The 57,671-nt window shown below is 45.3% G+C and carries 47 protein-coding genes, 1 pseudogene and 2 CRISPR repeat arrays (1 of these 50 cut by a window edge); of the genes and pseudogenes, 28 read left to right on the top strand and 20 right to left on the bottom strand.

Translation table 11 applies throughout. From position 1 onward, the window contains the following. The 3 genes from LEPBO_RS0131325 to LEPBO_RS0131315 all read right to left on the bottom strand — a co-directional run. Positions 1–102, bottom strand: partial view of a hypothetical protein gene (locus LEPBO_RS0131325; protein WP_017291557.1) — the beginning only. Its footprint begins 144 nt before the window's first position; only the first 102 of its 246 coding nucleotides appear in the window; it begins with the start codon at positions 100–102; its stop codon lies beyond the left edge, outside the window. Between the two features lie 46 nt (positions 103–148). After that, positions 149–1,141 carry a PDDEXK family nuclease gene (locus LEPBO_RS38895; RefSeq protein ID WP_172410519.1) on the bottom strand — a complete coding sequence of 331 codons (993 nt, stop codon included), beginning with the start codon at positions 1,139–1,141 and terminating at the stop codon, positions 149–151. A 242-nt stretch (positions 1,142–1,383) separates the two neighbouring features. Next, positions 1,384–2,523, bottom strand: a complete 1,140-nt coding sequence (locus LEPBO_RS0131315) for a helix-turn-helix transcriptional regulator (RefSeq protein ID WP_017291555.1) — start codon at positions 2,521–2,523, stop codon at positions 1,384–1,386. A 224-nt stretch (positions 2,524–2,747) separates the two neighbouring features. On the opposite strand from LEPBO_RS0131315, the gene LEPBO_RS0131310 reads away from it, so the two are divergent. From LEPBO_RS0131310 to LEPBO_RS45490, 10 genes are all read left to right on the top strand, one after another. Further along, positions 2,748–4,376, top strand: coding sequence for a Cas10/Cmr2 second palm domain-containing protein (locus LEPBO_RS0131310; protein WP_017291554.1), 1,629 nt, complete (start codon positions 2,748–2,750; stop codon positions 4,374–4,376). Then, positions 4,361–5,374 carry a type III-B CRISPR module-associated Cmr3 family protein gene (locus tag LEPBO_RS0131305; RefSeq protein ID WP_017291553.1) on the top strand — a complete coding sequence of 338 codons (1,014 nt, stop codon included), beginning with the start codon at positions 4,361–4,363 and terminating at the stop codon, positions 5,372–5,374. Before LEPBO_RS0131310 ends, LEPBO_RS0131305 begins: the two co-directional genes overlap by 16 nt. Beyond that, the gene (cmr4, locus tag LEPBO_RS0131300; protein ID WP_017291552.1) at positions 5,374–6,240 is read left to right on the top strand and encodes a type III-B CRISPR module RAMP protein Cmr4; all 867 of its coding nucleotides are present in this window, start codon (positions 5,374–5,376) and stop codon (positions 6,238–6,240) included. Before LEPBO_RS0131305 ends, cmr4 begins: the two co-directional genes overlap by 1 nt. Beyond that, complete coding sequence (locus LEPBO_RS0131295) at positions 6,237–6,665, top strand: hypothetical protein (RefSeq protein ID WP_017291551.1); 429 nt, start codon at positions 6,237–6,239, stop codon at positions 6,663–6,665. Before cmr4 ends, LEPBO_RS0131295 begins: the two co-directional genes overlap by 4 nt. Continuing rightward, positions 6,655–8,352 (top strand): hypothetical protein, encoded by a 1,698-nt coding sequence (locus LEPBO_RS0131290; RefSeq protein WP_017291550.1) that lies wholly within the window; start codon positions 6,655–6,657, stop codon positions 8,350–8,352. Before LEPBO_RS0131295 ends, LEPBO_RS0131290 begins: the two co-directional genes overlap by 11 nt. Positions 8,353–8,364: 12 nt before the next feature. Continuing rightward, positions 8,365–9,816 carry a hypothetical protein gene (locus tag LEPBO_RS0131285; protein ID WP_017291549.1) on the top strand — a complete coding sequence of 484 codons (1,452 nt, stop codon included), beginning with the start codon at positions 8,365–8,367 and terminating at the stop codon, positions 9,814–9,816. 277 nt (positions 9,817–10,093) lie between these two features. Further along, positions 10,094–13,264: a CRISPR direct-repeat array (repeat unit 36 nt; unit sequence GTCTCTTTTAATAGAGGCAATTAATTGAATGGAAAC). Between the two features lie 384 nt (positions 13,265–13,648). Next, complete coding sequence (gene csx18, locus LEPBO_RS0131280; RefSeq protein ID WP_017291548.1) at positions 13,649–13,909, top strand: CRISPR-associated protein Csx18; 261 nt, start codon at positions 13,649–13,651, stop codon at positions 13,907–13,909. Between the two features lie 12 nt (positions 13,910–13,921). Further along, the gene (gene cas1, locus LEPBO_RS0131275; protein WP_017291547.1) at positions 13,922–14,899 is read left to right on the top strand and encodes a CRISPR-associated endonuclease Cas1; all 978 of its coding nucleotides are present in this window, start codon (positions 13,922–13,924) and stop codon (positions 14,897–14,899) included. Between the two features lie 16 nt (positions 14,900–14,915). Then, positions 14,916–15,194: a CRISPR-associated endonuclease Cas2 gene (gene cas2 / locus LEPBO_RS0131270; RefSeq protein ID WP_017291546.1), complete on the top strand. Its 279-nt coding sequence runs from the start codon at positions 14,916–14,918 to the stop codon at positions 15,192–15,194. A 191-nt stretch (positions 15,195–15,385) separates the two neighbouring features. Next, positions 15,386–16,909: direct repeats of the CRISPR family, unit length 36 nt; unit sequence GTCTCCATTGATGGGGGCAAACAATTGAATGGAAAC. Between the two features lie 645 nt (positions 16,910–17,554). Continuing rightward, positions 17,555–17,728: a hypothetical protein gene (locus tag LEPBO_RS45490; RefSeq protein ID WP_409359717.1), complete on the top strand. Its 174-nt coding sequence runs from the start codon at positions 17,555–17,557 to the stop codon at positions 17,726–17,728. Here LEPBO_RS45490 and LEPBO_RS43100 read toward each other — a convergent pair. The 5 genes from LEPBO_RS43100 to LEPBO_RS38885 form a co-directional block, all read right to left on the bottom strand. Then, positions 17,725–17,889, bottom strand: coding sequence for a hypothetical protein (locus LEPBO_RS43100; RefSeq protein ID WP_017291545.1), 165 nt, complete (start codon positions 17,887–17,889; stop codon positions 17,725–17,727). The genes LEPBO_RS45490 and LEPBO_RS43100 overlap by 4 nt on opposite strands. A 251-nt stretch (positions 17,890–18,140) precedes the next feature. After that, complete coding sequence (locus LEPBO_RS0131260; RefSeq protein ID WP_225903982.1) at positions 18,141–18,638, bottom strand: type I restriction endonuclease subunit R; 498 nt, start codon at positions 18,636–18,638, stop codon at positions 18,141–18,143. 274 nt (positions 18,639–18,912) lie between these two features. Beyond that, on the bottom strand, positions 18,913–19,218 hold the full coding sequence (locus LEPBO_RS38890) for a hypothetical protein (protein ID WP_017291543.1): 306 nt from the start codon (positions 19,216–19,218) through the stop codon (positions 18,913–18,915). A 166-nt stretch (positions 19,219–19,384) separates the two neighbouring features. After that, positions 19,385–19,903, bottom strand: coding sequence for a hypothetical protein (locus tag LEPBO_RS0131250; RefSeq protein ID WP_225903981.1), 519 nt, complete (start codon positions 19,901–19,903; stop codon positions 19,385–19,387). Between the two features lie 302 nt (positions 19,904–20,205). Further along, a complete protein-coding gene (locus tag LEPBO_RS38885; protein WP_017291541.1) occupies positions 20,206–20,589 on the bottom strand; it encodes a ribbon-helix-helix domain-containing protein in 384 nt (127 codons plus the stop codon). Between the two features lie 187 nt (positions 20,590–20,776). Here LEPBO_RS38885 and LEPBO_RS0131240 point away from each other — a divergent pair, with 187 nt between their 5' ends. The 6 genes and pseudogenes from LEPBO_RS0131240 (at position 20,777) to LEPBO_RS0131215 (ending at position 27,620) form a co-directional block, all read left to right on the top strand. Further along, positions 20,777–21,481: a lysozyme family protein gene (locus LEPBO_RS0131240; protein ID WP_148664761.1), complete on the top strand. Its 705-nt coding sequence runs from the start codon at positions 20,777–20,779 to the stop codon at positions 21,479–21,481. Between the two features lie 201 nt (positions 21,482–21,682). Continuing rightward, positions 21,683–22,468, top strand: coding sequence for a hypothetical protein (locus LEPBO_RS0131235; protein WP_144056411.1), 786 nt, complete (start codon positions 21,683–21,685; stop codon positions 22,466–22,468). A 61-nt stretch (positions 22,469–22,529) separates the two neighbouring features. Then, entirely contained in the window at positions 22,530–24,044 is a 1,515-nt protein-coding gene (locus LEPBO_RS0131230) for a coiled-coil domain-containing protein (protein WP_017291538.1), read from the top strand. 188 nt (positions 24,045–24,232) lie between these two features. After that, positions 24,233–25,906: pseudogene (gene istA / locus LEPBO_RS44955) on the top strand (IS21 family transposase); the annotation flags it as partial. Beyond that, positions 25,788–26,492 (top strand): IS21-like element helper ATPase IstB, encoded by a 705-nt coding sequence (istB, locus tag LEPBO_RS43715; protein WP_071596253.1) that lies wholly within the window; start codon positions 25,788–25,790, stop codon positions 26,490–26,492. The pseudogene istA and the gene istB, both read left to right, overlap by 119 nt. A 285-nt stretch (positions 26,493–26,777) precedes the next feature. Continuing rightward, the gene (locus tag LEPBO_RS0131215; RefSeq protein ID WP_017291535.1) at positions 26,778–27,620 is read left to right on the top strand and encodes a hypothetical protein; all 843 of its coding nucleotides are present in this window, start codon (positions 26,778–26,780) and stop codon (positions 27,618–27,620) included. 331 nt (positions 27,621–27,951) lie between these two features. Here LEPBO_RS0131215 and LEPBO_RS38880 read toward each other — a convergent pair whose 3' ends face one another. The 4 genes from LEPBO_RS38880 to LEPBO_RS43095 form a co-directional block, all read right to left on the bottom strand. Further along, positions 27,952–28,848 (bottom strand): peptidoglycan-binding protein, encoded by an 897-nt coding sequence (locus tag LEPBO_RS38880; protein WP_017291534.1) that lies wholly within the window; start codon positions 28,846–28,848, stop codon positions 27,952–27,954. Between the two features lie 39 nt (positions 28,849–28,887). Continuing rightward, complete coding sequence (locus tag LEPBO_RS0131205; RefSeq protein WP_017291533.1) at positions 28,888–29,862, bottom strand: peptidoglycan-binding domain-containing protein; 975 nt, start codon at positions 29,860–29,862, stop codon at positions 28,888–28,890. Between the two features lie 85 nt (positions 29,863–29,947). After that, the gene (locus LEPBO_RS0131200) at positions 29,948–30,286 is read right to left on the bottom strand and encodes a hypothetical protein (protein ID WP_017291532.1); all 339 of its coding nucleotides are present in this window, start codon (positions 30,284–30,286) and stop codon (positions 29,948–29,950) included. Positions 30,287–30,317: 31 nt separating this feature from the next. Beyond that, positions 30,318–30,485: a hypothetical protein gene (locus LEPBO_RS43095; protein WP_154660845.1), complete on the bottom strand. Its 168-nt coding sequence runs from the start codon at positions 30,483–30,485 to the stop codon at positions 30,318–30,320. 162 nt (positions 30,486–30,647) lie between these two features. Here LEPBO_RS43095 and LEPBO_RS0131195 point away from each other — a divergent pair, with 162 nt between their 5' ends. Both LEPBO_RS0131195 and LEPBO_RS40505 read left to right on the top strand, forming a co-directional pair. Beyond that, a complete protein-coding gene (locus LEPBO_RS0131195) occupies positions 30,648–31,937 on the top strand; it encodes an AAA-like domain-containing protein (protein ID WP_199323933.1) in 1,290 nt (429 codons plus the stop codon). Beyond that, entirely contained in the window at positions 31,934–35,449 is a 3,516-nt protein-coding gene (locus LEPBO_RS40505; protein WP_017291530.1) for a WD40 domain-containing protein, read from the top strand. The genes LEPBO_RS0131195 and LEPBO_RS40505 overlap by 4 nt, the downstream gene beginning before the upstream one ends. 681 nt (positions 35,450–36,130) lie before the next feature. Here LEPBO_RS40505 and LEPBO_RS0131180 read toward each other — a convergent pair. From LEPBO_RS0131180 to LEPBO_RS0131170, 3 genes are all read right to left on the bottom strand, one after another. Further along, positions 36,131–36,922, bottom strand: a complete 792-nt coding sequence (locus LEPBO_RS0131180; RefSeq protein WP_017291528.1) for a poly-gamma-glutamate hydrolase family protein — start codon at positions 36,920–36,922, stop codon at positions 36,131–36,133. A 5-nt stretch (positions 36,923–36,927) separates the two neighbouring features. Beyond that, positions 36,928–37,542, bottom strand: a complete 615-nt coding sequence (locus LEPBO_RS0131175; RefSeq protein WP_017291527.1) for a hypothetical protein — start codon at positions 37,540–37,542, stop codon at positions 36,928–36,930. Between the two features lie 244 nt (positions 37,543–37,786). After that, positions 37,787–38,536 (bottom strand): hypothetical protein, encoded by a 750-nt coding sequence (locus tag LEPBO_RS0131170; RefSeq protein ID WP_017291526.1) that lies wholly within the window; start codon positions 38,534–38,536, stop codon positions 37,787–37,789. 142 nt (positions 38,537–38,678) lie between these two features. On the opposite strand from LEPBO_RS0131170, the gene LEPBO_RS0131160 reads away from it, so the two are divergent. The 4 genes from LEPBO_RS0131160 to LEPBO_RS0131140 all read left to right on the top strand — a co-directional run bounded on the left by LEPBO_RS0131160 (position 38,679) and on the right by LEPBO_RS0131140 (position 45,586). Beyond that, positions 38,679–42,230, top strand: a complete 3,552-nt coding sequence (locus tag LEPBO_RS0131160; protein WP_017291524.1) for a WD40 domain-containing protein — start codon at positions 38,679–38,681, stop codon at positions 42,228–42,230. Positions 42,231–42,547: 317 nt separating this feature from the next. Beyond that, positions 42,548–43,036 carry a hypothetical protein gene (locus LEPBO_RS0131155; RefSeq protein ID WP_017291523.1) on the top strand — a complete coding sequence of 163 codons (489 nt, stop codon included), beginning with the start codon at positions 42,548–42,550 and terminating at the stop codon, positions 43,034–43,036. 282 nt (positions 43,037–43,318) lie between these two features. Next, a complete protein-coding gene (locus tag LEPBO_RS0131150; protein ID WP_017291522.1) occupies positions 43,319–45,103 on the top strand; it encodes an ATP-binding protein in 1,785 nt (594 codons plus the stop codon). A gap of 255 nt (positions 45,104–45,358) precedes the next feature. Next, on the top strand, positions 45,359–45,586 hold the full coding sequence (locus LEPBO_RS0131140) for a helix-turn-helix domain-containing protein (protein WP_017291520.1): 228 nt from the start codon (positions 45,359–45,361) through the stop codon (positions 45,584–45,586). A 302-nt stretch (positions 45,587–45,888) separates the two neighbouring features. Here the strand turns inward: LEPBO_RS0131140 and LEPBO_RS0131135 are convergent, their stop codons facing one another. Continuing rightward, complete coding sequence (locus LEPBO_RS0131135; RefSeq protein ID WP_017291519.1) at positions 45,889–46,980, bottom strand: iron-containing redox enzyme family protein; 1,092 nt, start codon at positions 46,978–46,980, stop codon at positions 45,889–45,891. A 185-nt stretch (positions 46,981–47,165) separates the two neighbouring features. After that, positions 47,166–49,616: an NACHT domain-containing protein gene (locus tag LEPBO_RS0131130; protein ID WP_017291518.1), complete on the bottom strand. Its 2,451-nt coding sequence runs from the start codon at positions 49,614–49,616 to the stop codon at positions 47,166–47,168. 252 nt (positions 49,617–49,868) lie between these two features. On the opposite strand from LEPBO_RS0131130, the gene LEPBO_RS38870 reads away from it, so the two are divergent. The 3 genes from LEPBO_RS38870 (at position 49,869) to LEPBO_RS38865 (ending at position 51,018) form a co-directional block, all read left to right on the top strand. Continuing rightward, positions 49,869–50,120, top strand: a complete 252-nt coding sequence (locus tag LEPBO_RS38870; protein ID WP_017291517.1) for a hypothetical protein — start codon at positions 49,869–49,871, stop codon at positions 50,118–50,120. A gap of 120 nt (positions 50,121–50,240) precedes the next feature. Beyond that, positions 50,241–50,432, top strand: a complete 192-nt coding sequence (locus LEPBO_RS0131120) for a hypothetical protein (protein ID WP_017291516.1) — start codon at positions 50,241–50,243, stop codon at positions 50,430–50,432. A gap of 220 nt (positions 50,433–50,652) precedes the next feature. Then, the gene (locus LEPBO_RS38865; RefSeq protein WP_017291515.1) at positions 50,653–51,018 is read left to right on the top strand and encodes a restriction endonuclease subunit S; all 366 of its coding nucleotides are present in this window, start codon (positions 50,653–50,655) and stop codon (positions 51,016–51,018) included. 6 nt (positions 51,019–51,024) lie between these two features. On the opposite strand, the gene LEPBO_RS0131110 is transcribed toward LEPBO_RS38865, so the two are convergent. From LEPBO_RS0131110 to LEPBO_RS0131100, 3 genes are read right to left on the bottom strand one after another with little or no spacing between them, the layout of a single operon-like run. Beyond that, positions 51,025–52,896 (bottom strand): SMC family protein, encoded by a 1,872-nt coding sequence (locus LEPBO_RS0131110; RefSeq protein WP_017291514.1) that lies wholly within the window; start codon positions 52,894–52,896, stop codon positions 51,025–51,027. Continuing rightward, the gene (locus LEPBO_RS0131105; protein ID WP_017291513.1) at positions 52,893–53,369 is read right to left on the bottom strand and encodes an ABC-three component system middle component 2; all 477 of its coding nucleotides are present in this window, start codon (positions 53,367–53,369) and stop codon (positions 52,893–52,895) included. The genes LEPBO_RS0131110 and LEPBO_RS0131105 overlap by 4 nt, the downstream gene beginning before the upstream one ends. 1 nt (position 53,370) lies before the next feature. Then, positions 53,371–54,396 (bottom strand): ABC-three component system protein, encoded by a 1,026-nt coding sequence (locus LEPBO_RS0131100; RefSeq protein WP_199323932.1) that lies wholly within the window; start codon positions 54,394–54,396, stop codon positions 53,371–53,373. Positions 54,397–54,857: 461 nt separating this feature from the next. Here LEPBO_RS0131100 and LEPBO_RS0131095 point away from each other — a divergent pair, with 461 nt between their 5' ends. The 3 genes from LEPBO_RS0131095 to LEPBO_RS41370 form a co-directional block, all read left to right on the top strand. Then, positions 54,858–55,640, top strand: coding sequence for a hypothetical protein (locus tag LEPBO_RS0131095; protein WP_036047036.1), 783 nt, complete (start codon positions 54,858–54,860; stop codon positions 55,638–55,640). Between the two features lie 564 nt (positions 55,641–56,204). After that, the gene (locus tag LEPBO_RS0131090) at positions 56,205–57,482 is read left to right on the top strand and encodes a hypothetical protein (RefSeq protein WP_017291510.1); all 1,278 of its coding nucleotides are present in this window, start codon (positions 56,205–56,207) and stop codon (positions 57,480–57,482) included. Positions 57,483–57,496: 14 nt separating this feature from the next. After that, the coding region (locus LEPBO_RS41370) for an IS1/IS1595 family N-terminal zinc-binding domain-containing protein (protein ID WP_315881776.1) at positions 57,497–57,671 on the top strand (175 nt) is incomplete at its 3' end.

Raw genomic sequence — 57,671 nt, 5'->3', positions numbered from 1 at the left:
CGAAAGTCTTGGTTTTTTGAAAAAGCTGGGAATTTGAAGACCTCGGCATTCATCCCAAGATTTAGCAACGCCGAAAGCTTTTACAATTTGCTCAGGTTTCATGTTCCTGCTTGTTTTCACAATTAAGCTCAAGTTTCTGTATTGAAACCTAGGCTTTCCATTCTTCTAGGGCTACAATCATCACATCCTCTAATGATTGTAAGGAGCAATATTGTCCAGCTAACTGCTGATACACCTTTGAATATTCGTCTAGACTGAGTGAGTAGCTATGATGGCTGCAACCTTTACCGAAGTAGAACAAGAGCTGAATGGCAGTTGTTTTGTCCCACTCGCGGCGATGTCTAACTTCAACCCAAGTTAATCCTTTGACGAGTTTCTGTGAATTGTCGCTGCTGACTCGACTGAGTGTGCGTTTGAGATAAGGTAATTGCAATCGCAGCCGAGGACGCATCACTCCCAAAGCAACGGGAATTATCTCAGCACAGAGCTTCGTTTGGTAAATATCCTTCTTGTTTTTGCGTAACCCATATATCGTGCGAGTTGTTTTCCCCACTTCTATCATTGCAGGATCAAATTCCAGCAATTGCTCACGAATCGACAAGACATACGCTTGTTGTTCTTGTGTCAGAGCATTGAGTAGGTTCGCCAAGGATTTGGGTGGCGCAGGTGCAATCGCCAGTTGAGCTGTGTTGTGCTGCTCAACGCGATCAATGAGAGGGTGAAACGGTTCTGGGATCTCTAATCGGATGAGCTGTTCTGCACCTGAATCTCGTAATTCAAAGTATAACTTGCCGTGATTACAGCTTGAAATGGCGAAGGTGTACAACTCAAAGGAAAGCTGATGGTAGGCTTGATCGACTAAATTGTGAGCATGAAAAGAGGGGGCGATCGCAATCAGGCGAACTGGTTGTTGGTAATCAATTTGATCGAGAAACGGTCTTTGGCTTACTACTGCATTGAAGTAGCGAGTTAACTGTTGAATGATGTACCGATCAATTGAATTTTTCAATTCAATAATCGTTATTTGACCAGATTGGTCAATCGCTAGAATGTCACAGACTTGATGATGAAGCGAGTACTGACGCGCTAAACCCTTCAAATTAAACAGCGCGCTCAAATTATTCCAAACGAAGTCTTCCAAGTGCGCCTCACTTTGAAATCTCCAATGAGGATTGAGATTGGAATTTATGCTAACCATCGAAAGTGGATCGGATGAGACTGTTGAGCCGTTCTGTCTATGCCTTTCTATGGTATCGCCAACTGAATCGAAAAGATTCAAAATCAAGCACGGTAATTCCTCAATCGTTCACTGTTCCCTCGCAAGAGATCAGCAAAGCGCTATTTTATCGAGGTTGGGTGAAGTCGAGATTGGCGAAGCATCGATCAAGTTTCATATCTTTGTACCAAAGCGATCGCGGATTGATAATGGCGCTCTTGTAAAGACGCAGGAGCTAGGATTTCTGCTGCCCCCATAAACCGATTTACCCAGTGCAGAAATTCACTCAGCGATCGCTCTGGTAATGTCACATGATAATCTACATAGCTTCCGTGTTTGCCGCGCCGCACTTTCTGAGTCGGATGTCGCCGTTCTCCTTCGAGAATGAAGTCAACGACCGGCGGAAAAAATCGCACAAGAACTGCAATGGGTTCGAGTTGTGCAAGCCGTTCTTGTTGTTGGGCTTCGACGCTTCCTAGATATAATCCCCATCCTGTAGTGAGGAGTTGATGGGCGATCTGCAAGCTTTGAAATTGTTGCTCTAGTCCTCGACCTTGGGGATTGAGAATTTGAAAATGGTCGCTGAGCCGATCCAGGCGCACGATCGAGAGATGCTCGTTGTCTAAGTGTTCGCATAGCAAGTACCAAGCAATATCTGCATACACAAGCTGTAGGCCATAGACTCGCAGGCGTTGTCCTGTTTCTTCAGGGACATAAGGGTTGCTGCGTTGACATAGCTCGATCGGGAGTCCTTGAAGAATTGCGGACTGCAATCGCTCAATATGATCAAATAAGGTCTGACGATAGTGCCCCTGCTGCATCATTTCTACGGGATCGGTATAGATAATCGATCGCTGAAGCTGAGTTCGCACGGGATAAAGCAACTGACCTTCGAGTTCGAGATTTAAGCCGCGCAGTCGGCGTTCTAACGTTTCATAGGTTTGCTTTAAGGCAGCGTCTCCTTGGGCTTGAGCGGCTAACGCCTGAAGTGCGATCGACAATTCTGATTGAGTCAAGGCTCCCGTGCCCAAGTAATAGCCCCAGCGATACATGCGCTGATCTAAAATTCCGTACTGTCGCAGTGTCTTGAGATCTTTTCGCAGGGTATGAACTGAATAGTCAGGTAGCGCAAAACCAAGCGTATGAGCAACGTGTTGCATCTGAGCCAACACAAGCTGCATGGCATCATGAGTCCCGTTTGCTCCGATTGCAGGTGTAGCGCCTACACCAGGATGGTGTACGAATGTTGCAATCAATAACATTAGCCGAATAAATGTATCACTTTCGCTGTAGGGATGTAGCTTCATGTAGCTCAATTTAACTTATCTATACGGATAGTTTTCGCTGTCAATCTAAAGAAAGTATTCTATATCAAATATATTTAGTTGTTGGATTCCTCTATTTTTCTAGGTTTCAGCCAGTTTGATGAAGTTAGTATAAATATTAGCTATTTGTGGAACGGCCTTGAGAATCTTTGTTAAAGTTACAGGACTATGTCTGTAATATCACGGAGAATTGCTTCAGCACTGTCATGCCGATTTACACTGCAATTAGCTTCGCTCCCGTTCAAGGGTTTATCGAAAAGTCCCGGAAACTGCGAGATTTGTTTGGAGCTTCGTTGATTTTGTCTTATCTCAGCCAAAGTCTGGCAAATGCGGCTGATCAAACACCAGAACTAAAAGTCATTTCACCTGCATTAATCCACGTTCAGGAAGGAATGCCGAATCGAATTTTGATTCAGGGACTGTTTCCGCGCAACGAGGTTGAAAAGGTCTTAATTCAAGCCTGGGACAAGGTATTACAGCCGTGTCGGGAATGGATCGAGACGAATGTTCCCGTGCACGATCTCTATCATTGGGACGCAGAATGGTTGCGCTGGAAACAGTACACTTGGGAGATTTTTTGGGGAAAGGGAGATGATCCCAGCGCAGCAATGAATGATTTGGAACGGCGCAAGCTCAAGCGAGATTGGGTCGGCATCAATTGGACAGGAGAAAGTTCAAGCTTGACGGGAACAGATGCGATCGCGTGGCATCGCTTAGGAGAAGTTCGTGATCCAAAGCATCTACTTAGTGAAGCCGAGAAGCGGGAACTCAAAGAATTTTATCGGCAATTAGCTTGGGTACTTGATGATCCCCATCAACGGTGTGGCAAGATTGTTGATGCAGGTGTAGAACCAGAAGGAAAATTCATTGCTGCAAACGAGAGACTAAGCCTACCTGAGTTAATCAAGCGGTTAGTAACCTTACCTAAACTTGCTAAGAAAATTGGACTCGAGGATTTAGCAGAGGGATTCAAAGACATCTACCGCGAACCAGGATATTGGACAGGCTGGTTTATGGGAGATGGCGATCAAATTGGGAACAAGCTGAAAGACATTGTTCAACGCTACGGAGATGAAAAACTTGAAGTATTTAGCCATAAGATGCGGAGTTGGGGGCAAACTTTTCAAGACGATTCAACTCAATTTCCTCAAGGCAAAGGTCGGGTAATTTATGCTGGGGGCGATGATTTTCTAGGTGTCATTTATAGCGAACAAAATCAATCGGGTGAACCAGCACCAGAACAGGTAAAGCCGATTGATGCGCTAAATTGGCTAATGCAGCTGCCAGACCAATGGCAAACTCTGAAAACTGAATTGTGGCATGACTTAGAGATTGAGCACACTTACAGTGTTGGATTCGTTTGGGCAGGACATAGTGTGCCACAGCGGGACATCTTGCAGCACTGTCGAGAAGCTGAGAAGCAAGCGAAGAGCTTAGGGCGCGATCGAGTTACGATTCGCATTGTTTTCAACAACGGTCAATTTATCCAATGGACTTGCCCCTGGAGTTACTTATCGATCTTAACGAAGTACCAAGATCGCGAAGGTCGAACTTGGGGAGATGCAAAGCTCAACTGGACGCATCTTTACAGCGACTGGGAACAGCTTAAAGCCCGTCATGCAATTCGGCTAACCGAGACAGATCAATACCATGCAGATTCTTATCTTGCGCTTCAGTTGTTTAACTTCTATTTCGACGATGCCGGAAAAGCAATTCAGAAAAACCCGCAAGACAAGCGATGGAAGTATCTAGTAGGGAGCAATTCTGAACTTGCTATCGTGCAATGGATTGATAGTTTAATTCAAATAGGATGGCAACTATGTTCCAACATCTGATTACGATTGCGCCATTAGGTTTAATGTATGGCAGCGCTGGAGCATTCCTGTCACCTGAGAATCTGGTCGGACGCTCAGGAGCAAAGTTTCCTCCTGATGCATCGACTGTAGCAGGATTATTTTTTAGCGCCAATCATTCGCTGAAAGGTGCGATCGCACCTCATGACACACTTAAGCACAATCTCCATATCGCTGGTCCCTTCTGGGCAAAGCGCGATCAACCAGAAGTTTTTTATGTTCCTGTTCCTCGACACCGCATTATTGCAGAAGAACAGGAAGATGAATGGCGGTTAGAAAAACACCGATGGCAGAGAGATTTACAAAAAGAAGATATAGAAGCCTTCTACACCTGGCAAAGCATTGATGCTTGGAATCGAGAGACGCGCCAAATTCGGACGAATCGAGAAGCAGCTCAAGCACCTTGGAAATATGTTTCGTTTTTGCATCCTCAGATGAAAGCGGAGGAGCGGCATGTGTTGGATCAAGATGGATTATTTCTAGAAAATGCAGTGCAGATGGATGAAGATTATTGCTTGGTATATCTTTCTACTCATGCTTTCCCAGAGGGCTGGTATCGCTTTGGGGGAGAGGGGCATATGGTGGAGATAAACAGCCAGTCTTTATCACCGTCTAGCATTATTCATCAATTGCTACAAACTCCAATTGATCGTGCCTGTGCACTAATTACGCCTGGGGTTTGGGGGTCTCATAATTTGTCTTACCGCTATCCTCGGCATCCTGAGTTTCCGAGAGAAGGAATGCAGATGCTAACAGATAAAGCGACCCCTTGCCGTTATCGATTAGGGAATCGCACAACAGAACGAGGACGATTGAGCCGGGGACGCTACGCAGTGCCAGTCGGAACAGTCTATGTCTTCAAGCATCCGCTCAATAGATGCTGGTGGGATTTTCCCGATGATTGGTTTCCGGACAAAGGATTGATGAAGAAGTTAGGCAGTGGATTGTGTTTACCGATTCAGATTCAAGGAGTTGCATAATGTATAAAAAGACCTACGGCATCATTGAAACATTGGCTCCGCTACATGTGGGTGCAACAGCTGGTGAAGAAAGCGGAAATTTGAACCTGATTTTTCGAGATCAGTTTACTCAGACTGGAATTCTTCCAGGCAGCTCAATTCGGGGACGATTCCGCTCTGAGATGCGACGTGATCAGTCGGGGGATGCAAACTATTGGTATGGGAGTCCAGCAGAGACCGGTGAATCAGATACAACAAGTGAATCAATCGTTAAGTTCGAGTATGCTTCCTTGTTGTGGCTGCCTGTATTTTGTCCGGGGCAACCAATTGTGTGGGTGAGCAGTCCCAAGTTATTGAAACGCTATCAACGCATTGCTGGCAATTCTGTTGATGGTCTTAAAAGCATTAAAACCTCAGCAATCGATCGCTTAAAGTATGTGGGTTCGTCAACACTAAAAACCCTGAACGTTGAAGGTAAGAAAAAGCTCTTTTTTAATTTTGGCTTTTTGACACTAGATAAAACCGAAGACCTATCAATTTGGTTCCCCAACGGCGAGCAGTTACCTGCGGTCGTGGTTGGAGATGATGAAATTGGCATGATTCACGACATGGCGCTATATCGGCAAAGTCGAGTTCGTCTGATGGACAGGGAGAAACGAGTTGATAAAGGCGGGTTCTTCAATACGGAAGCGTTACCTGAAGGAACAATTATGGTCTTTCCGATCGCGATTCGCAATACAGCTACAACACCTTGGCAGCCTTTTGGGGACGGTATTGAAACCAGTGAGATCTACCTCGGTGGTTTAGAGTCGATCGGTTTTGGTAATTGTCAAATTACGCTAAAAAATCTCAACACGGTTGCTCATTCTCAGGAGGTGGCTGCATGAGTTGGAAAATGTATGAAATTGATCGTTGCGCTCATGATCTGGTGCTGAAATTTCGAGATAAAAAGGATGTACTCAACGAAAGTCACAAGATGCGCGTTACCACAGCCTACGGACTGGAGCGGTTCTGGGGTGAACATCTGCGCCTACAGCGAGAAAATCAAGACAAAGCAGACTATTGGAAAGAAACTTGGGATGAATTGTGTCGAATCCTAAGACAAGCTGGAATTCAAATTCCTAACGATCCCGTCAGCACAGAAAATTCAGCTGCAATCAAAACAATGACGGATAAACTTTGGAACTTTGACCAAGAACAGCGCAAAATTGCATTAGCTATTCTAATCGAACTCTGCGATAGCTTAATCTGGTGGACACAGCGGTACAAGAAGCCTAAGCAAGGAGTGGGAGGCAAAACCGATGCCCGATAGCGATTATGTGCCGTTGATGTTTCAGGCTCAGGTACAAGGTCGATCTCTAATTCATCAGGTGAAAGATCTCAAGAAAGAAGCAGAGAGACTTGCAGTTAGGAAAGAGACTCTACGCCAACAAGCCTACGACTGGGCAGAACAATGGCAAGAGTCCTGCGATGTTGATACAGTCCCCAATTTTGGCAATGACGTTCGCAAGTCCAAGGAATACATCTTTACTTGGCGAATGGTGACGAATAGCGGACAGGATGAAGGAGTCATTCGCCCTGTAATTGGGGAACGTGGTTGGGCATACTTTCCAGGCTCCAGTATGAAGGGCGCATTTCTACGAGCTTGTCGCCAACTTCATCCTGATCGTGTTAACCGATATTGTGGCGGCAGCGCTCAAGAAGGCGAAGTTCATCCTGGTATTTTGAGGTTTCATGGCGGCTATCCTAAAGATGGTGCTTGGCTCAAGAATTCGATGGTAGATATCGTTCATCCTCAAGCAAATTGGCAGGTCAGTGGATCGAAGTTAAGCCATGAGACTCCCAAAGTGCTAATTTCTCTCCATCAACCAACCTTTGTGTTTGGAATTTCTAGTACAGAGCCAGTACTCGAATCAGAGTGGACAGAGATTTGGAAGATTTGGGAAAAAGCCCTAGAGCGAGGGATTGGTTCTCGCGTTAGTGCAGGGTATGGACAAGTCAAAACGCATGGAGAAAGTAAACTTATCTCTGTAGGTCTATCAGGACAGGGAATTGCTTCTCGACGGCTTGATCTCGAAGGCGAGTTTCGCCCGAACGGTTTCAAAGCTGCCCTACGCGGACACACGCATCGTCTATTTCATGGCATCACTGATCATAAAACGGTTAATCACTTGATCAAGCAGCTTTGGGGAGGAATTGGCAAAGGGGAAAGTGCAACGGTGGGGCTATTGGGAGTTGCCTTCAGTGCGCCTGAGTTGGAGCTAGATGAATGGGTAGCAGCAGGCAATCCGAACAATCATGTGCCTGTTTACGAGACTGGTGACGCAATCTTGAATGTACTCGTGATGAAAGATGGCTTACGGCAGGAGCAGCGAGATGAACTGAAGAACTTTGTGATTCGGTTAGTTAAGTTTTCGATGTTACTAGGTGGATTTGGTCGATCTTGGCGACGAAGCGATCATCGACTGTTTTTACCACGCTACAAACGGCAGATGATCGGGTGCCATTGGACATTTACGAAGCCTTCTCGAAAGCTGTATATTCCAGTTAGCGATGATAAGTTGGTAAGTATTACTCGCTTTCTAGACCTATTTTATCAAAAAGCGCAAGAGTTTTCTTGGCTAAACGAGATCGAGAATCGCAAGACTCCAGACCATTCTTGTCGAGAGGCTTGGTGTAAAGATAATGTCCAAGTCTGGGGCAGAATTGCAGATGGGGAAGAGGATAGTATAGCGATCAAGTGGCTGCATCAGGATTATAAAAGAGGGAGTTCGATTAAACAATCGGAACTCACAGGCAGCATGAAACAGATTGGGCGGCTCTGGCATCGGATGTATCCGCGCTATCTCAAGCGCGGTGAGGAATGGATTGAGACTCAAGAATATATCGAGCTGCTGACAATTTTCCCGAATCGATCAGGCGACAAAGATGAGATTCAAAAAACGGCTAATTTTCTAAAATTTCTTCAAGACTTTACAGACTTCAAGCAACTTTGGTAATCGATAGTAAACATGAAAATCTGGCTTGTCACGATTGGGAGTAGTGATGTTCAACTTAGAACGAATGATGATTGGGGCGATTGGTATCGTGTGATTAGGAAAGACTGTCATAATTTACCTTTTGAGCCTGCACAAGTTATTCGGGATTCGGCAGAGCCTTATCGGATTGCACCAAGGGTGCTAGGGATAGCTTACCAAGCATATCCTGACGAAATTTGGAATGCGCTAGAATTTCCGCTCTTAAAGGAGTTCTCGATCAAACTCAAGGATGAGGCAATCGATCAGATCATTTTACTGACAACTGATCAAAGTTATATTTTTGATGAGAACCAGCGTGATGATTATAAATGCCCTTATTGGCAAGATACAAGCGAATTACAGCCTATTCTTGAGCGTTACTTTCAGCAGCATTTTCCTGCCGTGGAGGTGGTTTTGAAAGTGCTTGCCCCACAGAAGGGTGAGTTCGGGCTAGATGACTGGAACTTTGTGTTAGATCTAGTTCGTTCTACGCTCAAAGAGCTTTCAGGTGAACCAACGGCAGTTTATATTAGTCATCAGGCAGGAACACCAGCGATCTCTTCAGCGGTTCAGTTTTGTAGCCTTGCTCGATTTAGGGCAAATGTAGAGTTTGTGGTGAGCAATGAGTACTGTCCTGAACAGACTCGTATGATTTCTCGCTCCACTTACCTGCGCGGACTTCAGACTCAGGAAGCAAAAGCTTTGCTAGAAAGGTATGACTACTCTGGAGTGAAAGCTCTACTAGCACCTTATTTACAAGCTGAAGTCGCGAATTTGTTAGAAGCTGCGATTCAATGGAACTACGCCAAGTTCGACAGGTTTGCTGAACACCTCCAGCAAGCAGCAGATATAGAGCTTGCTGAATTTGCTAAATCGCGTACAACTTTAGAAAACTGGTGGTGGACAGCTTATGAATCAGCTTACTTAGGATTTGTTCGTCTCAAGCAGGGCAATACTGTTGAGGCAATGTTTCACAGCTTTCGGTCAGTAGAAGGTCTGCTCCGGCAATGGAGTAATGTACTCTATGGTGATGAAATCAAGCAGACCAAACATCCTAGATCCGAGGAAAATCAGAGGTGGGATAGAAATCTCAATGCTTATGGAGAGGATCTCTATTGGTTTCTAACCGTGAAGAAGAGCGTGGATGTGACTAAAAACCTCAAGCAAAATACAACTCCTGACATTTTCATATTTGGAAACCTAGTCTTTAAAAAAAGAAACGACTTGTTTCATCAGTTGAAAGGTTTAGAAGGACAAGAAAAAGTATTTGAGAACTGGCAGTCACCGAATGAGCCAAAATGGAAACAAGATCCTGAAGGTCATTGGAAGCTGAGGGTGTTGAAGTGTTTAAACTTCATCTGTGGAGAAAACTTTAGCTCTCTTGAAGAAGCCAGTTTACTTGTGAAGGTGCATCAGAAAATAGAAAGGGCGATCTCTCAACTATAATGTTGTTCCGTTCTGATGAGTTCGATCGCTTAAATCGACAGATTTTTCAACTGCTCGATCGTTTAGTTTGATGGGGATAAGTTTTGAGATGGAGGGGGTGCGAGGCTGGGGCGATTTGGCTGAAAGGGTGATTGTTTCGTTGGGAGCCTCGATGCCTTATGGGATAAGGGTTTTGCCGCATTGTTTGGGGTTAAAGTTGATGAAATTATTTGTTTTTGGACTGAGCCTCGCAAACCGCTGCTGGACGTTAAGCGGGGATTGAGTTTCAATGGAAGGGGTCTCTTTTAATAGAGGCAATTAATTGAATGGAAACTCGAGAACGTAACGAGAAGCAACGGACATAGAGCCAGGTCTCTTTTAATAGAGGCAATTAATTGAATGGAAACCTACGATCCGGCTGACTACTAACCCCAACGCGCAGCAAGTCTCTTTTAATAGAGGCAATTAATTGAATGGAAACTTCTCAGTTTACGATTGTGGCGTGATTGTGGCGTGATCGGGGTCTCTTTTAATAGAGGCAATTAATTGAATGGAAACCTGAACCATTTGTAACTTACTCAGCTACTTTTTAATTCTTATTTTAAGGTCTCTTTTAATAGAGGCAATTAATTGAATGGAAACCTCTTCCCTGTCTTCCGTTCCGCTGCAACGTCTCGATGTCTCTTTTAATAGAGGCAATTAATTGAATGGAAACTCACCAGAGAATGCCATCTGCATTAGTGCACCCCCCATATTCTAGTCTCTTTTAATAGAGGCAATTAATTGAATGGAAACTGTAAAGCTCTTTCATAGCTTCAAATCCTTTACTGAAGGTCGGGTCTCTTTTAATAGAGGCAATTAATTGAATGGAAACATGAAGCGCTTAGTGCCTTTGCTTTGAAACTTCAAGAATGGTCTCTTTTAATAGAGGCAATTAATTGAATGGAAACATTTTACGCCCTTCAGAAAGAATCATTTTTGACTCAATAACTTGTCTCTTTTAATAGAGGCAATTAATTGAATGGAAACCGCGGATGTTCCCCGTCTTTGAGGGCATTCCGGTGGTCATGGAGTCTCTTTTAATAGAGGCAATTAATTGAATGGAAACGTTGGTTTGTAGCGATTTGGCAATTGATACATCGCTCTCGATGTCTCTTTTAATAGAGGCAATTAATTGAATGGAAACCTTGCCATAACTGACAGACAAGGTGTCAGGGGATTTGCGTCTCTTTTAATAGAGGCAATTAATTGAATGGAAACGCTGTTTTTCTCGACCTGGAATTAGAAGCCTAGCTGGAAAGTCTCTTTTAATAGAGGCAATTAATTGAATGGAAACCATCAACTGCGGTGTCAGATTCTAAACCATAACCATTGTTGTCTCTTTTAATAGAGGCAATTAATTGAATGGAAACAGTTCTGTCTATGTTCGTGACCGTTGTTTCTAATCCGCTAGCAAGTCTCTTTTAATAGAGGCAATTAATTGAATGGAAACTTGATGCATTCGTAGGTCGCAGTTCAGTAAGTGGTGATCACTTCGAGCGTGAGTCTCTTTTAATAGAGGCAATTAATTGAATGGAAACTTGGGTAAAGGGAGCTGATCGGGCGTTTGAATCGACTGTAGTCTCTTTTAATAGAGGCAATTAATTGAATGGAAACCCACCCACACGGGGGGACGGGCGCTCCACCTATATGTAGTCTCTTTTAATAGAGGCAATTAATTGAATGGAAACGGAATGGATCAAAGTTGCCATTTGCATCCAAATAGATAGGATCAAGTCTCTTTTAATAGAGGCAATTAATTGAATGGAAACACGGTTAGCGTTCTGCTTACCAAAGATTTTCCAAATAGGCATGTCTCTTTTAATAGAGGCAATTAATTGAATGGAAACTTCAAACTGCTCGTCAAATACCTCATCCCCTGCATGTCCCATCTCTAGGTCTCTTTTAATAGAGGCAATTAATTGAATGGAAACTCATTAATCAGCGAAAGACTTCTTACTTGCGGCGGTGTCTCTTTTAATAGAGGCAATTAATTGAATGGAAACTCACTTGCAGCCGCTTTGATTTCGGCTAATTCCTGGGTCTCTTTTAATAGAGGCAATTAATTGAATGGAAACTGAAGTTCAAAGCGAGTCCAACTTGTTCGAGTGTTTTGTCTCTTTTAATAGAGGCAATTAATTGAATGGAAACACAGTTCAGGCAACGAAGCTTGCGGCGAATTGCGACGTCTCTTTTAATAGAGGCAATTAATTGAATGGAAACATCACAAGCTTGTATCCAATAGAAGGTGTACCCGGTCTCTTTTAATAGAGGCAATTAATTGAATGGAAACTTTATGGGTTTTTATCGAATAGATTGGGTGATAAAGGCTTATCTGGTCTCTTTTAATAGAGGCAATTAATTGAATGGAAACCAAATTTGTATCAGCAGCAATACTAATTAGTCTTTCAGTCTCTTTTAATAGAGGCAATTAATTGAATGGAAACGCCAGCACAGCACACATGTCTTAGCCTCAAACGTGGGGAGGTCTCTTTTAATAGAGGCAATTAATTGAATGGAAACTCCAAGAACAGAACGCAAAATCTAATTGTTTTAGTGTCTCTTTTAATAGAGGCAATTAATTGAATGGAAACATGAAAGATGTGCAGATTATGAGTGCCAAGATTGCATCACAAGTCTCTTTTAATAGAGGCAATTAATTGAATGGAAACCCGCGCAAATTGCTCACTGGACACAAACGCAGAGCGAATGTCTCTTTTAATAGAGGCAATTAATTGAATGGAAACTACTTGTATTGCTCGAAGTTGATCTTCGGTGCCGTGAGTGTCTCTTTTAATAGAGGCAATTAATTGAATGGAAACTAGATCTGAATCTAAGATCAAGAATCTGAATTAAGATCTGAGGTCTCTTTTAATAGAGGCAATTAATTGAATGGAAACCTAAGAAGGTAGTAGTCAAACGCTCCACCATACGAGGTCTCTTTTAATAGAGGCAATTAATTGAATGGAAACTCTAGAAGTACATTATTGTTAATTACTGGCATTTAATATCTACCTCCAGTCTCTTTTAATAGAGGCAATTAATTGAATGGAAACTGAAATATTAAATAATGGATGCTCTGAAAGTAAAGCTACAGTCTCTTTTAATAGAGGCAATTAATTGAATGGAAACCACGATCATTGCTATTACCAGAGCCAATAAAATTGATGCGTCTCTTTTAATAGAGGCAATTAATTGAATGGAAACCTGTATCTTTTCTAGCTTGATCTAATTTCTTTGATGTCTCTTTTAATAGAGGCAATTAATTGAATGGAAACTAGATAAACAGGATTGTGTCTGCATCCTGTTCAATGTTGGTCTCTTTTAATAGAGGCAATTAATTGAATGGAAACGAATCGAATTGATGTAATTCTGCCTTTCGATGGTCATAAGAGTCTCTTTTAATAGAGGCAATTAATTGAATGGAAACTGAGCATTGAGAATTACTCTATAGATCAAATGAATGGTAGCGATACTGATTCTCAAAAACGTCTGAGCCAGCATTTTCATCTACCAGCCCATTCTCTAATCAAGCCCTTACAAGGCGTCCTTTCAGTCACAATCAGCCAAACCAGATCTAAGTAACATTGATGTAACAAATTTATCCAGTTTCCCGCATTGCCACTACAATACCTTTGGCGAAAGCGCAGTTAGAACGATCAGGGTCTCTCTCAATACAAACACCTCATTGACTAGAACCTGCGCCAGTTAGTTCGATCGCTGTACAACAATTTTTCCCACCCGCGATCGCATCACTCTATCTTTCGCAATTTGATCAGGGAGCACAGACAATGATCATCTACAGAAAAACCTCATGTATCTTTCAAATCGCGCCCTACAAGTTCGCAATGCCTCGATTGCCGGAATCAGCGGAGCCTTAACCTTAGTTATTCTGCTGATTGCTCCATTAGGATTAGCAGCCGTCATCATCAACACCCTGCTTGTCACGATCGCAACTTTTGCCACCGGAACTGTCGTCGATCGTGTCGTCATTTCAATGCAGCGCGATCGTAATTTACCTCCAACTGCTGACCTTCGCAGACGAGAAAGCAGCAATGTGGATCGATATCGGTAGTAGGACGCAGTCGTGAAAACGCTCTATGTTTCTCACCAGGGTTGCTATCTATCACTGCGACAAGAATCAGTCTTGATCAAACGAGGTGAAACGATTCTGGATCAAGTTCAGTTGCCACTGCTAGAGCAGATTCTAATTTTTGGTCAATCCCAAGTCACAACTCAGGTTATTCGTGCTTGCTTGCAGCGAAACATTGCGATCGCATATCTGTCTCGCATGGGAAAGTGCTATGGACGAGTCCTATCAATTACTCAAGGCTATCGGCAATTATCACGATATCAGCAATTACTATCACCAGAGCTTCAGCTGCAAACAGCCCGAATTATTGTGCAAGCAAAGTTGAAAAATAGCCGAGTAATTTTGATGCGGCAGCAACGGCGACGAGCTTCTGAACAAACAGCTTTGGCGATCGAAAGCTTGGCATATTTAGTACAGCAAGCAGGGGAAGCGGTATCGATCGCGCGATTGATGGGATTAGAGGGAGCAGGAGCAGCAAGCTATTTTTCTGCATTTGGTGAATGTTTGAGTGGAGCGGGATTTGTATTTTTAGCGCGATCGCGCCGTCCACCAGGCAATCCGGTCAATGCGATGCTGAGTTTTGGATATCAGGTGTTATGGAATCATTTGCTGACGTTGATTGAGCTTCAAGGATTAGATCCTTACTGGGGCTGTTTGCATCAGGGGCATGATCGTCATGCAGCACTCGCATCAGATTTGATTGAGGAATTTCGATCGTCGATCGTGGATTCGCTAGTGCTGTATTTGGTGAATCGTGGGCTGGTAAGTGCAGATGATGATTTTGAGTACCATGACGGCGGATGCTATTTGAATCAATCGGGGCGGCGGAAGTTTTTACAGGCTTTTGTGCAACGGATGGAAGAGTCTGTCGAGGAGCAGCCGCGTTGGAATTTACTATCGCAGCAGGTGAGGGCTTATAAGCAGTTTGTGTATGATCCGAGTTGTTTGTATTCGCCTTATCTGATTCGGTGAAGTGGAAGCGGGATAGATGCTAATTTATGTAGTGACCTATGATATTCCGTCTGATAAGCGGCGGAAGAAGATAGCGGATTTGTTGGAAGGATATGGGCAGCGGGTGCAATATAGTGTGTTTGAATGTGCACTTTCGGCTGTGAAGTTCAAAGAGCTTCGGAAGCGATTGCAGCAGCGCATTAAGATCGAGGAGGATAGTGTGCGGATGTATCCGATTTCGCAGCAAATGTTGCAGCAGGTTGAGGTTTGGGGTGGAGTGGAAATCGTGGAACCGCCGGGATCAACGATCGTCTAGTGTCGTATTTGCTGCGAGGCTCAGGAGATTTGCTTGGAAGATTCATTATTTCGTTGGGAGCCTCGCAGCCTTTTGTAATAAGAGTTTCAGCGTTTTTTTAGGAAGTCAGAGAGCGCATTTTTTTTGTTTTTTGCTTGACCCTCGCAAACCGAGCCTAGACATCAAGCAGGGTATAGGTTTCAATAGGAGGGGTCTCCATTGATGGGGGCAAACAATTGAATGGAAACAAGAGTCGCTTCTTTAGTAAAGAAAGCATTAAGCTCAGCTTCGTCTCCATTGATGGGGGCAAACAATTGAATGGAAACGAGCATACTTTACCAGCCCATTGAATTCCTTCTACAGTGTCTCCATTGATGGGGGCAAACAATTGAATGGAAACAAGGTTTGGATTTGCATTATCGTGATAATGCTTATTAGCTTGTCTCCATTGATGGGGGCAAACAATTGAATGGAAACCATTTCTTCTAAAGTAGAAGGAACAGGTTCGAAGGGTTGTCTCCATTGATGGGGGCAAACAATTGAATGGAAACATAAGATCACCCACAAAAGAAAGCTGATATTTATTACCTAAGTCTCCATTGATGGGGGCAAACAATTGAATGGAAACCCGGGATTAATCCCAGCCAAACAACTCCAATTTCACTGGCTGTCTCCATTGATGGGGGCAAACAATTGAATGGAAACGTCAGGGTTGATACCATACGCACCAAGATATTCTCTCCACGTCTCCATTGATGGGGGCAAACAATTGAATGGAAACATAATTTGGGGGGTAAGCTGCGCCAGCAGCAACATACGGTGGTCTCCATTGATGGGGGCAAACAATTGAATGGAAACTCACTTGTATTCCTGTTGAGAAATATAAGGAAGCTGCTCAAAATGTGAGGTCTCCATTGATGGGGGCAAACAATTGAATGGAAACACACGATCGCCCCTCTTCTCTGTCAATCCCTCATAATACGCGTCTCCATTGATGGGGGCAAACAATTGAATGGAAACTTTCCACCTCTTTACGAGAGGAGCCAATCAAAGCTTCGATTTCTGAGTCTCCATTGATGGGGGCAAACAATTGAATGGAAACTTGCTGTATACATGGATCTCTAGCGTTTTTCTTGTGGTACGTCTCCATTGATGGGGGCAAACAATTGAATGGAAACGCACAGACACTTACCTCCGGGGACAATCCCGTAGTGATCGCAGTGGGTCTCCATTGATGGGGGCAAACAATTGAATGGAAACTTTAACTGGTTACGCATGAGCGTAAGATGTTGGATGTCTTCCGGTCTCCATTGATGGGGGCAAACAATTGAATGGAAACCTTCAATCAACATCCGGGTGGCTTCTAATCGTTGCTCAAGTCTCCATTGATGGGGGCAAACAATTGAATGGAAACTTGAATAATTTGCTGAATAAACTGAGATTTTTGATGAGCTGTCCAATTGCAAGTCTCCATTGATGGGGGCAAACAATTGAATGGAAACCCCTACCCAAACAAGTCATCAAGTCCGCCAAGATTTCTGTTGTCTCCATTGATGGGGGCAAACAATTGAATGGAAACCATCGATCGTGCGTCGAATCGTCGGATGATTACGAAATTGTCTCCATTGATGGGGGCAAACAATTGAATGGAAACACTCGACCATAATTCTTGAAGCAACTTTCCTAGCCTCTTGACTCAGGTCTCCATTGATGGGGGCAAACAATTGAATGAAAGCTCTGCCTAATATCAACATTGATGCCGCGCTATAAATTCTATGAACCGTTTTGATTAGGAGTGACTTACTGGCAGCTAACAGGCACTTTTGTCATGTAATGTTTGAAGCTGTATTGTGTTCTAGCGCCTTTTCTAAGTAAGTGTCTTAACTATGTATCCTAACGATCGCTTAGTAAGAATGCTCTCGAGCATAAGACCATAGATTATTTCAAAAGTTGGGAGGGTCAGACAATCGCTGAAAGCTTGATTCTTTCGTTGACCCTCCCAAATAGCTTGCTAGGAGGAAGTTTCAGCCGTTTTTTGTTTGAATTATTGATATTGAATATCAATAATTGACAGATGAATCAGACCCCTGCGAAAATATAGGTCTGAGATGCTTTCACATAGAGCGTTTCAGACTCCGACCGTTCTCACTCGTTGGGAACCACAATTGAATGGAAACCTTCCAGTTGCGCCACGGTCGCGATTGCATCAAGTTCTCACTCGTTGGGAACCACAATTGAATGGAAACTCATTGCACCTTTAATAGGCAAGCCAAATGCACTTGTTCTCACTCGTTGGGAACCACAATTGAATGGAAACATACGCCATTTTCCATTAGCAGGGTTATAGGTTCGAGTTCTCACTCGTTGGGAACCACAATTGAATGGAAACGATGTTGATTCCTTCTCCCGAATTAGGGTCGGTAATGGTTCTCACTCGTTGGGAACCACAATTGAATGGAAACCGCAGTGCCCTCAATGATATCCATCAGTGGATCCGCGATATCGTTCTCACTCGTTGGGAACCACAATTGAGTGGAAAAAACCGGACAGCTTAGTTCGATCTCATTCCTGAATACTGTTGCATCATCAAGTCAGCCAGGAGCCAACCTCCCTCAACCTGCAATGTTTGATGCACCCCTTCCATCACTGTTGCAGCAACAACTAAACCGCTTGCTTTCGTCCAATCAAACCGACGGCTGAAGCCATCAGGGATCACAGAAGACGATCGTGGTGCAACTGATAAATTCCAACCCTCTACGATTGCTCGATAAAGGTAGCCAACTAGATTCTGAATCGTGCGCGGCTTTTGCTAATCTTTTAAATAAACGATCGCAGGTTCAACCCGCTCTGAGAATTCAGCGATCGCTCTAGCTATTTAACTTCCGAATATTTCCCAGAACCAGCTGAGGCAGTACAGTCTGCCTTAGACCTTGGCACTTTCTCCTCAAAAGCTTGATCGAACTTGAGTCATGAGTTGATCAATCGCTTTAAGATCTGTGCAACAACATGCAGCTCATTGCCTTCGACGGTACTCAGAGTGAGTTTATCTGATAGAGCGTAGCGGGAAGAGTCACGATCGAACTTCACGAATAAATAGTCTTCTCCAGTCGTGATAAGCGCGAACACCGGAGAAGTTGGTGCACTTACCATATAGGCAAGCGTTTGTGGGAGTGCTTGCCTGACGCTAAACCCGTACCGCTTACTCTCGATGAGAATGAGCCAGAGACGATCCTGAAGAATTAAGGCATCGATCAATCCATCCAGTTGGGTGTCTCCATCCTCAATCTCAAACCGAACATATTTTTCGCTGCGAACTTGGTAAGGCGGATCGATGAAGTTGAGGGTCTCCAGTAAGGGAGACAGCAGGATAAGGTTCACTGTGCCTTCTGTAATTGCTCCGCTGTCAGCATAGTAAAGATAACGCTGCTTGAGATGATCAAGCCTTGCTCGTTCGGTATCAGTCAAAGCAGGTAGTGTCCCTTTCCACTCCGTGAAGAAAGTTAGCGCGTCCAAGCTTGGCGAAACGCCCAGTCTTGAATGAGCTTCACTAAGGTTAGTAATCGCTTTAGTTATACCGAGAGTGGCCATTGGGGTATCTGACTATTATGGCTGTGCTTTATGCTAACATCCCGCAGCAATCGATCCCGTCCAGTAATACTCTGTTTTTTAATCCAAAGATTGCGATCGTCTTAATCCGAAGATGTTGCCTGAACTCTTAACGTTCAGAGGAAAGCCTACGCTAAGGGCTATCGCTCTCAATTAACTCAGCATCTTGTTCATTAATTCGTTGTCGCCGAATCGGTGGGGACATGATTTGTAACCCTCGAACGACTTCTTCAGGCTTAGCCGTCCCATTGCTAACTCGCTTGTTGATTTCAATCAATTCCATCACTAATTCGCTTGGAATTCCCCATCGCTCCAGACTTCTCACTTCTAAAATATCAATGCCTTTCGCCAATCCCTCTAAATATTCTTCTACGGTGACTCCAAAATCGTCAATTCGTGGCGTTTTGTTTCCCTCGATCGAACCTGAATCAGAACTCATTGCGATCCTCCGCGATCGTTAATTCTTGATTGATAGCTTTGCACAGTTTGAATAATGCGATCGTGGATTCGTGCTCATAACGCTGGAAGGATGTAGATAGCAGCGACAAATGACACAATCTCAGCTTCTTTTGCCGAGACTGATCATCATTCGGCAAAGAGCAGATCTAAGCAGTTTTAGAGTTTCTAATAAACTCGTTCCATTGATTTTGAAGTGCATTAGTTGCTGCCTGCCCGATCGCATTCCAATCTGAATCTGATAGTAGTAAGTGGACAACCGATTTCAGTCGTGCGCGAAGGGGCTTATCTAACAATTGAAGCTGATCTTCATCAACTAAAGCGTCGAAGTAAGCCTGCTGTTCATCCGTAAGATGAGCGAGATGCTCACGAATACGCCGTCTCCCTTCCGTAATCGCTGCTTCAGTTCCTACCCCCAAATTTACAGATTGGATGAGTTCTGCCAAGTCGATTAATACCATCGACTGCAATCGCACTTTCCGCATGACAGCGTTTGCCTGATTCGGTGTAACAGGCTGCGGATTCTTGGAATAAGCCGGAAACCCCGCTCCGATCTCACCATATTCGGATTCGAGGCGAATTATTTCTTCCATCACTGCGGGGTTCTTCAATATATCTAGCAAGTTGCCCGTTTGCTCATATTGTTGCCGCAGCATCTCTTCATCCATGATCCGACCCTCAATCATTTAACGATCGCAGTAATTCCCCATACTCAAAGTATCTGAGATCTTCTCTGTCTGAGTCTTGTCCGCAATCAATCATACTGATGATGGTAAAGCATAAAGTCCGACGCGCCCTTTGTATCCTAGAGCGACACTACGCTGTCGAGCGATCAGGAGTAATGCTGTTCCAACACCATGAGCGATCGTGCATCAGCGGCGTAGCTTGATGCATGAGTTTATCTTGTGTAATAGGGGACAAATCATCCGTTTATTACACAAGGTGGTTGAACATTACAATCAAAGAGGGTTCAATTCGTACTGCCTTCACTAACGTCAGGATTCGTTTTAAGACTGAGAACATACTCTTCTGTCCTGCCAAGGATGAGGGCAAGACGCAGAATTTCGACTTCCGTTGGCTTATCCCCACTAGACAAAGCCTTCAGTCGAGCAGAGGAAAACTTTTCTGATTCAGCAAGTTTATTGCGATTATGCCTCACTAATTCTGCAAGTGTGTCGTAATGCGGGAACGAGCCGTCATCAGGAGGAATTTTCCCCTGTTCCTTGGCGCGCCGAACCGCTTCCTCAACAAGAAATCCTGCGAGGGTGGCAGCTTTATTTTTCTCACTTGCCGCCCACCGTTCAAGGTCATCAGCAATTCCATCTGGAAGCGTTAGAAAGACTCGTTTACTCACCGCATTTTAGGACGTAGCTCCACGCCTCATTCTAGTGGAGGGTGCTACGCCCAAATGTAGAGATCTTTAATTTCTCTCAGTTAGCTACTGATTAGTAGCTAATAGTTTATAAAAAATATGCTAACATCTCTCACAGCGAAATGTGAACGGACAGAGACCGACCCCTAATTACACTCTGACCGTTCACATGAACGACCCTTTATTCAACTCGGTAGGTGACATTGCCATGATCACGACCAAAGCATTTAAGGAACAGCACGATCTCTCCGATTCCGCCTTCAAACGCTTAGTGAGAAAAGCCAAACGTCAATATCCTGGTGGCGAATTTACCCGTCGTATCAACTCGACTCAATGGGAAGTTTTGCATCCCGCCATTCTGGAATCTCTAATTTCTACAACCGTTGCAGAGCCTGAATTTACAGACTCAACCATGACTGCAAACAAGAGCGCATCTCATCTTCTGCAACCGCTCAATCTGGTTCCTCTGCATTCACTTGTGCCTTCTCACTCCCAGACTGTTGAGGTGATCCCCACCAGCAAAGTCAGCACGATCGCTGATCTGAACGGGCAACGTGACCGTCTTATGCAAGGGCAATCCGAAATCGAGATGGCACTAGAGGTCGTTCAGCAGACCCGCCAGTTGGTCGGCTATGTTCTCTCCGTTCAGCGATCGCAGACCACAGTAGACACACAACAAGTGACGCAACTTGAAGATGCCGCTTTTGAACTACAGGTTCATGCAGATTGTCTCAGGCGAGAGGATCGGCGGACCTCGATCGAGCAGGGGTATCGGGATCAGCGTCGTTCCGAAGCACAAACACAAGTCGTTCAAATGCGGGATTTTTTCGCACGTCGCACCGAGGCAACCGCATCTTCCGAGGTGCAGCCGTAATCCTGTTGCTATTCATCACAGCAGTCCTGCTTGTATTGCTGCATAACCGATTCATTGCTCAAGCCTGTCCTTCACATTCCGTTTCTATTGCCTGTCGGTTCGGTCCAAAACCGCCACGCTAGATCGTTTCTCAACGCAATGCTCAACCGCAATCAAGCATTGCAGCAAAATCATCCATTCTACTCACACGAGGTAAAGTCCATGCCCATTCGTGGAAAATCAAAAACGGCTCAAGACCCGAATAGCGCCCTCAAATCCAAATCTAAAAAAGCTAAAGCTGAAACGCCTTCAGCGACTGAGCCAACGAAGACTCCAAAACCCACTACGGCTCCAACAGGGATTCTGCCGACGATCGCGCTGCCGCTTCCAAACATTCCATTTAGAACAACTCCGCCTATGACCCTATCAGGCGGAAGCTCGACTGCGATTCACCGTAAAGATCTGACTCAGGTCAACCACGGTTTAGACATTCCTGAATTTCAACCCAATCAATGGATGGCAAAGGATTTGTTCACCAATTCCTCGCCACTGCCCGAAACCTCACAAGCCGAAGCTGATCAAGCTGTGTTATCGATCGCACGGAAGCGGCAAACCCTCAGAATTGTGCGTGAGAATATCGGCTTGAATCGTGACATTGTTGGGGCTGCAACCGAGCATCAACAACTGCTAGGCGCTGTCATTCAATACAGCACGGAACTCGTGAACAATCAGACCAAATTCGTGAAGTACACCGATGCAGGCGTGAAGCAGCAGATTGCAGCGGTGAAACTGTCTCAATCTCAAGAGCAATTCACACAAGAAACGATCGCGCTGGATGGACTGCGCCAAATGACTCCCCTAATCCAAGAAGAGTGGAACGAACGCCTCGAGTTGCGTCGGGCGAAAATCAACGGGCTACGTGAACAAACGCTCAACGCTAATGCCCGTCTAGCCTCTAAGCGACAAGAATTAGAGGCGATGTTCAACGTCGAGTTCCAGACCATCTAGAACGTTCCAAGCCTGCCTCGATTCAGACAGGCTTTCTCTGTTGTTTCTCAGGGTGTTCCCGATGCCCAACACCAAGTCGAACGACTGGATCGAGCTGATGTCCTTTCTGGGTGGAATCGTCAGCTTCATCCTCTTTCTCGCCGCCATCGCTCAGCAATCGCGCATCGCTCAATCGTTGAGTCTACTTGGACTCGCCACGAGTACAGGTGGAATTGTGGCCTGTGCCTTATCCGATCGCACTAATCAAACCCGTGAGGAGGTTGAAGCTCTCACGCAACGGTTGAGCGATCGCGATCTCACATTAGCTGCAAAAGACGATCGCATCGTCAATCTAACGGCTGAACTGAATCGGGTGATGGCATTCGTTGATCACCTGAAAAGCGCACCGATTTCGGTTGACCGAACTTCACACATCGTGGCGCAGTACCAAGAGAAGCTCAACACCTTGCAAGCGCGATATCGAGCAGAAGTTGAGCGCGTCAAAACCGAAGCGCGATCGCAGCATCAAACAGAACTCGATCGCCTACGGTCTGAAATGGTTGCAGCCGATACTCGGATTCACGAATTCGAGCAGCGGTTTCTCGATCGCGCTCAAGAAACGCTGTCTGAAGCATTAACCAGCTTTCACGATCGCATCTCTGATCTGGTCATGGACAATCTCCGTAAACTCAGCCATCTCGAACCTGAAACCCGTGATGCGACCTTTGCTGAGCGATTACAGCAGCTGTCTGAAGAAGTGACCGACTTGCACCAAACCTACGTGGCGCAAATCCTCAATCTCTCTCACTTCTTGGATGCTGAGAACATTCTCGATTGCAGCGATGAAGCCCTTTCGATTCTGTATCACCTGATGGATGACTACACCAGCATCAAGGTCAAAGTGATCAATGCGCTTAAAGCCAAGACTATCCGAGAGCTACAGACAACCATTCAAGCCTATCAAGCGGCAGACCTCGTTCCCAAAGCCCAGCTCGAACAGCTCGTCAAAAACCTCAAACTCCGACTGCAAGAGTATGAACTCGATGCCGTCCAGCATCAAGAGAGCGTGGTTGCGATCGCCAACGATTATGAAGCCCAAACGCTCGAAGACGATCGGATCGTGCGGGGCTATATCGATCAGCTGGCAAAACTTGAACACGATAACCATCAACTCAAAGAGCAGGTGGCATCGCTATCGGCATTGAAGAAATTTGATCCGGGAGCTTGGGGGTGGGGGGCTGATATCGGCAATCAAGTGATCGATTACCTAATGTCAGAGAACATTCCTTGTGATGCATTGCCACTTGACTTTTCCCCGACCGATAGCCATTTGACGATCGCGCTGAATTGTCGCACCGAGGCCGGCTTACGAATGCTTGCCAAAGACGGCAAAGAGTTCGAGAAAGGCATGGCAGCAGCAAAAGGGTGGAGCCACGTCAGCTTGACTCTGACTGGGCGCGTCGTAAAGGTAACCGTTCAGTACGCAAATCGTGCGATCGCAAAAACAAAGCCAGAAGCCGTGCTCGATCGACCGATCAGCGACTGGGATCTGTACTTGGCAGCAGAGTATCACTGGTTCATTGCAGCCGCGTGTTAGGTGACAATACAACTGGCGAACGAACGTCAGGGTATTGGCGAGCTAAACCTTTCTCCGGACGATTGCGTACTGCTTGACTCGACGAGTCAAGTGCCGAGCAAGAAAAAGACACTCTGAGAGAGTTCCATCGATACATGGAGACGCGAAGAGTGTCTGGAAAAGTCAAAATATATCAAGTCCAAGTGTATATGACCGCACGAGAAAAAGGCTTCACGCAAGTAGAAGCCGCAGAACTGGCTGGCTTTTCTGCCCGAACCGGACAGCGCATCGAAGCAGGCGACCATCAACCGAATCGAGGACGCATCCGTGACTGGCGCAGCACCCCTGATCCGTTAGCAGAAGTTTGGGAATCTGAACTTGAACCCATGCTCAAAGCAAATCCTGGTCTTCAGCCGACAACGCTATTTGAATGGCTGCAAGAGCGCTATCCCGGCAAGTATCCCCAAGTGCTTCGCACGGTGCAACGACGAGTTGCCGCCTGGAAAGCCTTGCATGGCGAACCGAAAGAGATCATGTTCGAGCTACGGCATGAACCGGGGATGATGGGCTTATCGGATTTCACCGAACTCAAAGGAATTGAGATCAGGATTGCGGGCAAGCCATTTGAGCATTTGTTGTATCATTACCGACTGGCTTACAGTGGCTGGCAGTACGCTCAGATCATTCAGGGCGGTGAGAGCTTTATTGCATTGTCGGAAGGATTACAGAATGCGCTGTTTGCTTGTGGAGGAGTCCCGAAGCAACATCGTACCGATAGTCTCAGTGCGGCTTATCGCAACATGGGTGGAGCGCGAAATAAGCCCTTGACGCGCTTGTATGATGACCTATGCAGTCATTACCGAATGCAACCAACGCGCAACAATACTGGTATCGCTCATGAGAATGGAGGGATAGAGTCACCGCACGGACATTTAAAGAATCGCATCAAGCAAATGCTCTTACTTAGAGGCAGTCATGACTTTGACAGCATCGCTGACTATCAAGACCTGATCAATCGAGCGATTGCCAAATTGAACGATCTCCATCCCAGAAAAATTGAGGAGGAGAAACAATATTTGCAACCCTTGCCTAAGTATCGAGTGCCTGACTATGAGGTGCTCACCGCAACGGTCAGTTGCCGCAGTACGATTGATGTGCGCTGTGTGCTCTACACGGTTCCATCTCGACTGATTGGACAGTCACTCGAACTGCATCTCTACCATGACCGGATTATCGGCTACCTCAATCGTCACTCAGTCGTGGAGCTCCCTCGCATTCGAGTCAGTGATAAAGCAAAACGGCGCGCTCGGTGCATCAACTATCGGCATATTGCAGAAGGGCTACGTCTCAAGCCCAGAGCTTTCTTGTACTGTACCTGGCAACAAGAACTTCTGCCAAATCAGATATGGCGGGAGCTTTGGTCGCAACTCAAATGCCGGTTCGACCTCGACAGTGCTGCGGTGCTGATGGTAGAAGCTCTGTACATTGCGACCACGCAAGACAAAGAAATCGCAGTAGCAAGCTACCTGCAAGCACAACTCAATGCAAATAGCCTGACCCTGGCTACACTCCGCAAGCAGTTTCAACTCTTGAGCGATCTAAGCCTGCCCAATCTCACGACGACTCAACACAATTTAGAACACTATGACCAACTCTTGCACCGAGAACCCGCCCACCAGTCCGTATCAGAATCTCAGCCTCCACCTCAAACGACTGCACCTACCTCACATGCTGCATCACTGGGAAACACTCGAACAACAAGCGATGCAGGAAGGCTGGTCTTACGCACAGTTCTTGCTGGTTCTGTGCGAATCGGAAGTCCAACACCGATGGAGCAACCGTATCCAACGCGCTCTGAGAGAAGCCCAACTGCCAAGCGGAAAAACGGTTTCCAACTTTGACTTTTCCCATTGTCCGAGCTTCAACCCTGCTCCCTTGATGCAGATGGCGGATGATCCTACTTGGCTCGGACGCGCCGAAAACCTTTTGTTGTTCGGAGCTTCAGGCGTTGGAAAGTCACATTTAGCAAGCGCTGTCTCGCGCCGCATGGTGGAGTTTGGTAAGCGAGTCAGGTTCTTTTCTGCCTTAGCTCTAGTCCAGCAATTACAGCAAGCAAAGCTGCAACTGCAATTGCAAGCAATGCTGAAGAAGCTAGACCGCTTTGACCTACTCGTGCTTGATGATTTGGGCTATGTCAAAAAGACTGAGGCGGAAACCTCCGTGCTGTTTGAGCTAATTGCTCATCGATATGAGCGCAAAAGCTTACTGATTACTGCCAACCAGCCCTTCAGCCAATGGGATGCTATCTTCACCGATTCGATGATGACAGTCGCAGCCGTTGACCGTTTGGTGCATCATGCTTTGATTGTTGAAATTCAGACCGAGAGCTACCGCAAACAATCGGCAGTGTCTCGTTCTGAAGCATCGAAGACCGCCAAGAAAGAGACCGTTCAACCGAAACGTTCCTAGCTGTCGTTTCGATCTTAATTGTCGTCTCGATCTTCGTTGTCATTTTGATCATCATTGTCGTGCAGTTACCTTGAGCATTCTGCACAACTTTAATCTGTCATTCTTTAGCGATTACTGTTCTTGATCTCGCGACTAACCAAGAATGTTCTTAGTTCTTACTAGCCCGTCTTTGTCACTGTCGCGACTCGAACTTGTGCTTGACATCTAACAGCCGCGACTCAAAGCGGTAAAACAACGCTGGTTGATGAACTCAACGCACTGCTTTATCAGCAGCTTAAAGGAGAGGTGGAATTCCATGCCATCACGCTCAAAACCGATGGCAACCGCGATGCCGAAAAAGCTAGACGATTTGTGGCTCCTGTCTTCAAATCATCCAGCAAAGACTACTTTGAAGCCCAGGCAGGAGTTTTAGAAGAAATTGAGTCACGCAAGCAAATCTTGGCAGTGAATCCGAATCATCGTTATCCGCGATCGATTCATCAGTGGGACGAATACGGTGAACATTACCGTATTGGGGGCATGAGAGAAGTGACCAAAATGGTTCTGATTTCATCGTTGCAAGTCGGAGCGGGTCTTTCCTCTGAAAATGGTAAAGGGATTCAAGTGACCTTTATTGCTCAGAATCCCTATGTTTCTCAATTAGGGCTATTTCGACCAGATTTGGCAAATTGTTGTCTGATCATCGTTGGCGAGAAAAACATCCGGCTGTTTCTCAACTCAGACGAGGACAATCATGGACTCGATAAAGAAGATTTGGAGCGGTTGAAAAAAGAGCTTTCTCTGTTCAAAGAGGCTTCTCGAAAAGCAGTGGAAAAAGCCCAGTCAGAGGCACAGAAAAATGGAGCAGATCCACGAATTGCGATCGCAAAATGTCCCGAACGCTATTACTCGTTGATCGTGCCATCGAAGGGCGGATTAAAACCGATTATTCTCTACAATCCCGCACCTGGACAATTCACGAATCCGTTGACTCAATCATCGGTGTCTCAAAATGAGCCGGAAGTTGCTTGCGAACATGACTACAAAATTGTGCGATCGCGTAAATCGAAAGATGGCAAAACACGACAGCGCGACCTTGAGTGTCGCAAGTGTGGCGAGAAGACTAAAACAGCTGAACCCTCGCAGTAGAAGGGGCGGTGTGAAGCGCGTGACCACAATAGCCAGCAGATACACCATCCTGACTAAATTGGCTAAATTTGCCACACCGCTTTCACCCAAATGGTCATTTTTTCTGCACTATGCTAACCACAATTGATCGCACTCACACCCATCGATCAGCAATTCAATCCTGTATCAGCACAGCAATGGATCACCTGCTCTCATCGTTGCCTTTACTGCTGGTTTTTTAGTGGTACGACCATTTAGGAAAGGGAGTTGAGGAAGATGTAAAACTCTTTCAGTTCACGTCTTAATTCAAATGGCTACAGCTGAGTGCTGTAGCCATTTTGCACTCATTTAATCAAGGCCAGACTAATTTTGTTTTCTTCACCCACTCAATGCGATCGCTAATTCCAATCTGTCCCCCGTTGATCCTCCTTGTAATCGCTTTGATATCGTCTTTGTCGGCAAGAGCATTACAGCCTTTGGATGCCCACTCTGCTGCTGCAATCTCTAGACACCAAGCAGCATCAATCACTTCATCAGGTTGAGCGACAAAATCTGGAGCAAGCGGATTCGTTCTTCGTAAGATTTGGGTTGCCTCCGCATAGCTCTCTTTACCGGTCAATTGCAGCAAACCCCGTCCTCGATACCGGAACCCATCTCCTGGATTGTCATTTCCCATCCGCTTACCATAGACCTCATTCGCAAGCTTCTCAGGATTACGAGCATACTCACTGGGATCAAGCGGGCCTGTCGGTTGAAAGACTCTGGGCCAGACTTCTGGTAATCGTGACGCACTGTAGTTGAGATTCTCAAATTGAATCGTCAATGCACCGCATTCATGCATGATCTGCGCGACAAAATGTGCCACTCGGATCGATGACTTTGAGATGTCATAGCGATCAAACACAGCTTGCCCATTCTTAAAGGCTTCGACATAGCTACTTTTAGCACCAGGCGCAAGTGCCAGAATTTGATCGACAGAAACGATGACAACCTGTTGAATTGGCGGCGTGATGTTAGACCAACCCGGTAGCTTAGAATGTCTCAAGCCCGCTCTCCAAGTCTCCAGGGTCACGGTTCCGGTTTGAGCAAGACCGAGATCGGTTTGAAATCGCTTCGTTGTTGAGATCGTCGCTTCATCCATCTTGCCAGTAATCTTGAGGATGGGCATGTAGCCGCAGCCGTTGAGAATATTCTGCCAAGCTGCGACAGAACCGACACTATTGAGATTATCTTCAATGATTCCACTCATGGTTTCGTCTTCTTTGTGAGTTGAGCAATTCGATCTCGTTCAGCCCGGAAATTTTGCGATGAAGTCATCCGCCGGAATAATCGTCGTGTAAAACAGGTAGTTCTGATTTCGCTGATAGCGGTTGTCCTGCTTGATCAAGGCCATGAATGTTCTGTGTTCTGCTCTAGAGCGTCCAACCAAACATCCTGCACCTGCCATACCAATATCATTGTGAGGATAGTCGTAGCCCCAATGTTGATTGATGTCGAAATTTCCGGTATCGAGAAAGTCTCCGGTTCTAATTCCGTTTCTATCTTTGTCTCGATAGACCGAAATGGCGGTTTCTTGCACTAACGCTTCATGCGGTTCTGCTCCACTGCCATAGTGTGTTCCGACTTTCCAAGCCTTGAACTGACCAAACGCAATTCGAGCAGCTCCATATTCGATTCCTCTTCCCATCGGGTTGAACGTGTAGTGAGTCCCTGGTTCTGTTGTCGCTTCCCAGTTTCCTCGGATGACAGGGACAAGATCAGCGCTGGGAATTTCGATCACCATTCGTCGATCGTTGAATTCATTTATCACGTCAGAGTTTGTGCTGCCATCTGCGTTCATGCCTTCGACATAGATGATGTTATATCTTTTGTCGCCGACTGAAATCCGATAGTTCATTCGCGCCATGTATTGAATCAGTCGAGATGCTAAGTCAGCGCGTGAAAAGTCGATTTTAGGACTTGGCACCTCATCTGGACTCGTTTCGATCAGCACTTGAGCAGTCTTCAACCCCAGAAAGCCCTTTTCTTCTAAAAGATCTGGGTAAATTGTGCTCATAGTTGATTGAAATTCGACTAGGGCATCTGTCGAAATGGGTCCGAACTTACCATCAACAGGCGGATCAAGAAATTTGAGCCAGACGAGAGCTTGCTGAATGTGCGTTGCGAGTTCTTTGTCAGCAGCAATGGCTTCTATTCCATAGTTCAATGCTTTTCCAAGTGCTTTCGCTTGCTGGCTAGCTTGATAGAAATTTTCAAGGCGCATGGGATAAGACCTATTTAAAGTAAAGTAAGAAGGTAAATTTGAGTCACGAGAGGAAAATGTTCGCGACTCGGTCTGGGTTGAGCGATTAGACTTGGGATAAGGATTTAAACTTCACGACATCCAAGATGCTAATCGGTACGGTGAAGCGTCCTAATTCAGTATGTTGAGCACTATCGGGTTTGTAATGAACCCAGAACGAAAGAGCAAACTTAGGGGGAAAGGGTCGGATAACCATGACTCCGAAGCCTTCAAATCGATAGTCAGGATTACCAACTATTCCAATCGCTGAAGTATCACTGTCTTTCAGGGCAGGCGGAAGTCCTTTCGCTGCACAGGCGGCATTGATTTGCTCGATCGTTTGACGCGAATCGGCTAACGCTTTGAGTAAGCTATCAACAATCGTAATTGAGGTTGCAACGGTCATGAGAATGGCTCCAGTTTTGGTAAAAAGTGAGTTATGGTTGTGGCTTTGATCCGCGTGAGAAATTGATAACGATGCTGCCGTCTTGAGGAGCTTCAAGCCCCGCCTTATTAGATAAGGGAGAACTCAAAGATGCGGCATAGAGTGGAGCAAGTGATAATGCAGAAACAATCAGCCTCGATACAATCACAATGGCTCTCATAATTGTTCTCCTGGCTTCAGATGCAGTCTGCTTGACTGATATATCCATCAAATCCGTTGGGTGACTGAGATCAGACCTGAGAACACCTGAGTTATTTTGAGGCATAAGAGCACGAGCACTGACTTATGCCTGACTTCTTGAGCGGGCTACCCGAATGCCAGTATGATGCGGGTAGAGTTCGAGGAAGTTGCAATGGGTCGATCGCTGCAAGTTCGCGCTGATGCAGTTTGTAAAGTCAAGGCTGGACTGCGACGTAACGGCTATGCTCGGCAGAAAGATTTAGCTGAAGAACTTGGAATCGCTCTGTCAACGCTCAGTAACTATCTCAATGGTCGCCCGGTCGATTATGTGAATTTCACTGAGATCAGCAATTGTTTAGGACTAGATTGGCAAGCGATCGCAGATTTACCCACTACATCAGAGCCGGAATCACTCCCGATCGAAACGTCTTGTTCGATCGAGTCATTCATCTATATTGAACGCCCTCCAATTGACCGCATTTGCTATGAAGCACTCTTGCACCCAAGCTGTCTACTTCGGATTAAAGCACCGCGACTAATGGGGAAAACTTCGCTCGTGGCGCATCTTCTACGTCAAGCTGCACATCAGGGATATCGTACAGTCCACTTAAACTTTCATCTTGCAAATCAGGCGGATTTTCGGAGCTTAAGCGCGTTTTTACAATGGTTCTGTGCAAGTGTGACACAGCAACTCCAACTTCCAAATCGATTAGCACAGTACTGGGATGAAGAATTTTCAACGAATAAGATTAGTTGCACCGAATATTTTGAGAAATACTTACTCTCCAACAATCCGCAGCCTTTAATCCTGAGTTTAGACGAAGTCGATCGCTTATTTGTTTATCCAGAACTGGCGGCAGATTTTCTCAGTTTGCTGCGGGCTTGGTATGAAAAAACAAAGACCCTAAAAATCTGGCAACAACTGCGATTAATCATCGTGTATGCAACTGAAGTTTATATCCCGCTCAATCTTCATGAATCACCGTTTAATGTCGGTCAGCTGATCGAACTCCATGAATTCACGGCTGAGCAGATTACGAGCCTAGCTCAACAGTACACCTTAGAGTGGACGGAATCGCAAACTCAACAGCTGATGGCAATTGTCGGCGGACATCCAGAATGGATCAGTAAAGCACTACGATCGCTGAAATCGAAAGAAATGCCTTTCGAGCAGCTATTACAAACGGCTGCCTTGGAATCGGGATTATATCGGGGCGAATTGCGCCATCTATGGCGGATGGTGCATCAGCGGACAGAACTACTCGAAGGCATGAGAACAGTAATGCAGGCATCTCAGCCTGTGCGATTATCCACCGATCTCAGCTATCAACTGCACAGTTTAGGACTCATTCAGCTTCAAGGAAATTTTGCAGTTCCGCGCTGTGCATTGTATCAGCGATATTTCTGCGATCGCTTGAGTGAACTGCTATGAGCGAAAAGGCTTACCAAGTTGGCGGCAGCCTTCGCACAGATGCGACAAGCTATGTGGTTCGACAAGCCGATCGAGTCTTGTATGAAGCGCTGAGAACTGGAGAGTTTTGCTATGTGCTCAATGCCCGCCAAATGGGAAAATCGAGTCTGCGAGTCCGGGTTATGCAGCAGCTTAAACACGAAGGCTTTGCCTGTGTCTCGATCGACATTACGCTGGTGAAAGAGCAGCACGTAACCGCTCGCCAGTGGTATGGCAGTCTGATGCGGAGTTTGGCGAATGATTTAGAACTCGGTGAACTGAATCTGCGTCAATGGTGGCTTGATCGCAGTGAACTACCAGAAATGCAGTGTTTTAGTGAGTTTATCGATCAAGTTGTGCTGAGACAGATCAACCAATCGATCGTCGTTTTTATTGATGAAATCGATAGTATTCTCAGTCTTGAATTTAAAGATGACTTTTTCGCACTGATTCGAGCCTTCTACAATCGTCGTGCTGATCACCCAATCTACGATCGATTAACCTTTTGCCTGCTCGGTGTCACAACTCCCAGTGAACTCATTCAAGATCGAATTCGCACCCCTTTCAATATCGGTCAAGCAATTGATCTGCGAGGATTTCAACTCGAAGAATCGCAGCCTTTAGAAGTCGGATTAAGCGCGATCGCTGTCTCTCCGCAGACTGTGATTCAGGAAATTCTAGCTTGGACGGGTGGACAGCCCTTTCTAACTCAAAAAATCTGTCAGCTTGTCGTGCAACACTGTTCAGAAATTGCGCCTGGACAAGAAGCACAAGTCATTTATCAGCTGGTGAATCACTATATTTTGCAAAACTGGGAAGCACAGGACGATCCGGAGCATCTTAGAACGATTCGAGATCGCTTACTTTACCTGGGCGAACAGCGGGCGGGGCGCTTACTCGGACTCTGCCAGCAAATCATTCGACAAGGAGGCATTCCTGCGGATGGCAGCACGGAGCAGATTGAGTTGCGCTTAACTGGGCTAGTTGTTCGCCAAAATCACCATCTCAGAATCTACAATCGAATCTATCAAACGGTCTTTGACCTCAACTGGCTAACGCAGGCGCTGGCAAAACTCCGCCCTTATGAGGTTCAGCTTCAGGCTTGGGTCGCCTCCGGAATGCAGGATGAATTTCAATTATTGCGGGGCAGCGCTTTGCGAAGTGCAATGCGATGGTCTCAGAATAAAAGTCTGAGTGATGAAGACTATCGTTTTTTAGGCATGAGCTTAGATTTAGAGCGTCGTGAACTTCAAGATCAGCTACAAGTCGAAGCCGAAACGAAACAGCAGTTACTCACGGCCCAGGAGAGCATTGAAACAGAACTCTCGATCGCAAATGAGCGGTTGATTCACGTTCAGCAACAAACCGAGAACATTATCCAGCAAGGACGCAAAATCAGAGGGATGACATCCATGATTGCGGGTGCGATCTTGACAGTGGCGATCGGAGTCGGATTTCTGGTGATTCAACATGCTCGCCAAGAGGCAGAGAGTGCCCGTCAAGCGGCTGAGATTGTGCAGGATTCGAGTACAATGCTCAGACAATTTGATCAAAACGAGATCGCTGAAATTGACAGTGTCATTCGTGCAATCAAAGCCGCAGAAAAGTTCAAATCTTCTAAAGCTTATTTTTCTGCGATTCCAATCTTTACCCTCCAGCAAATTCTTGATCGCCCTGAACGCCCTTACATTGAGGTCAATCGACTAGATATCCCAAAGATCAGATGCGCAAGTTTTAGCTCAACGAATCTAATCACAGTCACTAGGGATAGTCGCTTAATGGTATGGAACCAAAATGGGCAAAAACTTCAGCAGCTTCAACCTCAGCCGAAGAATGTGCCGACCTGTCGTATCGATGCAACAAGGATTGTTGTCGGCTTAGAAGATGGCGAATTACAGATTTGGGATAGACAGGGAAAAGTTTTACGATCGCTCACTCAAGACATATCAAAACCAACGGCAATCAGCTCCTCAGAAACGACGATCGCTGTCGGAACCGAATCAGGAGCGGTGACCGTTTGGAATCTCAAGACGAATCAATCACAATCATTCAAGGCACATCAAAGATACATTTACAGCATTGATTTTAGTCAAGACGGTACACGATTCGCGACGGCTTCAGAAGATGGCACCATCAAACTCTGGAACCTCGATCAGCAAAAGATTTCAGCATTCAAACAATCTGACGCAGCAGGTACAGTCGTACGATTCAGTCGAAAGAAAAAAACGCTAATCACCGCTTGGAACAATGGTATTGTGCAATTGCGCGATTTGAATGGAACGGTTTTGAAATCGTTTAAAGTTGACCCGCCCTGGGTTTACGCCGTAGAGTTCAGCCTTGATGATCAAAACTTGATCCTTGGAATGAACAATGGCATTACTGAGATCCGAAGCTTAGAAGGTATGGTAATTCAACGGGTGAAAACCCGACCGAGCGATATTTTTACAATCGCATTACATCCTGACGGAAACCGCTTTGCGCTCGGCAGTAATGAAATGACCTCTCTATGGGCTGTGAACCCTGCCGCCAAATGGGTTACTCGTGAAGAACTGAAAGGTCATCAAGGACGGATACGCAGCATTACATTTAGTCCAAACGGACAGCTTTTAGCTACGGCTGCATCGGATAATACTGCCCGGATATGGCAGCTCAATGGACAGGTGCTCCGCTTGCTCAAAGGTCATCAAGCTGAGGTTTATAGTACAGATTTCCATCCCGACGGTTTGCGAGTCGCAACAGCCTCAAAAGATGGCAGGGTAGGGATCTGGCAGCTTAATGGTGAAGTTAGGATGCTTCAGATTGGTATTCCTGTGCATTGTGTTCGTTTTAGTCCAACTGAAGACAAAATTGCGATCGCGCTAAAAGATGGTCGAGTTCAGATTCGAGGATTAGACGGTCACCTTCTCCAGGAATGGCAAGCTCACAGTAAGACTGTATCTAGCTTAAATTTCAATCCAACGGGAACCCAACTTGTGACGGCTTCTTATGACAGAACAGCTCGCAGTTGGACTTCGCAAGGGCGACCGCTTCAAGCATTTCTGGGCCATCAACAGCTTGTTCTCAGCGCAAGTTTTAGCCCGGATGGTCAGACGGTCGCGACCGCTTCTGCCGATGGTACAGCCCTCTTGTGGAATCTCAACGGCAAAGAGATTCTAAAACTACAAGGGAGTACTGGAGCGGTTCGCGATGTGCAATTCAGTCCAGATGGTTCTCAGTTAGCGACTGCTTCGGATGATGGTACAGTTCAACTCTGGACGACCAAGGGCCAACGGTTGCAAGCTTTTGCGGATCATCGCGATCGCGTTTATAGTCTTCGATTCAGTCGAGATGGATCAAGACTCGCATCTGCTTCGGGTGATGCAAAAGCCCAATGGCGTAAAATTGAGAATCTAGATCAACTGTTGAAACAGGGCTGCGATCGATTGCACAGTTATCTGATGTACAGCTTTGATGCAAAAGACCACGATCGTAATCTTTGCGTACGCGCTCAGTAACCTGAGTTCGGGATAAGACAGTGCTCAATGTACCGCAGCGAATTTGCGCTGCGGTACACACAAAGCTCGCACTTGAAAAGAACGATTCGTGGCAGGTGAATGAAACTTATACATTCGCAATAATGTGGCAAATTTTGGGTGTCGGAGACAGCCTTGGATACTCGTAGCCCAGCGCCCATTAAATACAACTTTGATCTATCTGGATAAACTTCTACGCGCTTAACCAGGGTTCTAATCACCTCTCGCCGAGCGAACCAATCTAACGTCTCTAACCCGTCAGCTACCTTCGCGACAAACTCCTCTAAACGATCAATCATTAACTTCAATTCGATGCTACATACTTCTCATCTTTCAAATCTCTTAACTGAGTTTCAAGGGAAGGTACAACTCAAGCAGAATTTATCAATGCGATCTTGGAGCGAGGGCTTAAAGCAATATGAGTGAGACCCGTTGTTTGTCACTTTAAAGTCTCTGCGACATAATCCAATTTTCCACCCTTCAGCCGCGTGCTGATATCCGAGTCTCCGATTTCTACGCAAAGAAATCGATAAGAAAGCCTATACCTTGACCTCTAGCCTAAAAATGTCCGAAATAGCACACGCTTTGAGATTACTTCCACATGACTGTTGTCTCTACATCTCTTAGTGATAACCAAGCTTGTTCAGGAAGATTGAGAGCAGGTTACTGAATGCTTATAGCTGCATTGATCGCGCCGTAAACAACTTGACGCAACGCCTGAGCTTCAGCAGTCTGCTTCACTAAATCCTGACGCATGGATCGGCTCAACTCAAGCTGTAGTCCTGCACGATGAGCATTGCGGTTGACAATGTTGAGCAGGTCTATTCCTCTTAGTGCGGTACATGCTTTGTCGTCAGACTTTGGAGCATTGATCGGCTGAATCAAATAGGGTGATTTGTCCTGATGATGCTGAATAAATTTAATAAAGGCTTGAATTTGCGCCTGGTCGCGTCCGCCAACACAAATGGTTTCTCGTAGTAAATCTCCAGCTCCATGAATGGAGATCGCCTTTAGATGACGATTGACAAGCGCGATCGCATCGGGGTCATCAAACTGAGCGGCGGTGATATGCAGCGTTTCAAAGTTACTGCGCTGTCCTAAGCACTGCGCTGTTCCATGTGCATTAAAATCATAACGACTCCAGCCATACTGTTGAGTAAGCATCTGGGTAATTGTGCTCGTCATGGGTTCGATCGCGCCGCCATGAATTGAAAGCACAACGACTTGCGAATTGCGGGGAGTGCTTGTGATGGTATAGTCTCTGTTTCTCAAACACACTGCTGAACTCGAAAGCGAGCGACTGCCACACCGAGCGGCATCAAAACAATCAAAATGATCTGCACCCCAGGCAGAGTTCCCCTTGAAAACAAACTCCACCAATGTCAGTCCTAATGCAACGAGTGCGATCGCGAAGAATCGTTGTGCTACGGTTTGAGTTGAATAGATGGTGCTCATGCTTTTCACGATTGGTGCTTAAGGGTTCTGCGAGCTTTTTCTTGAACTGCCTCGTTGTTATCTTTTGCCACAATTTCTAGGAGTTCTCGCCTAAAGTGCTGTGCTAACTTAGGATTCTCCTCCAGCACTGCTACATAGCGGTAGCGAACGTAAGAAATTGGATCATGCAGACCGTAATCGATCATTTCAATCAGGCGATCGTACTGATTCTCGATCAGTCTGGGAGAGGCAGCCAGTAGTCCGGCGAGGGCTGTCCCTGCACTTGCTCGATATCCCCATCGACGAGATTCACGCGCATATTCTTGAAGATCTTCAAGGGTCAACGATTTTGCCACCTGTCGAATCGCCTGGTCAGTGTTGATGCGCTCTTCTTTTGTAAGACGATCGAATTCGTTCGCATGTTTGCTGAAGTCCTTGAGCGCATTCTGATGAGCATTGGGGCCAGGCACTTTTGCAGAGATTGATGCTGACTTAGACGCATCTCCAGAAACCTGATTGCCCACTTGCTTCCAGAAAAATTCGCTGGCCACAAGCGACGTGCCAATCGTCCCGACAATACCAATCAGCGCAATTGCAATCTTGACCCAAGATTTTTCTTTGTGATCTGAACTTGAACTCATGACGCTACACCTCTGATGTCATGTGATGAATTTGGGAGTAAGAAAGGGACGCAAAGCGCCGTTTTGAATGATGAGTATGGTGATGACACATCACTTGAACGAGCAAAATTTCGGAGGTTGAAACAACGTCATACCTGAACTTTGAACGTCATTTTTCTAAGGTAAAGTAGACCACCCTGTTTTGCTGACGATCTAGACCAATTGGGATTGCTTGATTTCAAGAATTCCGAATCGTTGTTGTGCGTTACTGCACTTTGACCGTCAGATTGAGATTGCCACCTGCAATATTGGCGTTGATTCCACCCACACGAGCATTAATCAGCCGAGTTGCCTCTTCTTGACTAATCCCCAATGCTTGAGCTGCTTGAGCGCTTCCGGTGGACACGAGAAGTTGCTGCACGTTCATGCCGTTAATGCGCTGCAAGGTTTGATTCACCTGCTTGTTCACCGCACCATTGACTCCCATTCTGGAAATCACAGCATCGAGAATATCTCCGTACCACTTGTTGGCACCCCGAATATTGGTTTTACCAGCTTGCGCGACGAGGACTCCATTGTTGACGCGGACATTAAAGCCCTGACTGAACGATCCGCTGATCGAAGCCCAAGGCGTATATTTCTTTCTGCCAAATACTGACCCAAGATATTCCCGCGCTTGAAACTGCCAATTGCCATTGACGGTAAAACCGCCATCCGCAAAGGCAACTCTCATACTGCTGACATCCATACGTTGAAAGTTGGTCTCTTTGTACCGTCCTTCATTTGCTCGCAGAATGTCATTGATCGGACCTTCGAGCAGAGAAACCGGAATTGCGACCTGCAAAACTCCATTGTTGAATGAAGCTCGCGGTTGAAAGTTAGGCAGATTGATTGCGACGAGTTCAGCAGACGAACTGGAAGGATGAGAGGTTTGGCTTAGAGCAGGGAGAGCGCTTAAAGCCGTTAGCGTCAGCAGGGTCGATGTGAAAATCAATGTCATTTTTCGCGCAGCCATCAGTCTTTCTCCTTTCGTAAATGGGGCTGAATGATTCCATCTAATTCCTCTGTTGACTGAGTTCGAGTCTGAGAATGACTGACTTTGGGTTTTGTTCTGCATTCAGTTTCGGTAAAATCTGAATCAGTCAGCAGCAGCAACAATGGCAAGGTCACTTCGAGTTCAGCAGGCGTGCATTGGAACGGTTAAATTGGCGGTGAAGCGCAATGGATTTCTCAATCAAAGAGCCTTGGCTGAAACTATTGGGCTAGCGCGATCGACCGTAAGTAATTTCTTAACGGGGAAGCCTGTTGATCGCGCTGTGTTTGAAGAAATCTGCGATCGCTTATCGCTCAACTGGCAAGACGTTGCGGATTTGAGCTGGCAAGACGCATCGAACGAGTTGCAAACGACAAAGCAATTTGATTGGGGAGATGCCCCAGATGTCGCTTCGTTCTATGGTCGCAGTGAAGTCTTATCTGAACTGGAGCAATGGATTACTCAAACTCAATGCCGCCTCACTTTAATTCTGGGCATGGGTGGAGTGGGCAAGACCGCTTTATCGGTCAAACTTGCAGAGCAAATTTACGATCGCTTTGAAGTAGTCATTTGGCGAAGCCTACGAAACGCACCGCCCTTGAATCAGCTTTTGTCCGATCTAATTCTGGCGTTATCTCAGCAGCATGTGACAAGCGTTCCAGAATCACCAGAGGCGCAACGATTAGAGGTTTTAGCCTACTTACGGCAACGCCGCTGCTTACTCGTTTTAGATAATGCGGAATCGATTCTAAAGAGTGCTGAGCTAGGCGGACTGTATCGAGAAGGCTATGAGGATTATGATGAATTCTTCTGTGCAATCGCAGACGGGCGACATCAAAGCGTTCTGCTCCTCACCAGTCGAGAAAAACCCCGCAGTCTTGCGATTCGAGAAAGCGATTCACGCTCAGTCCGATCGCTGCAACTCTCAGGATTACCGACCACTGATGGACAACAAATTCTCAGCGCCTGTGGGCTAATTGCCGAGGAGCAAGACTTCGATCGCTTAATTGAGTCTTACACAGGCAATCCACTCGCCTTAAAAATTTCTGCTGCAACGATTCGTTCAACCTTTGGCGGAAATGTTCCAGCCTTTCTTCAGCAGGGCATTGCAGCCTATGGAGGCGTTTGGGAACTGCTTGATCAGCAATTTGCGCGACTCTCACCGCTGGAACGACAGGTGATGGTTTGGCTTGCGATCGAGCGAGAACCGATTTCGTTTGAAGCACTTCAAACCAATTGGATTCCAACCCTTTCAAGGAGAGCGCTGCTCGAAGCGTTAGAGTCGCTCCAAGGACGGTCTCTCATCGAGAAGGTGAAGCCTACGCTGATTGAAACGAGCAGCAGTGGATTCACTCAGCAGCCTGTAGTCATGGAGTATGTGACTCAAATACTGCTGAGTCAAATCGAGCATGAACTCATCAACCAAACCCTCAAGGATTTGAGACAGTATGCGTTACTCAAAGCGCAGACGAAGGATTACATTCGAGCGATTCAAACTCGGCTGATTCTTCAGCCCTTAGTTGAGAAGCTCCTGATCACCTTGCACGACAAAGCCAGCGTGAAATTCTTGCTCGATCAACTTCTGAATGTATTTCGAGGCAAGCCTTTATCCTACACAGGCTATGCGGTTGGCAATCTGATTAATCTGCTCAGCGTTCTATGTTCGGATTTGAACGACGCAGATTTTTCGGATTTAGCGATCGCACAAGCTGATTTTACTCAGACAACGCTACATCGAGCTGATTTTACAAATGCTACAATTCATCGCTCCAGTTTTGCTGAAACGTTTGGAGGCATCGTAGATCTAGCATTCAGTTCCAATGGGCAGCAGCTTGCTGCTAGTGATAGTCGATGTAACATTCATCTTTGGGATTTAGCAGAGACCAAGAAACGCATGACGTTACGAGGACACCGCAGTTGGATTTGTTCGATGCAATTTAGTCCAAGCGGGCAGAGTTTAGCAACTGCCAGTGATGACTACACCGTGAAGCTATGGGATCTCGAAACGGGTGATTGTCTTCAAACGCTGAAAGGACCAGCGAATCTGCCCCATAGCATGACATTTAGTACCGATGAGCGATCGCTGATTTATTCAGATGACTCAATCACCTTTTGGAATGTCGAGCATCCAGAGCAGCAGATTATTGCGATGCAAGGATATCCCTACCTTGCAAAAACGATCGCGTTCAGCCCCGATGGTCAAACGATCGCGCTGAGTACTCAAGCTGAGACGATCGAGCTTTGGAATCGCCAGACAGGCGAATGTGAATACACCTTCGATCAAGGAACAGAACTCGTCCGGTATCTGGCATTTAATTCAGACGGAACCCTGCTTGCCAGTACGAGCCTCAATCAAACGATTCAAGTGTGGGACATCTCATCAAAGCAACTACGGCAAACATTACGCGGTCACACTCAAGGAATTAGCAAAATTGTGTTTAGTCCGAATGATCAACTTCTTGCCAGCAGCAGCTTCGATCGCACTATCAAGATTTGGGATATAACGACAGGGGACTGTCTTAAAACATTACTTGGACATCAAAAACATCTCATGTCCGTTGCGTTCACACCCGATGGACAGCGTGTTGTCAGTGGTGGAGAGGATCATGCCGTTAAACTCTGGGACATCCAAACAGGGCAATGTCTAACCTCGATTCAGGGCTACACAAATGCAGTGATGTCCATCTCAATCTGTGCGACTGAAAGCATTCTTGCCAGTGCTCAAGAAGATCAATCCATTCGACTTTGGAACCTTAAGACGAACCAAGTCATTCAAACTCTGCTCGGTCATACTGATTTAGTTTGGTCTGTCGCTTTTTCACCGCAAAATCCCGCCATTCTCGCGAGTGCGAGTTCAGATCGCACCGTTAAGCTATGGAATTGGCAAACTGGGGACTGCTTGCACACATTTCCCCATGCGAACTGGGTGCGCTCAGTTGCTTTCGATCTCACCGGTCAAATTCTGGCATCCGGTTGCTACGACCAATCTGTGACGCTGCGAAGCGTTGAGACAGGTGAAATCATTCATCAACTGCGAGGACATGATAATGCCGTGTCTTACGTGATCTTCAGTCCAGATGGAAAGCGACTCGCGAGTAGTAGCTACGATCGCACAATTCGGATATGGAATGTTCAGACAGGAACTTGCCTTCAAACCTTTCAGGGACATCGCGATCGCATTTGGCAGATTGTGTTTAGCCCAGATGGGAAGATGCTAGCGAGCTGCGGTGACGATCAAACCATCAAGCTCTGGGATTGTCAAAGAGACCGTCTCAGAAGCTTTGTCGGGCATCAAGGAACCGTTACATCGATCTGCTTTGATCCCGCAAGTTCGCAGCTTGTCAGTGGGGGATTCGACCAAACCCTGAGACTTTGGGATATCGTGACCGGAGAATGCCTATCCACTTTGAATACATGCGCAGGAGGAGTCCTCTTTGTTCAGCAGGTGAGCCATCTCTTCTTAGCCAATCGTGAAGTCGAATCAGAACATTCATCCCCTTTACACTTAAGCAGTAATTTAGATGGGACAATCCAGCTTTGGGCACTTCAGTCAAAAACTTGCTTAACGTCGCTCCAGGTTCCGCGACCCTATGAAGCGATGAAAATGACTAATCTTGAGGGGTTAACTGAGGCGCAGCTTGCTACATTAAAAGCATTGGGCGCTCATGACCAATGACGATCTAGGGAATGCCGCTCAACCTCCCGTTAAAAAAAGCTTGCATTTGGCACGATAAATCGTTTTCCTATGTCTGTTGTTCAAGAAAAGTCTGAAAGTTGGGTAGAAGCATTCAGGTTCGTAAAAAGACGATCGCAGGGATAGTTGCCCGTTGTCGCGATCGAGCTTGAGCTTGGAAAAGCGAAAAAGGTTGGGTTGAGCACTGCGACTCAGTGCAATCAAGGAAAGCGTTGAAGAGCGATACAGAGCCGCTTTCCTTGAATTAAGTACAGGTTACGAATTCACAACTTAAACATTGATGAATTGGAGAAGGTTGTATGTACGAGCAGATTCAGAGCATTTTGACCCTGATAGCAACGGCAATGGAGGTTGGGTTTGGACTCTGGTTCGCGATCGCATTTCCGCTTTACTGCTGGAAGAACACAGATGCATCTTCATGGATGCCATCAGCAACAGTTGAAGCAGTCCAATCGGAGGAACCGAAAGCAACGAGTAGCATGGAAGAAGGTAACGAAACGAAGGAGATTGAGAGAACGCAGGGGTTGAACCAGAAGGTTATGCAAGATGTTGAAGAGAAAACTACGATCGCGGAAGGTGATCAGCAGATGCCAAGGCTTGATTTGAGAACGATCGAAATTCTCAGAACACCGAAGAAGGTTGCAGTCAAGGTGAGCGCTCTTGATGCTTTGAAGATTCAAGTGCCCAAGACTATACGTCGGCATAGTGTTCTAGGATATGCAAGCTTCTACATTCAGGATTTGCAGAAAGTCTTCGAGGTTCTTCTGCCTGAAGGCGAGAGCATCTAATCACTTTCAGAATGAGTTTGAGAACAACACGAGGGATTTTTGAGAGGGACATTCACTCATTCGCTTCGACGCGAAAAGAGATAAAGGTTGATCGACGATCGGAGAGGATGGCAATGGTTAATTTTTTTATCCCATCCCTCCATTTTTTAACCGTGTTCGCTTGAACTTGGAAGTTTGAGAACCATGAGAAAAGACGAGAATTGTAGCAGAATCCTCAGGCTCGAACTGAGCTGATTCTCCTGCTACAGAAGACTCAAGGCTAATTTTTGTCAGGAATAAAAGATGCCAACGCCAGAGAGTGCTCAAAATGCTGACTTCTCAAACGCAAGCTTTTCAGGTGCCTTTAAGCTCAACGAGGATCTAGATACATCTCTATCTCCAATCTCAGCATCAATCAGTTCGCAAATTCTCACCAAAGTCACACGACTGTTCAATGCAGGACTAGAAGACATTGTGAACGAACTGTTTCAAAACGCTCGTCGTGCTGGAGCAACACAGGTTAAGGTTTCACTAATTGAATCAGGAAATCTTCGGATCGAGGATAATGGCTGCGGGATTGAATCTGCTCAAACGCTGCTAAATTTGGGGCAGAGCGACTGGGAAGGCGAGATTGTCGAAAGTGAAGATCCCGCAGGCATGGGCGTTTTCAGCTTGGCAAATCGTGGCGCAATGATCGCGTCACATAATTGGCAGGTTCAACTTGAGCCAGAGCATTTTTCAGGGCAAGCGATCGCGACCGTACAACCGACTGAACCTCGAATCGGCACCTGTATTGAATTTCCCCTGAAAGCTCAAGAACAGAAGCGATCGTTATCGACGGTGATTGAAAATGCTGCTCAGTATTTTCCCATTCCTGTCTCCTTCAACGAAACAGACCTCCCTCGTCATGATTTTCTCGCTGGAGCACAGATGATTAAATCATGGCGAGGATTACGCCTTGGAGTTTCAGGGGATTACCGCTGGACACAGCGCAGTAGAGATGGAGCACTAAACTTTTACGGTCTCACGGTTCAAGCGTATTTGCCGAGCCTCTGTTGTAATGAAACGACGCTTAGAACCCGAGTGGATGTCGAGTTTGCACCAGAGCTTAAATTAGTGCTGCCTGCGAGAAAAGAAATTGTTCAGACTGAATTCTTTGAGCAGCTCAAGCTCGAACTTCGCAAAACGCTTTACGAAGCAGTCGCACGGCTTGAGTCCCACAATTTGTCTCATACGCATTGGCTCGAAGCCCGCAATTTTGGCATCGATTTGTCTCTAGCACGATCCGAGCTTGAACCCTTCACACCAGCAATCGCCGACCATCTTGCCGGACAAGGTTGGAACTCACCACAGCCAATCGATGCAACGACCATCGTTGTTGAAGTTGATGAATTAGAAGCCCCACAACAGCAGCTTTTTGCACGGGCTTTAGAGAAGAGCGATTTGCCTTTCACCTTTCTCGCTGCGGAATCAAAATACCAGGGTTATCCTTGGTACGATGAATTGCCCAGACTCAGCTTCGAGCGGATTGAAATTCAAATTGGCGATCGTATTCTTTCACCTACAGAATTCGCGGGTTTGGAAGAACTTCCACCCCAGGGAATCGTGGATCAAATCACCGCGATCGTGACGCGAAAACAGACAGGGCTTTCCAATACCGAAATGCGCTTGGTGTTGGATATCGGATTTGGGGCAATGGATGAACTTGCCTACACCCCATCTCTAGATGAAGTGACAATCGCGATCACTCGTCACCATTCGCTTGATCCCTATGAATTAGCGGAACTGTTGGAAGCTTCTTTCTTTTCTCCGAGTGAGGACAGCGATGCAGATAGGTATGAAACGCAACGAGAAGATTTTCGCGAATCGGCTCAAGAAGAATCGATTCGACTTCTGCTCTCCAGCGAAGCTGCACTCAAGACCCGAATTGAAATGATCGTCGATCGATATCTGCGCTGGATTGTGCCGAGTAACATGAAAATTGAGGTGCGCGTTTCACCGATTTCAAGTGATGAAAACCCAGAACGAACTTTATTTAATCGATCGGTTGAAATAATCGGCAATCCTGAAGAAACGTCAGAAAGCTGAAACTAAGCGCTTTTGCTGCACGTTGAGATTCAATGCCATGATCCACCGCTTGAAATCAGCGATTAGATCTCAGAATCCTTTCAAGAAGCGGGTGGATCAACCACATCTCGCAACAAAACTGAGCATTGGAGTAATTTTAAAAGAGGAATTAGATCACTTTTTTAACGGAATCTTTGCCAGAATCGGGGGTAGCAGGGGATAATTAAGCACAGCATCTAATCACTGCTCAAACTTACCGAGTCCTTCTGTGCAGCTATGGGACAAAAAAGTGTCACTAACACTTGGATCAAACAATTGCGTGAAGAAGCAAATCTCACGCAAGAACAATTAGCCGTGAGATTAAATATTGCGTCTTCTACGCTCAGAACTTGGGAACAGGGTAAGGTACAGCCCTCAATGACGATCGAGCAGTGGGAAGCCTTTTCAGAAGCGGTTAACGTTCCTCTCAATGAACTTCGATTGCAAACTAAGCGGTCTGCATAACCAAAGCTCTAATGGTTAGCTAAGATTGACGGACTGATATGGGTTGGACGAAAATACACTTCTAGATACAAGATACAAGAAAGCGATTTGTGAACAAGTTCTCAAGTTGATGTAAGCTACGTGGGATTTCATTGCCTTCTCTTTTCCAATTCAACCAGGAGCACTTTTGACGAAGCAGATGTGAGATCGAACCGTTTGATGATGCAAGTATTAGATTTTAGAGCAGGCTGAAGTCTAATCACTAAGATTGGAAAGTCCTCAAAATTGTGAAAATACGCTTTCAACCTTACTTCGGAAACAATTCATAAGCCAAATCTCAAGGCGAGAAACTCATTATAGCGGCGCATAGCTTCCATTCGGAATGCGCCCCCAATTGCCATCTCCATTCCAGCTTCTGGTTGAATTTTGGAAATTGGAAGAATGATACGTGATAGCCAGTTTGAACCATGTTCGTCTTCGTCTTCCAAATGACTATAGAAATACTTACACCTTAACGCTGCGTCGGGATAGAGACGCTCTAATCCAGTAGTAATTGCATGATTACGATTCGAGTCAAAAAGCTCAGGCATTGCAAGACTTCCCAAGCTCCTGAAGTAGTGCTGTCGGTTGAAACCAAAGCAAAAGTAAAGGTTGTAGCCTGCATAAGGTCGCCAGTCATTCCAGATCGGAAACTTTGGAGGCTCTATGTTTAACGCCTTAAGCATTCTTGTAAACAGATTGATGTGGGAATTTTGCTCTATCCCATGTCCACATTCATCCCACATGTTGCTAGTTATCTCTGCCTTGACTATCTCTGAAGAATACAGTTGTGCTAAAGCAAGCGCATCAAAGAAGCGGAAGCATAGAGGTGCTTCTGACCGCAGAAATAATTTGAAATTCTCGATAGTTGCTTGAGTCTTGAAGAAGTTTAATACAGCTCGATCTGTCTCTGATTCTTTATGTGCTTGGTCGATAAACCATACGGAAAGTGACTCTGGATGATTTATTGTATGGTCGTGTGGAAGCTGATGCAAGATACGTGGCAGCTCGTAATTCATCCATGCCGTTTCTAGTTGTCTACGAATGTTCAACAACCAAGGACTATGCTCGTGTTGGCAAACAGGTGATAAAGGGTGACACAAACTTACTTCGTAGATTTGGTAGAGCGTTTTGTGAATTTCTAGAAGTGCAAGAGGATCTTCTTGTCTGAATCCTGCATCTAATGCTGTAGCTAAATCAACATCTAAAGTTCTTAAAATGCGATCTGATAGCAGTAAGGATTCGTGATTGTCTGAAAGAAGATAGGCAACTCTTTGTGAGAGTGTAATGGCTTCTGTTGGAGCTTGAGGTATGGAAAAAGCAGGAACATCAACGATTTGATGTTTTAATTGATAGTGAAGCAAAGTTCTAATCATGCGATGAGTTTGTGTTGAGCACAGGACTGGAATTTGAAGGGGGGGCTACCTTTTCAGAACTTCAACCTTCCTAGATTTACTGTTATGGCTGGTTTCTGCATCATTAATTCTCCTGAATTTGCAAACTGCTTGCAGTCAGCATGAGTATCTGCGGCAAGGACTGACAGATAGGTTCAAAGTGTATTTTACTGAGATGGCAGAAATAGTGACTGCTCAATCTCTTGCTGAACGTTGGCATCAATTCGGCAATCGCTTTTGAGACAGACAACGAGAAGCAGATTGGCGTGATAATACTGATGCAGTAAATTGCGCTGCTTCTCAGAAAACAGATGAATGTTTGAGCTTTGCGGTTCATCACTCTCTGCATAGTCATACCGCCAAACTTCACCCTGACTGTAGTAGGGAACAATAGTGCGTCTTAGTTGGTCACCCCATTCTTTTCCACTGTCTTTTAACCAGTTTCTGAAGATTGTTGGATCAATATCACTACTAAATCCAAATTCTAGCGGTATTTCTGCATTGAGCTTGCTCAGTTTCTTTCGTAATTTTGGATCTTCCACTCTTTCCAAAACCCGTCTTGCTGTTTCGGCGCGAGCGAAAGTAACTGCTAGCGCGGGATCGAGATCAGGAAGATCAGTGAGGTCAGGAAGCTCGTCACTTCTGTTCTTAAGAATGTCGTAAACTCCGCAACGCGCAGCGCGTGCCAAAAAAGAGGAGCAAGTAAAAATGCGAGTGAAATCACAATCCAGAACCCATCCTAGGGAGCGTTCTGGATCGATCGCGATATCAAAATCCAGATAACAAGCTCGAATTGCTGCTAGATTGTGTGTATGTCCCAAAGAAGCCGATAGACGCTTAGCTTTTTCATCAACCCACTTAAGGAATGCTTGTAGTTCCTGATCCTCTGCTAGCATTTCATCTATTTTTGCCTTCATCAGTTTAAGCAGGCTGTTAGCAATCACAAGCATTTCGGTTGTTAAAAGAAACACCTCTCGCCAAGAACGATGGGTTAGATACTGCATTAACTCCTTTAAGATCGGGCTGTCCATCGAATGCGGGTCGCAATTAGCTACAATATGCTTTGCGGTGAAGTATTCATGGAATGTCAGATGAGAAAAGGAGTAGAGGCGCTTCGCTTGCTCTGTCAGAAGACCATGTTGCGCTTCGATCGACTTGAGTATGGCTTCACTATCTAACTCTAGATTGCCTTGAGGGTGATTGCACAATCTGCTGGTGTAGTCTGCAATTTCCCGTTCAGCGTCTTCTTGCTCGAAAATACAATTGTCTTTGATAAAGGTTGAATAAGCAAGTTGACTGAGTAAGTATTCTTTATGCTTGAGGGAAAGCTTTTTGTACACCTGCGCCCGCTCAATCGATCTCTTTGCATCCCATTTCTTCAATAGAACCTCCAACCCGTCTCGATACAGGTCTGAATGCTGAGTTGGAAAATCTCCGGAGTCTTCAAAGACTAAGCATAATAAAGTTAGCAAAAGTGGGTTTGCTGCCAACTCTCGAATAGGCTTACTTTCTTTTGAATTCAACTTTTGAAGGAATTTCGTTCCTTGAATTGAGTTCTCTTCGCTGTCGAACCATCCCTTCACAAAATAAGCAATTTGCTCATCTTCAAATTCAGAGATTTCTACCTCTGTAAAATTTGTGAAATCGTACTCCGCTGCGGCAAGACGGCATGTAATGATGAATCTACTTTTGTAGAAATTGGAATAGTTGATGAAATTTTCAATTTCACGCTTTACACGATTCTTTTGATCTTCTCTAACCTCATCAAGCCCGTCTAGTAGAATTAGACCACGTCCTTCATTTAACACTAATTCAAGATTAGCTAACTCAATATTAAACAATGAGCTAATGTATGTCAGTAGATTGGGTTGGAGAGAGGTTTCAGCAAAGTCTTTTAACCTAATAAAAAGTGGAACAAACTGTTTCAACGCTTGTTTGGAAGAGCAATATTCATCAAGACATTCATTGATTGAGGCACGAGTCTCAGCACAATGCTTATCAATACAATGCGCCTCAATGCACTGCATCGCTAAATACTTCAGAAAAGTTGTCTTTCCCGCACCAGGTCTACCTAAAATAATCAGCTTCTCAAATTTTTGAACAGCTTCTATACCGGGCACTTGCCCCTCTACTACGTCTCCTAAGTTAAAGCGTTCACAATCTTTTGAGGAAATCTTCTCTAATAAATCTCGCAGCTCTCTGCGCTGTCTACATCTTATGGACTCAAGAATATTAACTCTTGTGTAGATACGATTTAAGGTCAGTGGCTGAGCCATGTCTAACACTCGCATCATGCTGCACAAGTGATAAATCTTTTCTCGCACTTGCTTACGAAGATCCTCTACTAAAATGTCAATATTTGCTGACAAATGCGAGCTGCTGTCGTCAGAGATACCTAAATCCATTAACGTCAGACCTACTGCTGCTGCAATATTCTCAACAATCCAGCGTTGCACTCCACTTGTGCAAGATTTTGTGCCAAGCACTCGTCTAACCGTATCTACAGAGGTATATGCTTTATCTGCTAAGACCTCCTGTGTGAACCCCGCCGATTTATAAGCTATTCTCAGTTTGTTTTGCCCCGCTTCACTCAGCTGAATTGTATCAACTTGACCCATTTCAGTTTTTCCTTGTAATGGACATTTACACTATAGCGACGTTGAACTTGAGAGAGTAGAGCAGAACGGGGCAGTTTTCTTGCCCTATTTGCCCGATCTCAATCGGGCAAATAGGGCAATACTAGTCAACCTATTTGCTCTTAGATCAATGAGTAGCCTCATGCGTAAATGAGGTAGGGGCTACTCAATCGCGTCTGTTCGAGGAAAAGCCCAGCCAATTTAATCCTTTCACTAATTGGGAGAAACAAGAAGATGGCTGTGAATTGGTTCCGTTCTTCTAACAACATTATTGATGGCTCAGACAACGCAGATTATGAATGTGAAGCTGTTATTAGTGAAGTTATCCAACAGGAGAAAGCTTGGAGAGTTGAGTACTTAGGCTCATGGTGGACAGCTCATAGCATTGAATTGATGGTGCTAGTACCGGGAGATATTGTACATGTAGTAGGTCGCAAGAACATTACCTTGCTTATCACATCTCATGTACAAGCGAGGTCAAATTAGATAGTGAGTAGTCAGAGCAGAGATCAAACAATCTAAATCTCTTCTGAACGATTCTTCTGAATTTGCCGTCATACTTCATCCTTCAATATCGATTCACTTGCTCTTTACCGATCTAGAACTATGACCAGAGCGTTATCTCCTCGAATGGCTTTGCTAACAATTTCCGTCATCGCAGGCATCTACTTGAGCTACCTTCAGGATGGCTTTGTCCAACCTCTCGGTCAAGCTCAAGATGTTCTCAATTTTGTAATCTTGGTTAATAAAACGATTGGGCCGCAAAACAAGATCGGTGAATCTAAGGGTAAAGAATAATGTGAACCCAAAGAGATCGCAGATGATACTGCACGATCACGCGATCTCTTTGAATTATGCTGGGATCATCTGCTCGAACTAGCTCTGTTTTATTTGTGAGAATTACTCAATTCGTGACAGCGTGAAACCGTAGTAGGATTGGTTTATCTCTTCAGATTCCCATTGCTTACGAATGCTAGGATTGCTGAAATAAATCATCATTCCTCTGCACCAATTGCAAATGCTTCTTAACTCAGAGGTGATTCTCTCTCAAGTCAAAGAACTTACCACAGGTACAGCGTCAATCCACTTGAACGTAGGCTCTGTCAGAAACTTTGAGATTCTAGTTCCTCCTTTGAGTGAGCAAGAGGAAATTTTGCGGCGAGCGGAAGCAGCTTTTCAATCGATTCATCTTATAGAAGAGGAGTACTGTAAAGCAAGTAAGCTGCTTGAACGACTAGAGCAAATAATTCTTGCTAAAGCTTTTAGAGGAGAGTTAGTCGATCAAGATCCTAATGATGAACCAGCTTGTGATTTACTCGATCGCATCCGTGCTGAAAAGAAAGACCAAACGCTAAAATCTAAGAGCAAGAAAAAAGTAAAGTAGCTAGGTCTAACTGGGTACAGGAAAGAATCCAAAGCGTCCTCGCTCAGGATTACGCGTGAAGATTGTTAGCTCAATTTTCTCTGTGGTCGATTCAGGGGGATGCTCATTTTCAACAATGATGATCTGACTATCATTATGATTATTAGCTAAGTACTCATAGAATCTAATCTTAAGATCAGTTCCTTCCAGACTATCAGCAACTCCTTCAGGTTCGTAATAAGCTAATAGAGGTGAGTCTAGGACAACGAACCCTGGGTGAGGTAGATTCCTCTCCCGACAAAACTCCATCAAGCCAATGCTCATAGCAGCATGAGTAATCGCTCTAAGTCCTTTTCCGCGACTTGTACGAAGTTGACCATTGATAACGATATCCTTGTCTGATTCGTCAAAGTGAACGCGATCGCAATTCGGAAAGCCCCATGTTTGCAGCAGATGTTGAACCTTTTGAGAAAAGGCATCGAGTACAGATTTAGATAAGTCTATTGTTGGAACGGCGAGGTTACTTAAAGTTTCGGAGGTCTCAAGAAGATTGAGTCTTTTCTCTTCCAAATGCTCGATGCGATATGATACATCAATAACTTTTTGTAACTGATTGGATCTTCCTAGCAGCTCATTCAGGCTAGCTTCCGCATTACCGAGCGCAGGTGCAAGAATGTCCTGAATCTCTTGAGTAAGTGATTGAATTCGAGGGTCTAACTCTTCTTTACGTGCAGTTACCTCTTCTAGCTCATTTTCAAGGTCAATTACAGTATCCTCAAGATCAATCAAAAGCTTGGAAATCTTGGAAATCTCAGCTCTTGCAGCTTCAATGTTTTGTTCAACATTGCCATCGCATACTTCTTGGTAGTGTTGTTCCTCTGGGGGAGACCCACAAAGAGGACACGGAGCATGATCTAAAAGAACAAATAGCGTTCCTGACTCTTGTATTGCTTCTAGACGCTCAATATCAATTTGGTAATGTCTTTGCAGAAGCTGGAAACGAGACAATAAACCATTAATCTCTGCTATCCTATCCAGAAATGATTGCTGCTCGTCTAAAATCGATCGACGAATTTGCATCCGCTCGTTTAAATCGGATTGCGCTTGTCTAATAATGTGCCCTTGTTGCTCAAATGTAGCTTCTAGTTCTAAGAGTTGATTTTGAGCTTCTGTAGGCGTGATGCCTATCTGGTTGAGTTCTTCGTGCAGTTCACCTAACCATTCATTAAGCATTTCAAGCTTGGCAGCGTTCGATTGTTGACGGTTTGTTGCCTCTGCCTGTTGTTGAGCATAGCTGATTAGAGCACTATCATCTAATCCGGTAAGTAGTAGCTTGAAAACAGAATAATCTGCGGTATTGCTAGTCCTCTGTTCAGATAAGAATGGAGATCCGCGTTTGGTAATGCTGTTTTCCTGAACTACTACTAACTTTGAGAGATTTCGGAAGCTGAGATTTTGGGTGTCTCCAGCTTGACTCTTCTTTACTCTTTTGCCCGCTAATCTAAGGGACTGCAATAGGTAGCTGGAAAGGGAGTTAGTATTTTCCGAATGTTTTGCTTTAAGAATAATTCCAGTAGAGCTAGGGTTGCTTAGGAGCCAGTCTCCATCCCATTTCTGGAAATCTCCGCCAGTCGTACTTCTTTGAAGAGTGAACTGACCGTCAGCGTCTACAGTCTCCAGACTTAGTCTTGCTCGATCGTAACCGATCCGTTCTGGAATATCTCTGAGTGGATCTCTAGCACCTAAGAGATAATCAATAGCTTCAACAATAAATGACTTTCCAGTGTCAGATGCTCCACAAATCACATTTAAGCCACTACGAAACCGTAGTAGAGCAGGTTCTTTGCCTTCTCGACCAATAAATGAGATTCCACGTAACTGAAGAGGTTGCCACGTCATCTTACCTCTCCTACGCGCTCAATAGGCTGAAATTGTGAGGACCATTCTCTAAAGAATTGCCTTTCCAAAGATTGCAAGTCTTCGATCGTAGAAGTGCTAAAAGTTGTAGCGACCCAATTAGCTCGTTCTCTAAGTTTTAAGAGATATGGTGAAGTAAGCATGGACAGAAATGCACTAGCGCTGTCTGTTGCAACATACTGAAAGCCGCTGGACGAAGCAGATCGCTCTATCAATTGCCGACTCATCATCAATAAAATGCCATGCTCAACTAACTTACGCCGTACTAACAGTTCCCCAGATCGTGAAGGAAGAGAAGCGTGCAAACTCTCTGGTCCACCGACATCTCCTGTATGCACTGTTAAGTAGTCGAAATAAACTAAGTATTGCAAATCGAGTTGGCGTGGAAAAACTGCTGTCAAAATGACAAGCGATCGAATTCCAGTTTCAATTGGGCTATTAAAAGGTGCTGCCATTTTAAGCCTCCTCGGTCTGGGGAACCCAAATTAATCTGTTGTCATTTGCAAGTTGATGGCAAACACCTTGCTTATCTTGAATTTCAGCGGCAATGGTAAGGGGATTCGATGTTATAGAGAGATTTGCCGCTTGATTAAGAGTATTTTTCATACGAGACAATCCATCGCTATGTTCACTATCGCAGGTATCGATCACCCCATGAAATACTTCGTCTTGAAATTTTTCAAATGTTCCAACAGGTACGGTATCGCGAGCGAAGTTACGTAATGATTCAGCATGGTAGAAGCGTGTTCTTTGTCTCTGAAAGTCTCTTGCTAGAGCGGGCGAGAGGTCTGAAATATCATTCACGGATGCCTTGAGATGATCCTGGTAAGCTGCAAATAACTGCTGCACGTAACGAGTTTCTTCGTGGCTACACTCGTCAGGCGGCAAGGGAGCCTGCGGACGTGCAGGTAAACCTCCGCCAAATCTTACGGCATGGTAGTGGGTTCGACTGTGGTCTTCAATCAGATCAACGAAGGATTTTGATGAAAAGATGGAGAAATCGAATGCGTTAAACCATTGAAGGAAATCTCCTTCAAGCTTAACACTCGTAGTTTTTGTAATTCCATCGCGGCAGTATTTATCCCAACATGCTTTCGCTTCTTCCTTCAACTTTTTAGGGTTTCCGAGTAACTTTTCTAGAGATGTGCCGACACCCTTAGATGGTACGAAGTAATGCTTGCGTGGAGGTGAATATTCTCCTTTGTAGGAATAATAGGTGATCTTTCCAATCTCAACCCAAATGTCACTTGGACAAAGAGGATTTTTATATTGCTTACATTGAAAATTATCCCATTCTTGATCCCACCCACCCGAAGTGATGAACCCAACGATATCAACACCTAAATCCCCAGATCCGCCAAGTCGTCTAACCTTGACATATTGATTATCTATTGAGACAGCCCACTCCTGAATAAACTCTTCCCACTCGGACGGCGAAAAAAATTGCACGCGGATGGGTTTGGGAATGGGATTGCCGTTCAAAACATGATGTGCCGACGGACATGGGGAAGATGTCCTCGGTATGATTGGCTTTAAGTCGTCGTCAGTAATCAAGGGTAATGATATTTGCTGAATGTAGAATTATAGTTGTGAACTGAATGATACAGCAGTTTATCTCATTAATCAGAGAAGATGTATCGAACTTTCAGCGTTCTCTCTGCTTAATATTAAGTAGCTATAAAGATGTAAGTATTGTTATTAACATTAACTAAATCTGTATTATTTCATCAGCTACCTTTAGTCATCGCAATCGAAGGAATTTCGAGCTTGTAGAGTATTCCAGGTAGAGCATCTGCAATCGCAAGTGGCAGTTTTTGAGCGATAGGAGGTAAAAAGGCTCTGTGAGCAGCGATCGTAGATGTCGTCCTCAATATAAATGAAGGGAAATCTAGGTAAAAGGGTGATACACCCTGAAGTCATGCAAGTGCGGAGATTCGAGTCTCATGAAACGAGGAGGATTATCGATTTTCTGTCCATCCTGCTCGGACTTATCCATCTGTAGAGCAATCCCCCCTCAAACGATCGGATTGCCCAAAGATCGTCGTTGGTGCAAATCAAAGTATAACGACATGCAATGGTTTCGACGAGTCCGGGAGTGTCAGACCTGCAAGCACAAATTCCCAACAGCAGAAACCAGTGAAAGCCTGCTTGATGAGATGGCTAGGCTACGAGAGCAGCTTGCTGAAGAAAATAGGCAGAAGACTCAGGAGTTACTCGATCTTCACGAACAACTTGCAGAACATAATCGAAAGGTTATGAGACGCATCCGAGCACGAGGAAACTGGGTTGTTCGGGAGGAGACCATTGCGCTAGAGTTAGCTCAAGAGTTTGTTCGACGATCAGCATGGTGGCTGAATCATCCGTCGGGACAAGATGTGAGAGCGCCTCGATACGCAGAGCGAATTTACAAATCAGCTCATGGCTGGACGCTTGAGTTTGGTGCAAACAAATTTCTGGTTGGCAAGGCGATCGAGCGATGCCAAAAAGTCGTAATCGCCTTTCTTGAATCTACGGAATCTGTAAAGCCGCAATCGCTTGCAGATCTAAAAAAGGCGCTTTCCTTGCAGATTAGTGGGTCGGTTGCCAACTGCAACGACGAAGAATATCAAGGTTGTTATCCGGTTTACTCCGGTCAGCTAGTTTTTGGTAATGCGGCGATCGATATTGCTGATGCAGTCGATTTTCTGTTTGAGGAAGCAGAGATAGATGCATTATTTATCAGATGAGGGTTGCTCATCAACTGTAGCATTATTGGATTAGCTAGAATCGCCTTGACCCTCCTGCTGTAATTGTCCCAAACCTCTACTGGGTGCCAACTCCTATCGAACCGAATTGACACCCAGTAGAGGTTTGAGCAGAGATTAACAGGAGAGTGAAACCAGAAATTTGTTTCTCACGTTTTCAAGTTGTCATCTATTTTGATTAGTAGTCAACTTATACGTCTTCCACTTGCATAGTTGAAGATTGCAATCAGATAGTTTGGAGCGGCAATTGCCATAAGTCCAATTGCGCTTCCAACCGGAAACATGAACAAGCCCAGAATTATTGACGCTGTGCGGGCTATCTAATTCTGTTTGTTGTGCGTCGAGTATCGACTCTTACACAATTCCGGTGAAAAGATCTTAGAAAGCTCAGATATAGCAATTACATTTCTCGTGCTAGGGCTGCTTCTAATGGTGAGTCGTCACGTTCTGGTCTGCGCGTTGCCCTGAATTTTCGGGAATCTTATGATTGACGCCTTCTAGAAGGTTGAACGATTTCACTCCTGTTTATTCATGTGGAGCATTTGAATGGTAAATCCTTACCCTTTCAAAGGTGGCAATATTTCCAATTATGAGACATTTATTGGGCAAGCCGGAACCTACAATACTCGACATATTCCAACAGGTGAATCTATTCCTTGCGTTCAACCACCTCACCAGGCAATTGACACTGTAGTTCAACCTTCTGGTTTAGATATGCTTCCAATTGCCAATCTTGCGCTGGGTGTTCTCAATCTAGGTGTAGGAGTCTACAATGCCTCTAAGCTTCGTAAAATTGGCAAAAAGCTCGATCGTAATCATGAGCAAATTCAATCTTATTTTGGCAGCATTCAAAAAGCACTGAATGGGCAACAGCGCACACTTGAGGTTCTAGCCTGCAATCAATACAACCTCTCTCAGAAAATGGACATTCTCCGTCAGGAAATGCATTCTGAATTTGAGCATGTTGTTAGGGAGATCCGAGATACTGAGGCAAATCGGCGGAGAAGAGAATACTACGCGAACACTCATGAACTGCTTGAGGTCTATGAGCGATTTGTTGATCATCTCCCCGACTTGGTAGAAGCCGATCGCCTAATTGATCGCGCAGAACGATTAGAGTCCTTGGTACAGGCTGAGCTTAACCAGATTACGTTGGGCGAACCTTGTCGATTACCGTTAGTAACAGCGTTGTCTTTCAGTGTTAGGGCGAAAGTTGATGCGTTTGAAGCTAAAGGTGGAAAATATTTGGATTCCGCCGATAAAGCGATGCAGAAATTGAAAGCACAGATTTGTCGAGAAGCGTATGCTCTTTGTCATGGGCATAGTCTTTACTTTGTAGGCGTGCAGATGCCTGAGATCATCTATCAATATGCTCTATTACATCGAGGTGTTAATAAAGGACTCCATCTGCGATGCGAACCAGAACTTGATTTTGCGTTCTATCAAGATGAAATTAAGTGGGATGACGGTTTGGATGAATTTCGCAACCTTTTCGATAAAGCAGTAATTAATGCTGTTCAGGATAGCGAAAGAATCATAGAAAAGACCAAAATTAATCTGAAAACGTTAGCAGATTATGACTGGTACATACGCTTTGCAAATGAGGATAGATTGAACTTTGATATTCACTCGCGTCAAACAATTCAACTGAGCGAGATTCTCAAGAAAATTGGTCATCCTACTCCTGTCGAGGGTGCGATTCGCAAGTGCGATCTAAATGCTCTTATGCTGTTTGCTTTGCCTGAAGCTGCCCAGAAATTTGAAGACTATGTTGGTAGTGTTCTAGATATGTGGATATATGGCAGAATGAAAACGATGTGTTAGAGGGCTGAGTCGAGATGGTCCTAGAACCTGTTCAATGTCCCGATTGCCAGAGTGTGGATGTCGTTAAGCATGGTCGCAGTGCTGCTGGAAAACAACGGTATTGTTGCCGTAACTTAGAGTGTTCGAGACGATCATTTATCTTGAACTTTAGCTATCGAGGACGACTGCCTGAAGTCAAAGCGCAAATCA

The sequence above is a fragment of the Leptolyngbya boryana PCC 6306 genome (assembly GCF_000353285.1).
Classification (GTDB): Bacteria; Cyanobacteriota; Cyanobacteriia; order Leptolyngbyales; family Leptolyngbyaceae; genus Leptolyngbya; species Leptolyngbya boryana.
Note: the sequence above shows the minus strand (reverse complement) of the source record. Positions and strands in the feature narration are given on the sequence as shown.

What these genes read in the sequence shown, in the direction of transcription:
- LEPBO_RS0131195 (WP_199323933.1), top strand. Translation starts at nt 30,648, where the DNA reads ATGATGCGGGTAGAGTTCGAGGAAGTTGCAATGGGTCGATCGCTGCAA.
- LEPBO_RS38890 (WP_017291543.1), bottom strand. Translation starts at nt 19,218, where the DNA reads ATGAGTTCTGATTCAGGTTCGATCGAGGGAAACAAAACGCCACGAATT.
- LEPBO_RS0131250 (WP_225903981.1), bottom strand. Translation starts at nt 19,903, where the DNA reads ATGGATGAAGAGATGCTGCGGCAACAATATGAGCAAACGGGCAACTTG.
- LEPBO_RS0131180 (WP_017291528.1), bottom strand. Translation starts at nt 36,922, where the DNA reads ATGAGCACCATCTATTCAACTCAAACCGTAGCACAACGATTCTTCGCG.
- LEPBO_RS0131090 (WP_017291510.1), top strand. Translation starts at nt 56,205, where the DNA reads ATGGTAAATCCTTACCCTTTCAAAGGTGGCAATATTTCCAATTATGAG.
- LEPBO_RS38870 (WP_017291517.1), top strand. Translation starts at nt 49,869, where the DNA reads ATGGCTGTGAATTGGTTCCGTTCTTCTAACAACATTATTGATGGCTCA.
- LEPBO_RS0131110 (WP_017291514.1), bottom strand. Translation starts at nt 52,896, where the DNA reads ATGACGTGGCAACCTCTTCAGTTACGTGGAATCTCATTTATTGGTCGA.
- LEPBO_RS0131235 (WP_144056411.1), top strand. Translation starts at nt 21,683, where the DNA reads ATGCCCATTCGTGGAAAATCAAAAACGGCTCAAGACCCGAATAGCGCC.
- LEPBO_RS45490 (WP_409359717.1), top strand. Translation starts at nt 17,555, where the DNA reads ATGGAAACGATGTTGATTCCTTCTCCCGAATTAGGGTCGGTAATGGTT.
- LEPBO_RS0131150 (WP_017291522.1), top strand. Translation starts at nt 43,319, where the DNA reads ATGCCAACGCCAGAGAGTGCTCAAAATGCTGACTTCTCAAACGCAAGC.
- LEPBO_RS0131230 (WP_017291538.1), top strand. Translation starts at nt 22,530, where the DNA reads ATGCCCAACACCAAGTCGAACGACTGGATCGAGCTGATGTCCTTTCTG.
- LEPBO_RS0131305 (WP_017291553.1), top strand. Translation starts at nt 4,361, where the DNA reads ATGTTCCAACATCTGATTACGATTGCGCCATTAGGTTTAATGTATGGC.
- LEPBO_RS0131130 (WP_017291518.1), bottom strand. Translation starts at nt 49,616, where the DNA reads ATGGGTCAAGTTGATACAATTCAGCTGAGTGAAGCGGGGCAAAACAAA.
- LEPBO_RS0131170 (WP_017291526.1), bottom strand. Translation starts at nt 38,536, where the DNA reads ATGGCTGCGCGAAAAATGACATTGATTTTCACATCGACCCTGCTGACG.
- LEPBO_RS38865 (WP_017291515.1), top strand. Translation starts at nt 50,653, where the DNA reads ATGCTTCTTAACTCAGAGGTGATTCTCTCTCAAGTCAAAGAACTTACC.
- LEPBO_RS0131310 (WP_017291554.1), top strand. Translation starts at nt 2,748, where the DNA reads ATGCCGATTTACACTGCAATTAGCTTCGCTCCCGTTCAAGGGTTTATC.
- LEPBO_RS38880 (WP_017291534.1), bottom strand. Translation starts at nt 28,848, where the DNA reads ATGAGTGGAATCATTGAAGATAATCTCAATAGTGTCGGTTCTGTCGCA.
- LEPBO_RS0131175 (WP_017291527.1), bottom strand. Translation starts at nt 37,542, where the DNA reads ATGAGTTCAAGTTCAGATCACAAAGAAAAATCTTGGGTCAAGATTGCA.
- LEPBO_RS0131120 (WP_017291516.1), top strand. Translation starts at nt 50,241, where the DNA reads ATGACCAGAGCGTTATCTCCTCGAATGGCTTTGCTAACAATTTCCGTC.
- LEPBO_RS0131140 (WP_017291520.1), top strand. Translation starts at nt 45,359, where the DNA reads ATGGGACAAAAAAGTGTCACTAACACTTGGATCAAACAATTGCGTGAA.
- csx18 (WP_017291548.1), top strand. Translation starts at nt 13,649, where the DNA reads ATGTATCTTTCAAATCGCGCCCTACAAGTTCGCAATGCCTCGATTGCC.
- LEPBO_RS0131205 (WP_017291533.1), bottom strand. Translation starts at nt 29,862, where the DNA reads ATGCGCCTTGAAAATTTCTATCAAGCTAGCCAGCAAGCGAAAGCACTT.
- istB (WP_071596253.1), top strand. Translation starts at nt 25,788, where the DNA reads ATGCAGGAAGGCTGGTCTTACGCACAGTTCTTGCTGGTTCTGTGCGAA.
- LEPBO_RS0131160 (WP_017291524.1), top strand. Translation starts at nt 38,679, where the DNA reads ATGGCAAGGTCACTTCGAGTTCAGCAGGCGTGCATTGGAACGGTTAAA.
- LEPBO_RS40505 (WP_017291530.1), top strand. Translation starts at nt 31,934, where the DNA reads ATGAGCGAAAAGGCTTACCAAGTTGGCGGCAGCCTTCGCACAGATGCG.
- LEPBO_RS0131095 (WP_036047036.1), top strand. Translation starts at nt 54,858, where the DNA reads ATGAAACGAGGAGGATTATCGATTTTCTGTCCATCCTGCTCGGACTTA.
- LEPBO_RS0131295 (WP_017291551.1), top strand. Translation starts at nt 6,237, where the DNA reads ATGAGTTGGAAAATGTATGAAATTGATCGTTGCGCTCATGATCTGGTG.
- LEPBO_RS0131290 (WP_017291550.1), top strand. Translation starts at nt 6,655, where the DNA reads ATGCCCGATAGCGATTATGTGCCGTTGATGTTTCAGGCTCAGGTACAA.
- LEPBO_RS0131200 (WP_017291532.1), bottom strand. Translation starts at nt 30,286, where the DNA reads ATGACCGTTGCAACCTCAATTACGATTGTTGATAGCTTACTCAAAGCG.
- cas2 (WP_017291546.1), top strand. Translation starts at nt 14,916, where the DNA reads ATGCTAATTTATGTAGTGACCTATGATATTCCGTCTGATAAGCGGCGG.
- LEPBO_RS0131135 (WP_017291519.1), bottom strand. Translation starts at nt 46,980, where the DNA reads ATGATTAGAACTTTGCTTCACTATCAATTAAAACATCAAATCGTTGAT.
- cmr4 (WP_017291552.1), top strand. Translation starts at nt 5,374, where the DNA reads ATGTATAAAAAGACCTACGGCATCATTGAAACATTGGCTCCGCTACAT.
- LEPBO_RS43095 (WP_154660845.1), bottom strand. Translation starts at nt 30,485, where the DNA reads ATGAGAGCCATTGTGATTGTATCGAGGCTGATTGTTTCTGCATTATCA.
- LEPBO_RS0131315 (WP_017291555.1), bottom strand. Translation starts at nt 2,523, where the DNA reads ATGAAGCTACATCCCTACAGCGAAAGTGATACATTTATTCGGCTAATG.
- LEPBO_RS0131240 (WP_148664761.1), top strand. Translation starts at nt 20,777, where the DNA reads ATGAACGACCCTTTATTCAACTCGGTAGGTGACATTGCCATGATCACG.
- LEPBO_RS0131105 (WP_017291513.1), bottom strand. Translation starts at nt 53,369, where the DNA reads ATGGCAGCACCTTTTAATAGCCCAATTGAAACTGGAATTCGATCGCTT.
- LEPBO_RS0131285 (WP_017291549.1), top strand. Translation starts at nt 8,365, where the DNA reads ATGAAAATCTGGCTTGTCACGATTGGGAGTAGTGATGTTCAACTTAGA.
- LEPBO_RS0131155 (WP_017291523.1), top strand. Translation starts at nt 42,548, where the DNA reads ATGTACGAGCAGATTCAGAGCATTTTGACCCTGATAGCAACGGCAATG.